We start from the raw sequence: 55576 nt of genomic DNA, 5'->3' as shown, positions 1-55576 counted from the left end.
TGGCCCTGCTCGAGCCGGTGCAGGGCGGCGCCGACTTCCTGTACCGGGCCTGCGGCCGCGCCCTGCAGCGCCGCATGGGCTTCCGCCCCGTCGCCCGGGCGCTGACCGCCTGCCATGCGCCGGAGGCGGCCGACCGCTGGCTGGCCGACCTGCGCGCCTGCCTGGCCGCCGGCGAGCCGCGCTGCCAGCTCGTGCGCAACGACCCGATCCTGCCGGAGGCGCGCTACGTCGAGCTGCTGCTGCCGCTCGCCGACGCCCAGGGGCGGGTGGCGCTGGTGATGGCCTACCGCCACCTGCCGGGCGGCTGAGCGTGGCCGGGCCCGCTCCGGCGCCGGACGGCGGTGCGGCGATGGACGTCTGGCCGGCCGCGGTGTGGATCGTCGCCGGCGTGCTGGGCTTCGCCGTGGCGCCCTGGGCCTACGCCACCTGGAAGGGCATCCTCTATTTCGTCGTCGGCACGCCGCCGCTGCTGCTGGTGGCCGGCGGCGCCACCCACCGCTTCCACCGCACCGTCGCCGCCATGGTCGCCGAGGTCTTCCAGGACCGGGGGACGACCGCCGCCTTCGCCACCCTGGTGATCGGCCTGATGCTGCGCGCCGTCGAGGCGGTGCTGGTGCTGTCGCTGGCGCGCGGCGCCCTGGCGATGATGCAGGCGGGGCCGGGGTGATTCGACGGCCGGTGGCCGCGGCGGCCGGCCGTCAGAGGTCGCGATCGCGTAGGAAATAGATGAAGTCCAGCTCCGGCGCGGCGTGCCCCAGTTGCGACAGCAGGGTGTGGGCCTGGCCGCGATGGTGGGTCTGGTGGTTGAAGACGTGGGTCAGCACCTGGGCGAAGGGCTGCTCCCACGGCTCGCCGCGCATGGTGGTGTAGGACAGGGTGCCGGCGAAGCGGTCCGCGTCCTGGGCGTCGACGACGCGGACGATGCGCTCGTCCTCCGCCTCGCGGGCGGCGCGCAGGGCGGCGAACTCGCGGTGGAGGATGGCGTCGAGGGCGGGGGGCTGCGGCCCGGTCCCCTCGATGCGGCGCATCCAGGCCCGGTCGCCCACCAGGATGTGGTTGAGCGTCCCGCACAGAGAGCCGAAGAAGGCGCCGCGGTCCTCGTGGAACCGGGCCTCCGGCACCGCCGCCACCGCATCGTAGAGGCGGCGGTTGGCCCACCGGTTGTAGCGGGCGAGGTCCTGGAAGTGCCCTTTCATTCCGTCCCTCCTCAATACAGGGTCCTGGCGAGGCGCTCGGCCAGCGCGCGGTCGTAGGCGTCGCCGCCTTCGTGGCCGGCGCTGGCCTCGGCCAGCAGGGCGCCGGTGGAGGGCAGGGCGCTGCGCGCGACGTGCGCGGCGGGGTCCCAGAGATGCGAGCGCACCAGGGCGCGGGCGCACTGGAAGAAGACCGACTCCACGGCGACCACCAGCACCGTCTTCGGCGCCTGGCCGTTCACGGCGAAGCCGGCGCACAGCCCGGCGTCGGCGCTGATCGCCGCCCGGCCGGCCACCCGCAGCGTCTCGGCGACGCCCGGGACCAGGAACAGGAGCGCCAGGCGCGGATCGTGGATCAGGTTGCGCAGGCTGTCGATGCGGTTGTTGCCGCGCCGGTCGGGGATCAGCAGCGTCCGCTCGTCGCGCACCCGCACGAAGCCCGGCGCGTCGCCGCGCGGCGACGCGTCCAGGCCCGCCGGCCCGGCCGTCGCCAGCACGCAGAACGGCGACGCCTCGACGAAGGCCCGGTAGCCGGGGGTCAGGCGGTCCGTCTCCTTGGCCACCGAGGCCCCCGCCGGCCGGCCGTAGAGGGCTTCCAGCCCGGCGACGTCGGTGACGAAGGCGGCCATGCCGTCCCGCCGCCTAGACGCCGGCCCGCTTCGCCGACAGGCCGGCGATGGACAGCAGCACCTCGCGCTTGCCCTGGTGGTTGGCGGGGGAGACGACGCGCTCCTGCTCCATGCGCTCGACCAGCCGGGCGGCGCGGTTGTAGCCGATCTGCAGCTGGCGCTGGATGAAGGACACCGACACCTTCTGCTCGCGCACCACCAGGTTGACCGCCTGGAGGTAGAGGTCGTCGGCCGAGCCGCCGCCGGCGGCGTCCTCCTCCTCCTCGGCGATGATCTCCTCCTCCTCCTCGGTGATGGCGGTGACGTAGTTGGGGGCGCCCTGGGCCTTGACGTACTGGACGATCTCCTCGACCTCCGAATCCGAGACGAAGGGGCCGTGGACGCGGGTGATGCGGCCGCCGCCCTGCATGAACAGCATGTCGCCCTGGCCCAGCAGCTGCTCCGCCCCGGCCTCGCCGAGGATGGTGCGGCTGTCGATCTTCGACGTCACCTGGAAGGAGATGCGGGTCGGGAAGTTGGCCTTGATGGTGCCGGTGATGACGTCGACCGACGGGCGCTGGGTCGCCATGATGAGGTGGATGCCGGCGGCGCGCGCCATCTGGGCGAGGCGCTGGATCGCCGCCTCGATCTCCTTGCCGGCGACCAGCATCAGGTCGGCCATCTCGTCGACGATGACGACGATGAAGGGCAGCGGCACCGGCTCGTTGGAGGCGAGGTCGAGCAGCGCCATGTCGCCGTCGCCGCTGCGCGGCGGCAGCTTCTCGCCCTTGGCCGCCATCTCGGCGACGCGGGCGTTGTAGCCCTCGATGTTGCGCACGCCGAGCCGCGACATCGCCTCGTAACGGTTCTCCATCTCCCGCACGGCCCAGCGCAGGGCGACCACCGCCTTCTTCGGGTCGGTCACCACGGGGGTCAGGAGGTGGGGGATGCCGTCGTAGACCGACAGCTCCAGCATCTTGGGGTCGACCATGATGAAGCGGCAGCGGTCGGGCGGCAGCCGGTAGAGCAGCGACAGGATCATCGTGTTGATCGCCACCGACTTGCCCGAGCCGGTGGTGCCGGCCACCAGCAGGTGCGGCATGCGGGCGAGGTCGGCCACCACGGGGTCGCCGCCGATGTCCTTGCCGAGCGCGATCGCCAGGTGCGCCGTGGAGTCGCGGAAGACCGGCGCCTCCAGCATCTCGCGCAGGTAGACCATCTCGCGCACCGGGTTGGGCAGTTCGACACCGATGACGCTGCGGCCGGCGACGATGGCGATGCGGGCGGTCACCGCGCTCATCGAGCGGGCGATGTCGTCGGTCAGGTTGATGACGGTGGCCGACTTGGTGCCGGGCGCCGGCTCCAGCTCGTAGAGGGTGACCACCGGGCCGGGGCGGACCTCCATGATCTCGCCGCGCACCCGGAAGTTCTTCAGCACCGTCTCCAGCTGGCGGGCGTTGCGCGCCAGCACCGTCTCGTCGTGCTGCTGCTGCGGCCGCGGCGGCGGCGGCTGCAGCAGGGTGATGGGCGGGAACTGGTAGCCCGGCTCGGCGGGGGCCTGGGCCAGCGCCTCCCGGGCCGTCGGCGTCTCCGGCCGCGCCGCCTGGGAGGCCGGCGTCACCGACGCCTGGGAGGCCGGCGTCACCGCCGGCTGCACCGGCGTGGCGAGCGTCGGGGCGGCCTGCGGAACCGCTTCCGGCGACGCGGAGGGGGCGGCGGCGGCCGGCGCCGCCGGCGCGGGCTCGGCGCGCGGCGCCTCCGCCGGCGCCGCCTCGACGGCCCAGTCGACGCCGGCGAGGAAGGCGAAGCCGGCCACCACCGCCAGCGCCTCCTCGCTGAGGCCCGTCGAGTACACGGTGCCGGCGCGCGGCGTGCCCGGCAGCACCTCGACGTCCCACTGCGGCCGGCCGTCGGCGCGGGCGTTGGGCACCAGGTTGAAGGGGCGGCCGTTCAGCGCGCACCACAGATTGAACTCGTCGGCGGTGACGACGCCGTTCTGGGTGGCGGGCGCGGTGAGATGGGGCGTGCGCGGCTTCATGCCGGTGATCTCGATGGCGAGGGGGTGGCGACGGGGCGGGGCGGTCCGGCGGGGCGGTCCGGCGCCAACTCATAGGCGGCGACCAGCAGCTTGTCGACGGCGACGCCGTCGCTGCTCAGGGGCAGGACGAGGCGCTCGAAGGTGCGGTCGCGGCCGTCGAAGTTGCCGGTGTAGACGCGCGCCAGGGGCAGCCGCTCGCGCAGCGCCGCCTCGTACTCCGCGGTCAGCAGGACGCGCTGCGGTTCGGGCAGGGCCTCCAGCGTGTGGCCGAGGCGCGAATGTCCCCAGGCCGCCGCCAGCGCCCGGCCGTAATAAGAATAGACGAAGTCGTCCTCGCCGATCACCTCGAAGATGACGATGTGGTCTTTCCACGGTCGCAGCTCGGACGGTGAAATGGTGCTGGATACCGGCGGGTTTCCCGACGAGCACTTCGCGAGCCAGAAGTCCAGCAGGCGGTTGAGTGCCGGCGTCGCCAGCTCTGTCTTTAGCGTCGTCATCAAGGGGGCGGTTTCGCGACTGGGGCCACGTGCGGGGCTTCGAGGAGCCGGCGGAACCATACCCGCATCGCCCATCGGCGCGCAACCGGTCCCAGGTCCGGTCCCAGGTCCGGTCGCACGGGCCGGTCGCACGGGCCGGTCCCTTGCCGGCCGGTCCGGCGGATGATCGTAAACATTCATGCGAATGCCATGAGAACGATCGGCGACGCGTGCTAGCGAGCGACGGAACGCGAGCCGTGGTCCGGGGGCCTCCTTCCCCGGCTCTCCCCGCGTGCCCCCGATCCAGCAGCGGAGAGCCTTCATGACCTTCTCGGATCTGTCCATTCGCGCCAAGGTGCTCGTCGTCGCCGGTCCGATCGCCCTGGCGGCGTTCGCCGCCGTGTCCTGGATCGGGGTCACCTCGATCATGGACGCGGCCGAGGAGGGGGCGCTGGAGCAGCTGCGCATCGCCGCCGGCCGCTACGCCGCCGAGGTCGGCGCGGCCGTCGGATCGCCGGTGGCGGCCACCGATGGAGCGGCGAAGGCGATCGAGGGTCTGCTGGCGGCCGGCGCGGTCGACCGCACGGCGCTCGGCGAGGCCGTCAAGGGCACGCTCGCCGGGCTGCCTCACGTCGTCGGCATGACCTTGGCATTCGAGCCGAACGGGCTGGACGGACGGGACGCCGCGTTCAAGGACCATGCCTTCGCCGACGCGACCGGCCGCTACGTGCCCTACTTCTATCACGCCCCCGGCGGCATCGCGGTCGAGACGCTGGTGATGACCAAGGAGGCCGGCACCGAGGAGTGGTACGACAAGCCGGTCCGTGAGAACCGCAGCCTGCTCACCCCGCCCTACACCTATCCGGTGAACGGCAAGGAGGTGCTGATGACGACCGCGAGCGTCGTCGTCCACCGCGGCGGCCGGCCGGTCGGCATCCTCACGGTCGACCAGGCCCTGACCTCCCTGTCCGACACCCTGGGCAGGCTGCGCCCGCTCGGCGTCGGCACCGCGTCGCTGATCGGCGGCGGCGATCTCTGGGTGGTCAATCCCGACGCCGCGCGCCTCGGCAAGCCGGTCGCCGACCGCGCCCTTCTTCAGGCGGCCGCGGAGGCGGCGCGGGCCGGAACGGCCAACCTGGCGGGTACGGCGCCGGACGGCCGCGAGATCCTGCGCGTCCTGGCGCCGGTGTCCTTTCCCGCCGTGGGCGAACGCTGGACCCTGATGGTCGAGGTGCCGCGCGACGCGGTGATGGCCGCCGCCGGCCGCACCCGCCTGCTGCTGCTCGGCGTGTCCGGTCTCGGGGTGCTCGTCCTCTGCCTCGGCCTGTGGGCGGCGGCGCGTTCGGTCGCCCGCCCCATCGGCGTGCTGACGGCGACGCTGTCGCGCCTGGCCGAAGGCGACCTGACCAGCGCGGTCGAGGGCACCCACCGCGGCGACGAGGTCGGCGCCATGGCCCGCGCGGTCGACGTCCTCAAACAGCATTCCGCGGAGGCGCGGCGCCTCGCCGCCGAGCAGGAGCGGCTCGAGGCGCAGGCCGAGCAACGCCGGCGCGACGGCATCCTCGCCGTCGCGGCGGAGTTCGAGACGACGGTGCGCAGCGTCGTCGGCGCGCTCGCCGGCGCGGCCGCCCGGATGCGCGGCGAGGCCGGCACGCTGCAGACCCTGGCCGCCGACGGCGAGGCGCGGACGAACGCCGCCTCCGAGGCGACCAGCCAGGCCAGCGCCAACGTGCAGGCCGTGTCCTCGGCGGCGGAGCAGATGGCCCATTCGGTGACGGAGATCGCCCGTCTGGTGGCGCGGTCGGGCGAGATCGCCCGGGCGGCGGAGAGCGAGGTCAGCGGCACCAACGCCACCGTCGACCGGCTGGCCGACTCGTCCCGCCGCATCGGCGAGATCACCGGCCTGATCCAGAACATCGCCGGGCAGACCAATCTGCTGGCGCTCAACGCCACCATCGAGTCCGCCCGCGCCGGCGAGGCCGGCAAGGGCTTCGCCGTCGTCGCCAACGAGGTCAAGGCGCTGGCCGGGCAGACGGCACGGGCGACCGAGGAGATCGCGTCGCAGATCGCCGTCATCCAGCAGGTGTCCGCGGAAACCGTCGAGGCGATGGCCCGCATCGCGCAGACCATCGGCGAGATGAACGGCTTCGGCGCCACCATCGCCGCCGCGGTCGACGAGCAGGAGGCCGCCACCCGCGAGATCGCCCGCAACGTCCAGGAGGCGGCGGTCGGCTCCAGCGAGGTCGCCCGCAACGTCGAGGGGCTGGCGGGCACCGCCCGCGCCATCGGCAGCGCGTCGGGCGCCGTCAGCGGCGCGGCCGCCGACGTGGCCGAGAAGATGGGCGAGCTGGAGATGGCCGCCGACGCGCTGCTCACCAGGATGCGCGCCGCCTGACGCGGCGCGCGCCCCGGCCGCCCGGTCAGGCCACGCAGCGCACCCCGGTGCCGCCGAGGCCGCAGTACCCCTGGGGATTCTTCGCCAGGTACTGCTGGTGGTAGTCCTCGGCGAAGTAGAAGGGCGGGGCGTCGCGGATCTCGGTGGTCACCGGGCCGTAGCCGGCCTTCGCCAGGGCCTGCTGGTAGGCGTCGCGCGACGCCTCGGCGGCGGCGCGCTGGGCGTCGGAGTGGACGTAGACGGTGGAGCGGTACTGGGTGCCGACGTCGTTGCCCTGGCGCATGCCCTGGGTGGGGTCGTGGGCCTCCCAGAACGCGGCGAGCAGCGTCTTGACGTCGACGGCCGCGGGGTCGTAGACGACGCGCACGACTTCGGCATGGCCGGTGCGGCCGCTGCACACCTCCTCGTAGGTCGGGTTCGGCGTGTGGCCGCCCTGGTAGCCGACCGCCGTCACCCAGACGCCCGGCACCTGCCAGAACTTGCGCTCCGCCCCCCAGAAGCAGCCGAGGCCGAGGTCGATGACCTCCATGCCGGCGGGGTAGGGCGGGGCCAGGGGGTGGCCGTTGACGACGTGGCGCTCGGCCACGCGCAGCGGCGTGCCGCGCCCCGGCAGCGCCTCGGCGGGGCTGGGGATGGTCGGGGGCTTCGCGCCGAAGAAACCCGGCATGGGACGACTCCTGGTCGGACGGGGTTGTGCCTCAGAGGTGGTGCGCCGGCCGCATCCGGCAAGGCCGCCGTCCAGCCCCCGCAGCAGGAGGCCCGCCGCTGAAACCGCTCCTCCATCCCCGCCTGGTCAATCCGCCGAGCGAGGACCCCGGCGTGCTCGTCGAGTTCCTGTTCGAACGGCGCGCCCTGCTGCTCGACCTCGGCGACAACGCGGCGCTGGCCCCGCGGTCGCTGCTGCGGGTCAGCCACGCCTTCGTGTCGCACGCCCACATGGATCATTTCGGCGGCTTCGACCGCCTGCTGCGCCTCTGCCTCGGGCGGCCGAAGGCGCTGCACCTGTTCGGACCGGCCGGCTTCGCCGACCGGGTGGCGGGCAAGTTCGCCGCCTACACCTGGAACCTGGTGCCCGGCTACGCCAACGACTTCACCGTGACCGTCACCGAGGTGCACGACGGCGGGCGGGCGCGTCGGGCGCGCTTCCGCACGCGCACCGGCTTCGCCCGCGAGGACGCCGGCGAGTGCGCGCTGGCCGACGGGGTCCTGCTGGCGGAGGAGGGGCTGCGGGTGCGCGCCGCCGTGCTCGACCACGGCACCCCCTGCCTCGCCTTCGCGGTGGAGGAGCCGGCCCACGTCAACGTCTGGAAGGCGCGGCTGGAGGCGATGGGCCTCACCACCGGCCCGTGGCTGCGCGACCTCAAGCGCCGGGTGCTGCGCGGCGAACCCGACGACACGCCGGTCGCCGCGGCCTGCCCGGGCCGGGGCGACGGGGAGCGCACGGTGACCCTCGGCGAGCTGCGGGCGCGGGCGCTGTCGGTGGTGCCCGGGCAGCGGGTCGCCTACGTCGTCGACGCCGGTTTCACCCCGGCCAACGCCGAGCGCGTCGTGGCGCTCGCCCGCGGCGCCGACACGCTGTTCATCGAGGCGCCCTTCCTCGACGCCGACGCCGCGCTGGCCGCGCAGCGCAACCACCTGACCGCCGGCCAGGCCGGGCGGCTGGCCGCGGCGGCCGGGGCGAAGCGCATCGTCCCCTTCCATTTCTCGCCGCGTTACGCCGGCCGCGCGGCCGAGCTGGCGCAGGAGGCGGAAAATGCCTTCCGTGCCGGAGCTTCGGCGGCGCCCGGACGTTGACTCCCGGAGACCGTCACCCATTACCGCACAGGGAGTCCGCCATGGCCATCGACGAAACCGCCCTTGCCCGCCTGCAGGACATCGGCCGGCGCCAGGGGCGCATCGGCGCCGAGGAGCTGGGCCGCATCCTGCCCGTCGACCGCATGTCGCCCGGCGACATCGCCCGCGTCGTCGAGCGGCTGGAGAGCGCCGGCATCGAGGTCGACCTCGACCCGTCCCTGCTCAAGCCCCGCGCCGACCGCGACGCCGGCGACATGGGCGTCGTCGACATCGCCAGCCCGGCCGCCCCGGCGGTCTCCGCGCCCGGCGTCCGCCCGTCGGGCAGCCACGACGTCGCCTCGATGGGGGCCACCCATGGCCACGGGACGCGCCGCGCCCCGACCTGGGAGCGCGGCGGCATCGACCTCATCCCCATCGTCTCGATCGGCGTCGTCGCCATCGTGCTGATCGTCGCCCTGGCCTGACCGGCCGCCCCGCGTCAGCGCCGGTGGGCGAGGGCGGAATAGGCCGCGGCGGCGGCCACCGTCAGCCCGGCCATCGCCACCGGCGCCGTCCAGCCCGGCAGCGGCGTGCGGAAGCCGCCGCGCACGCCGCGGCCGCGCTCCACCGGGGCGAAGAGGTTGCCGTCGGTGTCGGCCTCGGGCGGCGTGTTCCGGAAGTGGCGGTGCGCGCCCAGGCCGGCGACCGCCTCCACCAGGCGCGGCGCCGTGGTGTGGCCGAGCAGGGCCAGCTTCGCCAGCGCCCCCACGGTTGCCCGCGGCTTCGGGTGCAGCGCCAACGCCACCATGGTCTCGGCGACGTCCTCGGGATCGTCGTAGAAGGGGCTCTGCGGCTCCAGGGCGTGCCCGGTGTAGTTGGCGGCGTGCTTCATGCCCGGCGTGTCGGTGAAGGAGGGATAGACGCCGCAGACATGGATGTGCGGCTCGTCCACCAGTTCCGCCCGCAGGCTCTCCAGCATCCCTTCCAGGCCGAACTTGCCGGCGGCGTAGGCGGCGGCGTAGGGGGCCGGCGTGTAGGCGCCCACCGAGACGGTGGTGATCAGCACCCCGTGTCCCTGGCGGCGCAGGCGCGGCAGGACGGCGTGGGCGCCGTGCAGCGGCCCCAGCAGGTTGGTCTCGATCACCCGGCGGTGCGCCGCGACCGGCGTGTCCTCGAACCGCCCGAGCGCGCCGACGCCGGCGTTGTTGATCCACACGTCGATGGTGCCGAGCGCCGCTTCGGCCCGCTCCGCCAGCCGGTGCACGGCGTCGGCGTCGGTGACGTCGGTTTCCACCACGTGGGCTTCGCCGCCAAGGTTCCGGCACTCCTCCGCCACCTCTTCCAGCAGGGCGACGCGCCGCGCCGCCAGCACCAGCCGCGCGCCGCGCCGGGCGAACGCCTGTGCCGCCGCCCGTCCGATGCCGCTCGACGCGCCGACCAGCACGACGCCTTTCCCGTTGAGACCGTCCATGACCGTCCACCTCCCCTCTGTTCCGTCCGCAGCCAACAGCGGGCCGGGGCAAGCATTGCGGCGGGACGGCGCCCGCCCTGCGCCGGAACGGCGGCCATCGGCCCGGGGCCGCGCAGCGCATGTTCGCGCCCGTGCCCGTTGCCGCCTGAATCGTGGCGCGTCTAGAATGGGTTTCGCTGCGAGGAGGAGCGCCAAGATGGATGCCGCCGGGCCGGAAATCACCATCCTTCCCGCCAACCGCGCCTCCTGGGAGGATCTCCGGCTGATCTTCGGAATGCGCGGTGAATCGCGCAAATGCTGTTGCCAGCGGTACAAGCTCGCGCCGCGGGAGGCGTTCCGCTCGCATCCCGCCGAGGTGCGCGCCGGGCGCCTTCGCGAGCAGACCCATTGCGGCGACCCGGCTTCCGGCACGACCAGCGGTCTCGTCGCCTATGTCGGCGGCGAGCCGGCGGGATGGTGCGCCGTTGAACCGCGCACCGCCTATCCCGGGCTGCTGCGTGTCTACCGCGTGCCCTGGGACGGCCGCGACGAGGACAAGCGGGATTCCACCGTCTGGGCGGTGACCTGCCTTCTGGCCCGGGCCGGCTTCCGGCGGCGCGGCGTCAGCCGGGCGCTCGCCCGGGCGGCGGTCGAGTTCGCGCGAAGCCGCGGCGCCCGCGCACTGGAAAGCTACCCGATGATCACGGTGGCGGGGCGCGACGTCGCGTGGGGCGAACTGCACGTCGGCAGCCGGAGCGTGTTCGCCGCGGCCGGACTGCGCGAGGTCAGCCACCCCACGCCGCGTCGTGTGGTGATGCGGATCGACTTCACGCCGGGATGACCCGCGTCCTTGCGGCCGGCGCGCCGCACCGCACTCCGGCCGGCCTACAGCAGCTTGATCGCCAGGAAACCGCCGACCAGCGCCACGGCGAAGGCGCTGGTGACCAGGGTCAGGCGCTTCTCGATGAAGTCGCGGATCGGCGCGCCGAACCAGTAGAGCAAGGCGGCGACCAGGAAGAAGCGCATGGCGCGCGACAGGATCGAGGCGCCGATGAACACCCACAGGCTGAGATGGGCCACCCCGGCGGTGATCGTCAGCAGCTTGTAGGGGATGGGCGTCATGCCCTTGATGATGAGGATCTCGGCGCCGTACTCGACGAAGGTGTGGCGCAGCTCCTCGAAGCGGGCCTCCAGGTGATAGGCCTCGATCACCCACTGGCCGATCGTCTCGTAGAGGAAGAAGCCGATCATGTAGCCGGCGATGCCGCCGACCACCGAGGCCAGGGTGCAGATGGCGGCGATGCGCCAGGCCTTGGCCCGGTTCGCCAGCACCATCGGCACCAGCAGGAGGTCCGGCGGCAGGGGGAAGAACGAGCTTTCGGCGAAGGAGACGGCGGCCAGCCACGACTCGCTGTGGCGGGAGGCGGCCTTCGCCATGGTCCAGTCGTAGAGGCGCTTGAGCATGCCCGTCGGGTCCCCGGGAGTGTCGGCTGCCGGGTATTTAGCCATCCCGTGGGCGCGCGGCTACGACCAAATTGAAGAGTGCGGCCCATCCCGGCGGGACCCCCGGAATGGGTAACGCTCAGCCCTCCGTCCGCTCGGGACGCGGCACCGGATAGGGCGTGCAGTCGCCCTTGATCCCCGTCGGCCGGCTGCCGGGAATGGCGCGGTCGCGGGTGTCGGTGGCCGAACCGCCGCCGCCGCTCAGCTCGTCGCACAGCGGCGGCTTGGCGATCCCGGTGGACGGCGGGCGGGGATGGGGAGTGTGCGGGCCGTCGGCGCTCATGGCGCCCTCCTTCCTGCGGTTGCGGTGAATTCGGTCCTCGACTGCCTGCGGCAACAGGACGCGGGTCCGCCGGTTCCCGCCGGGTATGGACCTCCGTCCGGGTTTACGACGGTCGCCGCGGGTGCTTATCTGATCCCTCCGGGCCCGATCCGGCGGGCCGAGCCAGTGGGGGAAAGGCATGTTCGTCGACTGTGCGCCGCTCATCACCGACAACCGGCCACGGCTGTCCAACGGCGTGGCGGTGGTCGACGTGGACGGCGACGGCCTGTGCGAACTGGTGGTCACCGGCTACGGCACCGCCAACCTCGTGCTGAAGTGGGACGGCCGCCAGCTTCGCGACGTTGCCGACCCGGTGCTGGCCGATCCCTCGCGCAAGGCGCTGGCGGTGGCGGCCGCCGACGTCGACGGCGACGGCCGCGAGGAGATCTACGTCGTCAACGCCGACAGCGTGCCCGGCGCCGAGGAGACCTGCGACCGCCTGTTCGCCAACTTCGGCGCCCGCTGGCTCGATCTGCTGAGCCAGTCGGAGAACGCCGGCGCCGCCAACCGGCTGCCGGCACGCTCGGTCGCCGCCATCGACCGCGAGGGGCGGGGGCGCTACGGCTTCGTCGTCGCCGGTGACGGCGTCCCCTTCCGCCTGTTCGAGCTGAACCGCCGCGGCCGGCTGGCCGACCTCGCCGAGGAGGCCGGCATCGACCTCATCGGCCACGGCCGCGGCCTGGTCTGCGCGCCGCTGCTGGGCGACGGCATGGACATCTTCGCCGCCAACGAGGCCGGCCCCAACTTCCTCTTCCACAACCTCGGCGACGGCGGCTTCGAGGAGCTGGCCGGCGACCGCGGCCTGGCCGACAGCCGGACCGCCGGGCGCGGGGTGGCGCTGGTGGACCAGGACGGCGAGGCGCCGCAGCTGCTGGTCGGCGGCTGGGAAGGCCCGCAACGGCTGTACCAGCAGCGCGCCGGCGGCGGCTTCGTCGACGTCGCCAACGCCGACCTGTCGATGCCGGGGCGGGTGCGCACGGTGATCGCCGCCGATTTCGACAACGACGGGCAGATGGAGCTGTTCTTCAACTGCTTCGGCGAGCGCAACCGGCTGTTCGCCTGGCGCGACGACCAGTGGACCGAGATCGATCCCGGCGATGCCGCCCTGCCGCGCGGGTTCGGCACCGGGGCGGCGGTGGCCGACGTCGACGGCGACGGCCGGCTGGAGCTGATCGTCGCCCACGGCGAGTCGGCGGCGCAGCCCCTGGCGTTCTTCCGCCCCATGCCGAACGCCAACGCCTGGCTGCGGGTGCAGCCGCTGACGCCGCACGGCGCGCCGGCGCGCGGCGCGGTGGTGATCTGCACGGCCGCCGGCCGCCGGCAGCGCCGGGTGGTGTGCGCCGGGTCCGGCTATCTCTGCCAGATGGAGCCGGTGGCCCATTTCGGCCTGGGCGACGCCGCGTCGGTCGACCAGGTCGAGGTCCGCTGGCCCGACGGCGTCGTCGTCACCATCGACTCGCCGCCGGTCGGCCGGCTGCTGACCGTCCAGCATCCGCCGGAGTGATCCGCCGGGGATGTTTCAGGGCAGTAAAAAATTAAACTTTTCCATACGTGTCGTAGAACGTATTTTCTAGGTCCCGCCGTATCGGGCGATGCGGCGGTGGCGCGGATCATCGCAAAACGAACAGAGCCGGGGCGCACGCACGCCAGGGCCGCTCGAGGAAACATGGCACGACGCGACGTTCCCCTGACCGGGGTGGAGCGGTTCTTCGACGCTGACGAGGTGATCGTCAGCAAGACCGACCTCAAGGGGCGGATCACCTACGCCAACCGGGTCTTCCAGAGGGTCGCCGGCTACACCGAGGACGAGCTGATGGGGGCGCCGCACTCCATCGTCCGCCATCCCGACATGCCGCGCTGCGTCTTCAAGCTGCTGTGGGACACCCTGGGGGCCGGCCAGGAGATCTTCGCCTACGTCGTCAACCGGGCGAAGAACGGCGACCATTACTGGGTCTTCGCCCACGTGACGCCGAGCTACGACCAGGCCGGCCGGGTCATCGGCTACCACTCCAGCCGGCGGGTGCCGGAGCGGCCGGCGCTGGAGAAGGTGGTGCCGCTGTACCGCTCGCTGCTGGAGATCGAGGAGCGCAACGCCGACCGCAAGCAGGGCATGAACGACGCCTTCGCCACCGTCGTCGGGCTGCTGAAGGACAAGGGGATCGGCTATGACGAATTCGTCTTCTCTCTCTAGGGCCTTCGCGCTGGCGGTCGCGGCGGCGGCGCTGACGGCGCTGGCGCTGCTGGCCGACGGGCTGGGCGTCGGCGGCTTCGCCCTGCGGGCCGCCCTCGGCGCCGCGGCCCTGGCCGCGCTCGGCGGGGCGGCGGCCTGCATCCGCCGGGCCGCGCGCGCGGTCGGCGAGGCGGCGGCGGTGTGCCGGTCGGTGGCGCACGGCGACTTCGAGGCGCGCATCCTGCGCATCCGCGAGGGCGGCGCGCTCGGCGAGCTGCTGCACGAGGTGAACGACCTGATCGACCGCACCGACGCCTTCGTGCGCGAGGCGGCGGCGTCCATGAACCACGTCTCCCGCAACAAGTATTTCCGGCGCATCGTGCTGACCGGCATGCAGGGCAATTTCCTGCACGCCAGCCGCACCATCAACGCGGCGACCGGGGCGATGGCGGACAAGGTGCGCGGCTTCGCCGGCATCACCGAGCGGTTCGAGGGGCAGATCCGCCAGGTCTGCTCCGAGGTCGCCGGGGCGGCGCACCAGCTCGAGACGTCCGCCCGCAGCATGGAGAGCGACGCCCGGACGGCGACCGGCAAGGCGTCGTCGGTGGCCGCCGCCGCGGCCCAGACCGGCAGCAGCGTCGGCAGCGTCGCCGGCGCCGTCGACAACCTGTCGACGTCGATCGCCGACATCGCCGTGCAGGTCGAGCGGGTCGCCCACGTCGCCAGCGACGCCGCCGGCGAGGCGGAGCGCACCAACGCCATGGTGGGCGAGCTGTCGCAGACCGCGCGCACCGTCGGCGAGGTGGTCACCCTCATCAACGACATCGCCAACCAGACCAACCTGCTGGCCCTGAACGCGACGATCGAGGCGGCGCGCGCCGGCGAGGCCGGCAAGGGCTTCGCCGTGGTCGCGCAGGAGGTCAAGAACCTCGCCAGCCAGACCGCCCGGGCGACCGAGGAGATCAGCCAGCAGATCGCCGCCATGCAGCAGGCGACCGGCGGCGCCGTCGACGCCATCGTCGGCATCGGCCGCACCATCCACGACATCAACGCCATCGCCGGCGGCATCGCCGACTCCATCGACCGCCAGGGGGCGGCCGTCGGCGCCATCGTCCACAGCATGGAGCAGGCCGCCGCCGGCACCCGCGCCGTGTCCGACGACATCCAGGACGTGACCATGGCGGCGGAGCGGACCAGCGGCACCGCCCACGAGGTGTTCGCCGCGTCCGCGGTGATGGCGGCCCAGGCCGACCGCCTGAACCGCGAGGTCCAGGTCTTCCTCGACGAGATCCGCAAGGTCGCCTGAGCCGCGGCCGGCGCGCCGCGGTCGGGGCAGCCGCCCGGTGGAGCGGCTGCCTTTTTGTTTCGCAGGCGTACGGCTCGCCGCCGCCTGATGCGACGCAATATGTCCTTTTTGCGGCGCAAAGAGACGTTCCGTTGCGTCGCCGGCGTCGCCGTTCCCACCCGTCCCGTTAACCATCGGGCGTCCTGATCGTGGCAATGCCATATTGCCTGCGCAAGCGGCAACCGGACCGTGCATAATTCCTTATTTCTTGTATGGTTAATCAGCGGGTGCCGGCCAACACGTTGACGCGCCATACTCTTTCGCCTGCATTTCCGAAATGTTGCTTTGGCACGGTTTTTGTTACAAACCGGATTTATAACGGTCACAAAATTCAGGGGGTGGCTTCAATGAGCGTGGCAGGCAATCAGTTGTTCGACCTCTCGCGCGAGGTGCTGGACGTCGCGTCGAAGAAGGTTTCGCTGATCGAAGACATCACCCGCCGCACCAAGATGCTGGCGATGAACGCCCTGATCGAGGCCGCGAGGGCCGGCGAGGCCGGACGGGGGTTCGCGGTCGTGGCCAACGAGGTGTCCGAGATCTCCAAGCAGGTGAACGCCGTCACCCGTGAACTGCGGGCCGAGATCGTGTCGCGCGTCGACCACCTGACCACCGCGGGCAGCCAGATGGTCCAGGACATGCGCGGCAAGCGCCTGGCCGACCTGGCGCTCAACATGATCGAGATCATCGACCGCAATCTCTACGAACGCTCCTGCGACGTGCGCTGGTGGGCCACCGACAGCGCCGTCGTCGACTGCCTGACCACCCCCAGCGCGGAGGGCCGCCGCCACGCCTCGTACCGCCTCGGCGTCATCCTGGAATCCTACACCGTCTATCTCGACCTGTGGGTCGTCGACCTGAAGGGCGAGGTGGTCGCCAACGGCCGGCCCGACCGCTACCCCTCGGCCGTCGGCACGCGGGTGATCGACGAGGCCTGGTTCCGCCAGGCGCTGGCGACCCGCAGCGGCGGCGAGTTCACGGTGGGGGACGTCGCGCGCAACCGGGTCCTCGACAACAACACCGTCGCCACCTACGCCACCGCGATCCGGCGCGACGGCCGCGCCGACGGCGAACCGCTCGGCGTGCTCGGCATCTTCTTCGACTGGGAGCCGCAGGCGTCCGCCGTCGCCCAGGGCGTGCGCCTGGAGGACGAGGAGCGTGCGCACAGCCGCTGCATGCTGATCGACGCCCGCCACCGCGTGATCGCCTCCTCGGACGGCCGGGGCATCCTCACGGAGTCCTTTCCGCTGCGCACCACCGGACAGAGCCGCGGCCACTACACCGACGAGAACGGACGCTTCGTCGGCTTCTCCCTGACGCCGGGCTACGAGACCTACGAGGGGCTGGGCTGGTACGGCGTCATCGTCCAGGACCACTGACCGGCGGTCATCGACGCCGACCGGAGGGCCGCCGCCGCAGGCCCCCCGTCGACGGGCCTGGGCGGCGGCGCGCGGACGGACTATGTTGCCGATATCCGTGTGCCGCCGAAGGGGCCGCCGATGACCGAGATCGCACAACCCTATCTGCTGTTCCTGGGCGACGCGCCCGACGCGCTGGCCGCCAAGACCGCCGACGGGGTCGCCCGCTGGCGGCCCGACCGGTGCGTCGGCCAGTTTCGCCTGCCCGGCTGCAAGGCCGACCTGGGGCTTCCCGACCGCACCTTGGAGGAGGCGGCCGAACGGGGCGCGCGCACGCTGCTGATCGGCGTCGCCAACCGCGGCGGACGCATCTCGGAGGCGTGGCAGGACGCCATGCTGCGCGCCCTCGACCTCGGCATGGATCTGGCGGCCGGGCTGCACCAGCGGGTCGCCGACCTCGCCCCGGTGCGCGAGCGGGCCGCGGCGCTGGGGCGCCGCATCCACGACGTGCGCCACCCCACCCGCGGCTTCGAGATCGCCACGGGGGCGCGGCGGCCGGGGCGCCGGCTGCTGACCGTCGGCACCGACTGCTCCGTCGGCAAGATGTACACCGCTCTGGCGCTCGAGCGGGAGATGCGCGGGCGCGGCATGGACGCCGACTTCCGCGCCACCGGCCAGACCGGCATCCTGATCGCCGGCGACGGCGTGTCGGTCGACGCGGTGGTGTCCGACTTCGTGGCCGGCGCGGTGGAATGGCTGACCCCCGCCAACGCCCCCGACCATTGGGACGTGGTCGAGGGGCAGGCGAGCGTGCTCCATCCGAGCTACGCCGGCGTCACCCTGGCCCTGGTGCACGGCAGCCAGCCCGACGCCCTGGTGCTGTGCCACGAGCCGACCCGCCGCCACATGCGCGGCCTGCCCCACCGCCCGGTTCCCGGCATCGAGGAGACCATCGCCGCCCACGAGGCGGCGGCCCGCGTCACCAACGCGACCGCCCGCGTCGTCGGCCTCAGCATCAACACCGGCGGCCTGTCGGGGGCCGAGGCCGACTGCGTGCTGCGCGACACCGCCGACGCCTTCGGCCTGCCGACCGTCGATCCCCTGCGCACCGGCGTCGGCCCCCTCGTCGACGCGCTGGCGGAGCTGTGAGGTGACGCGCCGCCTGACCGTCCGCCGCGAGAGCTTCCCGATCCGCGGCACCTTCCGGATCTCCCGCGGCGCCAAGACGAGCGCCGAGGTGGTCGTCGCCGAGGTCGAGGAGGCCGGCGTCGTCGGCCGGGGCGAGTGCGTGCCCTACGCCCGCTACGGCGAATCGGTGGAGGGCGTGGTGGCGGCGCTGGAGGGGCTGGCCGCCGCCGTCGCCGCCGGGATCGACCGCGCGGCGCTGCGCGCCGCCCATCCCGCCGGCGCCGCCCGCAACGCCCTCGACGCCGCGCTGTGGGACCTCGAGGCGAAGAGCCGCGGCGTTCCGGCGTGGCGGCTGGCCGGGCTGGCGCGGGCGCCGGAGCCGCTGGTGACCTGCTTCACCCTCAGCGTCGACACGCCCGAGGCGATGGCCGCCGCCGCCGGCATCGCCGCGGCGCGGCACCCCCTGCTCAAGATGAAGCTGACCGGCGAGGGCGACCTGGAGCGCGTGGCCGCGGTCCGCCGCGCCGCGCCGGCGGCCCGCCTGGTGGTCGACGCCAACGAGGGATGGACGCTCGAACAGCTCCGCCGCTTCGCCCCCGCCTTGGCCGGGCTCGGCGTCGAGATGATCGAGCAGCCGCTGCCCGCCGATGCCGACGAGGCGCTGCGCGGCGTCGCCTGCCCGGTGCCTCTGGGCGCCGACGAATCGTGCCACGGCCTCGACGGGCTGGAGCGGCTGAAGGGGCTCTACGGCGTGGTCAACATCAAGCTGGACAAGACCGGGGGGCTGACCGAAGCGCTGGCCATGAAGGCGGCGGCTGAGGCGGCGGGCTTCGCGGTGATGGTCGGCTGCATGGTCGCCACCTCGCTCGCCATGGCGCCGGCGGTGCTGCTGGCGCAAGGGGCCCGCTTCGCCGACCTCGACGGGCCGCTGCTGCTGGCCGGGGACCGCAGCCCGGGCCTGCGCTACGAGGGCGCCCTGGTGCACCCGCCCGACCCGGCCCTGTGGGGGTGAGGCGGGGGCCCGGCGCCCGCGCGGGGCGGCCGGTGCGGAGGTGCCTTGCGCATGCACCGTTGCCCGGTCCATCCTCCGGCCCATGACCATCGCCGCCGACAACCTGTTGCGCGACCTGCCGGCCGGGCTGGCGCAGGAGCTGTTCACGACGCTCGCCGAGGCCGGACCCGTGCGGGTGGAGCGCATCGTCTCCACCGGCCAGGCCTCGCCGGAGGGGTTCTGGTACGATCAGGACGGCGACGAGTTCGTGCTGGTCGTCCAGGGGGCCGCGGAGCTGCGCTTCGACGGCGAGGCGGCGCCGCGCCGGCTCGGCCCCGGCGACTGGCTGATGATCCCGGCCGGCGCCCGCCATCGGGTGGAATGGACGCAGAGCCGGCCGCCCACCGTCTGGCTCGCGGTGCACTGCCCGCCCGGAGGAACACCATGAACGTCGACCGTGCCCGCGCCGAGACGCCGGGCACCCGCTCCGTCGCCCACTTCAACAACGCCGGCTCGGCGCTGCCGCCGCAGCCGGTGCTCGACGCCGTGTTCGAGCACCTCACCCTGGAGGCCGCCATCGGCGGCTACGAGGCGGCGGCGCGCAACGCCGGCAAGCTGGACAACACCTACGACGCGGTGGCCCGCCTGCTCAACTGCGCGCGCGACGAGGTCGCCCTGGTGGAGAGCGCCACCGTGGGGTGGGACATGGCCTTCTACGCGCTGCGCTTCGGGCCGGGCGACCGCATCCTGACGGGCATGGCGGAATACGCCGGCAACGTCATCCCGTTCCTCCAGGTGGCGCGGCGCACCGGCGCCGTGGTCGAGGTGGTGCCCAACGACGCGGACGGCCAGCTCGACGTCGCCGCGCTGCGGGCGATGATCGACGACCGCGTCCGGCTGATCGCCGTCACCCACATCCCGACCAACGGCGGCCTCGTCAACCCGGCGGCGGCGATCGGCCGGGTGGCCCGGGCCGCCGGCGTGCCGTTCCTGCTGGACGCCTGCCAGGCGGCGGGTCAGATGCCGCTGGACGTGGAGGAGCTGGGCTGCGACTTCCTCTCCGCCACCGGGCGCAAGTTCCTGCGCGGCCCCCGCGGCACCGGCTTCCTCTACGTCCGCCGGTCCTGGATCGACCGGCTGGAGCCGCCGGTCCTCGACCTGCACGGCGCCAGCCTGGTGGCCGCCGACCGTTACGAGCCGCGCCCCGACGCCCGCCGGTTCGAGTTCTGGGAATGCAACGTGGCCGCCCGCATCGGCCTCGGCGTGGCGGTCGACTACGCCCTGTCCTGGGGCCTCGAAGCGATCCGCGACCGGGTGTGGGGGATGGCGGAGTCCCTGCGCGGCCGGCTCGCGGCGATTCCCGGCGTCGCGGTGCACGATCTCGGCCGGGAACGCGCCGGCATCGTCAGCTTTACGGTGGCGGGGCGGGAGCCGGACGCGGTCAAGGCGGCATTGGCGGCGCAGATGATCAACGTCTCCGTCTCGCGGGCGTCGTCGACGCGGTTCGACATGGACGCCCGCGGCCTGCGCGCGGTGGTGCGCGCCTCGCCCCACTATTACAATGACGACCGCGAGTTGGAGCGGCTGGTCCAGGCGGTCCAGGCCCTTGCCTAAGGCTGGTTGTAGGATCACTCTGGCGCCAACCTCCGCCTGTGGGAGCCCCGCCATGTCCGCCCGCCGCCCGGCCGGTGCCACCGTCGCCCCGACGGCCTTCGCGTCCGCGGCGGCGCTGCGCGTCGACGGACCGCCGCCCGGCCGGCTTCTCCTCCTCCTCCGGGCCGGGGGGTGGCGGTGCCCCGCCCCGGAGGAGCCGCCGCATTCCGACGCAGTCTTCGACTCCCCCATCGTCGCGCCCCAGGGTGCGCCGCCGGCGACGCAACCCTAGGGGCCTTCCTTGCCTTACAAGCTTGCCATCTTCGACTTCGACGGCACGCTCGCCGATTCGATGCCCTGGTTTCGCGAGGTCATCAACACGGTCGCCGCCCGCTTCGACTTCAAGACGGTGGACGACGCCGAGGTCGAGGTCCTGCGCCGCTGCGACGCCCGCGAGATCATGCGGCGCCTCGGCGTGCCGATGTGGAAGCTGCCGATGATCGGCCGCCACATGAAGGCGCTGATGGCCCGCGACATCGACCGCATCGCCCTGTTCCCCGGTGTCGACGCCATGCTGCGCGACCTGGCCGAGCGCGGCGTGGCGATGGCGCTGGTGAGCTCCAATTCGGTCGAGAACGTGCGCCGGGTGCTGGGCTCCGAGAACGCCGCCCTGATCGGCTGCTACGAATGCGGTGCGGCGGTGTTCGGCAAGCGTGCCAAGTTCCGCAAGGTGCTGCGGCGCTGCGGCGTGCGCGCCGACGAGGCGATCTACATCGGCGACGAGCTGCGCGACCTGGAGGCGGCACGCGGCGCCGGCATCGCCTTCGGCGGCGTCACCTGGGGCTACGCGACGCCCGACGCGCTGGCGGCGCGCGGCCCGACGCTGCTGTTCCATTCCTTCGCCGACGTGGCCCGGCAGATCGCCTGAGCCGCCCCCCAACCTTCCGGTTTATCCGGAACGTCGGGCGCCGTATGGTGGTCGCCCATCGCCGCCGACCAACTGTCCGGATCCCGCCGTCCCATGTCCACCCAGCTCTGGCGCATCGCCCTCGCCGTTCCCGAAGCCCATGCCGCCGCCTTCGCCGAGGCGGTGGGCGAGCACGCCGATGCCGTGTCCACCTTCGAGATCGAGGAGGACGTGATCTGGCTGGTGGAGGCGACGACCCACCGCGAGCCCGACCGCGCCCGGCTGGAGTCGCGCGTCGCCGTGCTCGCCGGTGCGCTCGGCATCGCCGAGCCGCCGCTGGCCATCGAGCCGATCCCGGCGATCGACTGGGTGTCCCACACCTACCAGGCGTTCCCGCCGATCCGCGCCGGGCGCTACTTCGTCCACGGCTCGCATCACGGCGGGTCGGCCCCGGCCGGAGCGGTCGCCCTGCAGGTGGACGCCGCCACCGCGTTCGGGACGGGCGAGCACGGCTCGACCAAGGGGTGCCTGCTGGCCCTGGACGGGCTGTCGCGCCACCTGCGCCTGGGGCGGGCGGCGGGGGAGGGGGCGCTCGACATGGGGTGCGGGTCCGGCATCCTGGCGCTCGCCGTCGCCAAGACCTGGCGCGTGCCGGTGGTGGCCGCCGACATCGATCCCGAGGCGGTGCGCGTCACCGCCGAGAACGCGCGCCTCAACGGCGTCTCGCCGCTGCTGCGCGCCCAGGGCGGCGACGGCTACCGCACGCCCGTGGTGCGGCGCTTCGCGCCCTACCGCCTGATCACCGCCAACATCCTGGCGCGGCCGCTGGCCCGCATGGCCCCGCAGCTCGCCCGCCATCTGGCGCCGGGCGGCGTGGCGGTGCTGGCCGGGCTGCTGGCGCGCCAGGAGAACCACGTCCTCCAGGCGCACCGCGCCCAGGGGCTGCGGCTGAAGGGCCGCATCCCGGTCGGCGAGTGGACGACGCTGATCGTCGGGCGCTGAGCGCCTATCCGTTGGGAGAGGCGTGCCGAGAGGGCTTGTCTCCGGACCGGGCCGGCTCTAGCCTTCGCTCCGACGGGAACGCTTTGGGGAACGGGCGGTGGAGAACGACGCGCACGGCTATCGCGGCGACCGCGAGCTGGCCGACCTGCTGGGACGGGCCGGCCTCGCCGAAACCCCCGCCGAGGTGCGGGACCTGCTGGCCGGCGTCCTGGCCGCCCCCGAGGGGTGCCGGCGCGACGACTGGATGGCCCTGCTGGGCGCCGACCTGCCGGCGGAGTTGGCGGAGCAGCTGCGGGCGCTGAAGGCGTCCCTGGCGGCGCGGGTCCCGGCCCCGGCGCCCGACCGCGCGGCCCGTCTGCGGGCCCTGCGCGGCGAGCTGGCGCGCCGCGACCTGCACGGCTTCGTGGTGCCGCGCGGCGACGAGCATCAGGGGGAATACGTGCCGCCGCGCGCCCAGCGGCTGGCGTGGCTGACCGGCTTCACCGGCTCCGCCGGGCTGGCGGCGGTCGCGGCGGAGCGGGCCGCCGTCTTCGTGGACGGCCGCTACACCCTGCAGGTCCGTGCCGAGGTGCCGGCCGCCCATTACGAGTTCCGGCACCTGACCGACGACCCGCTGGGCGACTGGGTGGCCGACGCGCTGCCCCGCGGCGGCCGCCTCGGCTACGATCCCTGGCTGCACACCGTGGGCTGGGTCGAGAAGACCGCCCGCGCCCTGGAGCGCGCCGGCATCGCCCTGGTGGCGTGCCCGGACAACCCGGTGGACGCGGTGTGGCCCGACCAGCCGCCGGCGCCGCTGGCGCCGGTGGTGGCCCACGACCTCGCCTTCGCCGGGGTGGCCTCGGCCGACAAGCGGGCCGAGGTGGCGGCCCGGCTGCGCCGCGACGGCGTCGCCGCGGCGGTGCTGACGCAGCCCGACAGCATCGCCTGGCTGCTCAACGTGCGCGGCGGCGACGTGCCGTGCACGCCGCTGCCGCTGTCCTTCGCCATCGTCGCCGACGACGGCACGGTCGACCTGTTCGTCGACCGCCGCAAGCTGGTGCCGGGCCTGGAACGGCATCTCGGCGACCAGGTGGCGGTGCGTCCGCCCGGCGAGCTGGGGGCCGCCCTCGACGCGCTGGGCACGGCGGGGCGCAAGGTGCTGGCCGATCCGGCCGGCACCGCGGCGTGGATCGTCGACCGGCTGCTGGCGGCCGGCGCCGCGGTGGAGCGCGACGGCGACCCGTGCGCGCTGCCCAAGGCCTGCAAGAATGCGGTGGAGATGGAGGGCACCCGCGCCGCCCACCGCCGCGACGGCGTGGCGATGGTCCGGTTCCTGAAATGGCTGTCGGAGACGGCGCCCGGCGGCGAGCTGGACGAGCTGACGGCGGCCGCCATGCTGGAGCGGCTGCGCGCCGAGGGCGAGCATTTCCGCGGCCTCAGCTTCGAGACGATCTCCGGCGCCGGACCGAACGGGGCCATCGTCCACTACCGCGTCTCGCCGGAGACCAACCGCCGGCTGGAGCCGGGCAGCCTCTATCTCGTCGACAGCGGCGCCCAGTACCTGGACGGCACCACCGACATCACCCGCACCGTCGCCGTCGGCGCGCCGACCCTGGAGATGCGGGAACGCTTCACCCTGGTCCTCAAGGGGCACATCGCGGTGTCGGGCGCCCGCTTCCCGCGCGGCACCACCGGCTCGCAGCTCGACACCCTGGCGCGTCATCCCCTGTGGCAGGCCGGGCTCGACTTCGATCACGGCACCGGCCACGGGGTCGGCAGCTACCTGTCGGTGCACGAGGGGCCGCAGCGGATCTCCAAGGTGCCAAACTCGGTGGCGCTGCAGCCGGGCATGATCCTGTCCAACGAGCCCGGCTACTACAAGACCGGCGGCTACGGCATCCGCATCGAGAACCTCGTCGCGGTGCAGGCGCTGGACGAGGCGACGGCCGCGGAGCGGCCGATGCTGGGCTTCGAGGTGCTGACTCTGGCGCCCATCGACCGGACGTTGATCGAGCCGTCGCTCCTCAGCAACCCGGAGGTGGCGTGGCTCAACGCCTATCATCTGCGGGTCCGCGACACGCTGGCCCCGCAGCTCGACGCCGACACGGCCGCCTGGCTCACCGCCGCCACCGCGCCGCTGGTCGCCTGACCCGGCGGCTGTGACCGTTTCGGCGGAGGCGCACCGGGGTCCTTCGGGGCTAACTCCTTCTTTACCTCCTGCTGGCAGCTTGGTCACTAGTGGATGACTTTTCTGCCGAGTTGAGGCATCACAGTCCGGCCCGCAGCGCGCGACCATGCGACGCGGGGCCCGGCTGTGCCAACGGATGAATGCGGAGACGCCTAGATGAAGATCCTCGTCGTCGATGACTACGCCACGATGCGCCGCATCGTGCGCAATCTCTTGACGCAGATCGGCTATACGGACATCGACGAGGCTGCGGACGGCGTCAGCGCGCTGGCGAAGCTGCGCGAGAGCAAGTTCGGCCTGATCATCTCCGACTGGAACATGGAGCCGATGACCGGCCTCCAGCTCCTCAAGGAGATCCGCGCCGACGCCAAGCTGGCGGGCACGCCGTTCATCATGGTCACCGCCGAAAGCAAGACCGAGAACGTCATCGCCGCCAAGCAGGCCGGCGTCAACAACTACATCGTCAAGCCGTTCAACGCGGACACGTTGAAGCAGAAGATCCAAGCGGTCATCGGCGGCTGAACCTGAAGGAGGGGTAGCGCGTGGACACGCTGCCGCAGTTGACCGACGACGAGTTCGAGCAGATCGAGGAGGCGATCGCCCGGACGACGAAGGGTCGTGCGTTCCTGCGGCGCTACCATCGCCGTGCGTCAGGCGCCGCGGCGGAGGAGATCCGCGCCATGCTGCAGGAGTTTCGCGCCTCCTGGCAGCATCAGAGCGAGGTCGCCGAAACCGCCAAGCACGTCGACGTCCTGCGTCGCGAGCTGATGGAGATGGCGGCGTCCATCGAGACGGCCCGCCGCGAGGTCGCGGCGCTGCGGCCACCGGACACCTCCTCCAACAAGATCCTCTCGGCGACGAACGAGCTCGACGCCATCGTGCTGTCGACCGAGCGGGCCTCGATCGAGATCCTGAACGCCGCGGAGAAGCTGCTGGAACTCGGCGGCAAGCTGCGCGCCGACGGCGCCGACGCCGAGATCTGCAGCGAGATCGAGGCGGAGGTGACCAACATCTTCACCGCCTGCTCGTTCCAGGACCTCACCGGCCAGCGCACCAGCAAGGTGGTCAACGCCCTGCGCTACATCGAGCAGCGCGTCAACGCGATGATCGGCATCTGGGGTGAGGACGGCCTCAAGGGGCTGGCGCACCACCACGAGTCCCACGACACGCGCCCCGACGCCCATCTGCTGAACGGGCCGCAGCTGGACGGCCACGGCGTCTCCCAGGCCGACGTCGACAGCATGTTCGACGCGCCGACGGCGGTCCCGGCGCCGGCCGCGGCGCCAACCCCGGCGGTTGCCCCGCCGCCGGCCCCGCCCGCCGACGCCAAGGCCAGCCAGGCGGACATCGATTCCCTGTTCGACGGCGGCGCCCCGGCCAAGGCCAGCCAGGCCGACATCGATTCCATGTTCGACGCCCCGGCGCCGGTGAAGGCGCCGGCCGCCGAACCGGCCAAGCCGAAGCCGCCGTTGAAGTCGGCGGCCAAGCCGGCGCCGAGCAAGGCGAAAGCGGCGCCCGCCCCGGCCCCGGCGGCGGCTCCCGAGCCGGCCGGGGCGCAGCCGGCGCTGGACCAGTCGGCGATCGACGCATTGTTCGGTTGAGCCTTCGGCCCGCCGTGCGGCGCGGCCGTGGCCGGGGTGCACGGCAAGCAATAAAAAACGTCACAAAAGTAACAAGAAAAGCGGATGGGGGAACGGAGTGCGGGTTTGCTAGAAGGGCGACGGGCGCGCGGCGGCCGCGTCCGGGATTGACAGGCGTCCGTGAGCGGGCCGTTGCGAGAGGCGGGAATCGAGATGAAGCAGATGCAAAAGCCGTTCATGGCTGAACTGCAGAAGGCCAAGCGCAACGGCAGCCCCTATGCGGGCACGCCGCCGGCCGGCGACGGCGCGGCGCCGATGGCGGCGCTGCTGCCGGCCGGCCCGATCACCGTCGACAACCAGGAGGTGCTGACGGCGATCCAGAACCTCGGCGGCAAGCTCGACCGTTTCCTGGCCATGGATGCGGCGCAGATCGAGTACATCCAGACCGAGATCGCCGACATCTCCGGCCGCATCAAGGCGACCAAGGTGGAGATGGCGGCGCTGCGCCATCCGCTGGCCGGCGAGGACCGCTTCCAGCAGGCCTCGCAGGAGCTGAACGCCGTGGTGTCGGCGACCGAGGCGGCGACCAACACGATCATGGCCTGCGCCGAGGAGATGGAGGAGATCGTGCAGGAGCTGCGCGCCTCCATGCCCGAGGGCTACCAGTCCGACCGCGTCAACGACATGCGGGAAGTGATCGTGCGCATCTACGAGGCGTGCAACTTCCAGGACCTGACCGGACAGCGCATCACCAAGGTGGTGCGGGCGCTCACCTTCATCGAGGAGCGCGTCGACGCCATGATGGGCGTGTGGAACAAGCGCGAGTTCGAGGCGATGCCGCTGCCGCCGACCGTCACCAAGATGGACGGCAGCCTCGAACTGCACGGCCCGGCCGAGGCGGCGGTCGACGGCAACATCAGCCAGGCGGACATCGACGCGCTGTTCGGCTGACGACGAGGGGGGGCACCGCATGCAGGAGACGACGCCGGACACCGGCGGACAGAGCTCGAACCTGGAGCAGAGTATCGACCGGCTGAGCGACGCCGCCAAGGACGCGGCGACGGCGCTCGGCGATGCCGCCAAGGACGCCGCCGGCCGCGCCGCCGAACAGGCCGCGCCGGCGATCGACGCCGCCAAGGAGGCGGCGGCCGAGGCCGCCCGCAACGCCGACATCGCCGTCAACACGGTGGCCGGCGGCTGCGGCGACGTCTTCGGGGCCGGCTGGAACGCCCTGTGGCAGGGCAACTTCGGCATGGCCGGCCAGCTCTTCGGCAACGCCGTGACCACCTGCACCGATTCCGTGACCGCCGCGCTGATGGGGCTTTTCCCGGGCTGGTGGTAGGGCGCCCGCGACGTCCCCTCCCGACCTCCCCCGCGTCAGTGGGGGAGGTCGGGAGGGGGACCGTCGCGACACTCTCACCCACCGACCAGCGCCAGCCATTCCTCCTCGCTGAGCACCGTCACGCCCAGCTCCCTGGCCTTGGCGGCCTTGCTGCCGGCGTCGGCGCCGACGACCACGTAGTCGGTCTTCTTCGACACCGACCCCGCCACCTTCGCCCCCAGCCCTTCGGCGCGCGCCTTCGCCTCGTTGCGCCCCATGGTGGTGAGCGTCCCGGTGAAGACCACGGTCTTGCCGGCCACCGGCGACGACGCCGCGCGCGGCGCCTGGGCATCCTCCACCCGGACCCCGGCGGCGATCAGGCCGTCGATGACGGCACGATTGTTCTCCTCCTGGAAGAAGGCGGCGATCTCCTCGGCGACGATGGCGCCGACGTCCTTGACGTTGACCAGTTCGTTCCACGCCTCGCCGGGGGCGCCGGCGAACGCCTCGGCCAGGCCGTCGCGCCACGCCGCCAGCGTGCCATACCGTTCCGCCAACGCAACGACTGCCGGCCGTTTCAGGCCCGGAACGAGTTTGGGAAGCACGGCCTCCAGCGCCAGGTCCGGCGCCCCCTCGTAGAAGCGGATCTGCTCCACGCTGGCGGGGTCGGCGAACCAGGCCCGCAGGGCGTCGACCGTCGACGGCCCCAGGCCCTTGAGGGTGCGGATCTCCAGCCACGCCGGCTTCGGGATCTCGGCGGCGGCCGCGGTCATGCCCTTCAGCCAGGCGTCCAGGCTGCCGTAGTGCTGGGCCAGCGTCTTGGCCGTGACCTCGCCGACGTGGCGGATGCCGAGCGCGAAGATGAAACGGTTCAGCGCGATGGCGTTGCGCCGCTCCTCGATGGCGGCGAACAGGTTGGCGACGGACTTCTCCTTCCAGCCGGGGCGGCCGACGAGATCGAACTCGCCGCGCTCCACCCGGTCCTTCAGGGTGAAGATGTCGACCGGGGAGCGCACCAGCCCGTCGTCCCAGAACTCCTCGACGATCTTCTCGCCCAGCCCCTCGATGTCGAAGGCGTTGCGGGAGACGAAGTGGCGCAGCCGTTCCTTGGCCTGGGCCGGGCAGACCAGGCCGCCGGTGCAGCGCCGCACCGCCTCGTCGGGCTCGCGCACGGCGAGGCTGCCGCATTCCGGGCAATGGTCGGGAAAGACGTAGGGCGCCGAGTCGTGGGGGCGCTGGGCGGCGACCACGCCGACCACCTGGGGAATGACGTCGCCGGCGCGCTGCACGGTGACGAGATCGCCGACGCGCACGTCCTTGCGGGCGATCTCGTCCTCGTTGTGCAGGGTGGCGCGGGAGACGACGACACCGCCGACGGTGACCGGCTCCAGTTCCGCCACGGGGGTCAGGGCGCCGGTGCGGCCGACCTGGATGGTGATGGCGTTGAGGCGGGTCTGCGCCTGCTCCGCCGGGAACTTGTGGGCGATCGCCCAGCGCGGCGCCCGGCTGACGAAGCCGAGCCGCTCCTGCAGGTCGAGGCGGTCGACCTTGTAGACGACGCCGTCGATGTCGAAGGGCAGGGCGGCGCGGCGCCGGCCGATGCCGGCGTAATAGCGCAGCAGCGCGTCGACGCTGCCGAGCCGAGCCGCCGGCCGGTTCAGCCGGAAGCCCCAGCCCTTGAGGCGGCGGCGGATGCCGGACTGGCTGTCGGCGATGCGCTCCGACACCTCGCCCAGCGCGTAGGCGAAGAAGCACAAGGGGCGCGCGGCGGTGATCGACGAATCGAGCTGGCGCAGGCTGCCGGCGGCGGCGTTGCGTGGGTTGGCGAAGGGCTCCTCGCCGCGCTCGGCGCGGCCGCGGTTCATGGCGAGGAAGTCGTCGCGGGTCATGTAGACCTCGCCGCGCACCTCGACCACGGCGGGGCAGGGGGCCGGCAGCCGATCGGGCACGTCGCGGATGGTGCGGACGTTGGCGGTGACGTCCTCGCCCTCCGCCCCGTCGCCGCGGGTGGCGGCGAGCACCAGCCGGCCCTCCTCGTAGCGCAGCGAGCAGGACAGGCCGTCCACCTTGGGCTCCGCCTGGAAGGCGACGGCGGTGTCGTCGGGCAGGCTGAGGAAGCGGCGGATGCGGCCGACGAACTCCGCCACGTCCTCGGGGGCGAAGGCGTTGCCGAGCGACAGCATGGGAATGGCGTGGCGGACCTTGCGGAAGCCCGCGGCCGGCGCGGCGCCGACCCGCAGCGACGGCGAATCGGCGCGCCGCAGGTCGGGGAAGGCCTCTTCGATGGCGGCGTTGCGGCGCGCCAGCGCGTCGTAGGCGGCGTCCGAGATCTCCGGCCGGTCCTGCTGGTGGTACAGCGCGTCGTGGTGGGCGATCTCCGCCGCCAGCGCCGCCAGCTCGGCCCGCGCCTGGTCGGCGGTCAGCTCGGCGACGGGGATGGAGCGCAGGGCGGCGGGCGACGCGGTGACGTCGGTCATGGGAAGGCTCGGGCTGGTCGTCGGGTCGCCGGAGCATAGCGCCGCGTCGCGGCCGAAGAAAGCGACCCCGCCTGTTGCTTTTTCCTGCCTCGTGTGGATCGCTGGGAAGACGTCCGTCCCGGAGATGCCGATGTCCATGGAAAGCTGGTTCGCCTTCGCCGCCGCCTCCGCCGTCCTGCTGGCCCTGCCCGGGCCGACCGTGCTGCTCGTCGTCTCCTACGCGCTCGGCCATGGCCGGCGCGCCATGCTGGCGACGGTGGCGGGGGTGGCGCTCGGCGATTTCACCGCCATGACCCTGTCGATGCTGGGCCTGGGCGCCCTGTTGGCGGCGTCGGCCACCTTGTTCACGGTGCTCAAGTGGGCCGGCGCCGCCTATCTGGTCTATCTCGGCGTCAAGCTGTGGCGGGCGCCGGTCGCCGGCGACGCCACCGTGACGGCGGCGGTGCCGGCGGTCCGGCCGCTGCGCATGGTGCTGCACATGGGGCTGGTCACGGCGTCGAACCCCAAGAGCCTGGTGTTCTTCGTCGCCTTCCTGCCGCAGTTCCTCGATCCGGCACGGCCGTTCCTGGGCCAGATCGTCGTCATGGAGGCGACCTTCCTGACCCTGGCGGTGGCCAACGCCACCCTCTACGGCCTGCTGGCGACGACGGTGCGCGGCGCCGTCCACCGCCCGGCGGTGCGGCGTGCGGTCAACCGGATCGGCGGATCGGCGCTGATCTCGGCGGGCGTGCTGACGGCGTCCTGAAGCGGTTTCCCGACCCCACGTCCCGCCGCGGCGTAGCGCCGCCCACTCGGCTCAGGCGGCGCGCCCGCCGCCGGCGACGGCGCGCAGCCCGGCGACCAGCGCGTCGACACCGAACGCGAAGCGCGCATCGAAATCCTCGTCGAAGATCGCGGGAATGGCGTCCGGCAGGGCCGGGAAGGCCGCCGCCATGCCGGCGAACGCCGTCCGCAGTCCCGGCAGATCGACCGACCCGGCGCCGTCGGCCCTGTGCAACCCCTGCTCCTCGATGGTGAAGCCGAGGATGAAGTCGAGCAGGGTGAAGGCGCCCCAGGCCGCCGCCTGCGGGCTCGCCCCGCCGCCGCGCAGCGCGCCCACCAGGGCGTCGGTGACCCGCAGCGTGTTCTCGGTGACGAGATAGGTGCCGGCATAGACCCGCGCCCCGTCGCGCCGCGTGGCGAGGGCGCCGCGCATCTCGCCGGCGATGCGCCGGACCGCCGCGTCCCACGCCTCCCCCGGCGGCCCGGGACGGCGGGCGACGTCGGCGATGAGCGCGTCGGCCATGGCGTCGATCAGCGCCTCCTTGGCCGGGAAATGCCAGTAGAGCGACGGCGCCTGCACGTGCAGCGCCTGGGCCAGCCGACGCATGGTCAGCCCGTCCAGACCGACCTCGTCCAGCAGGCCGAGGGCCGTCGCGATCACCGTCTCGCGCTGGATGCGCATGCCGCCTCCCGTTCGCCGTTCTTGCAAACTAACGCCGTTAGGATAGACTAACAACGTTAGTTTTCTTCGTGGAAGGTTGCACGACGATGCCCGACACTCCCGATCCCCACCGCGTCACGACCGCCGACGAGCTCCGCACCTTGTACGAGATGCCGTCGGAACGGATCGTGAGGATGAAGTTCCCGGCCATGGACGACCACGTCGTCCGCTTCATCGCCGCCGCACCCCTGGTGTTCTTCGCCACCCGCGGGCCCGGCGGCGTGGACAACTCGCCGCGCGGCGGCGAGCCCGGCTTCGTCCACGTCATCGACCGCCGGCACCTGGCGATCCCCGACTGGCCCGGCAACAACAAGCTGGAGAGCATGGGCAACCTGCTGGACTCCGACGGCGCCTGCGGCCTGGTGTTCCTGGTGCCCCACCAGGACGCCTTCCTGCGTGTCAACGGCACCGCCACGCTGACCCGCGACCCGGCTCTCCTCGCCCGCTTCGAGACGCAGGGGCGGCGGCCCAAGCTGGCGCTCCGGGTCGCCGTGGAGGAGGTCTATTTCCACTGCGGCAAGGCGCTGCGCCGCTCCCACCTGTGGGCGCCGGACCGCTGGCGGGTGCCGGCCGACCTGCCCAGCGTCGGCACCATCGTCCGCGACCAGGGCCGGATGACCGAGATGTCGGCGGAGGAGCTGGACCGCCACTACCAGCAGGCGCTGGAGACCGAGCTGTACTGAGCGGCCGCCGCCTACGCCCGCCCGGCGATCAGGCTGTCCGCGGCGGCGCGGGCCTCGGCGGTGACGGTGGCGCCGGACAGCATGCGGGCGATCTCCTCGCGCCGCTCCTCGCCGTCCAGCACGGCGACGCTGGTGGTGACGTGCTCGCCCTTGACCGCCTTCTGCACCTTCAGGTGGACGGCGCCGCGCGCCGCCACCTGCGGGCTGTGGGTCACCACCAGCACCTGGAGCGCGTGGCCCAGGCGCGCCAGGCGCTCGCCCACGGCGGCGGCGACGGCGCCGCCGATGCCGGTGTCCACCTCGTCGAACACCAGGGTGCCGACGGTGCCGGTCTGTGCCAGCACCACCTTCAGCGCCAGCATGAAGCGGGCGAGCTCGCCGCCCGAGGCGATCTTGTTGATGGGGCCGGGCGCGGCGCCGGGGTTGGTGGCGACCTGGAAGGCGACGCGGTCGATGCCGGCCGGGCCCCAGTCGGCCTCCTCCTGCGGCTCCACCAAGGTGTGGAAGCGCGCCTTCTCCATCTTCAGCGGCGCCAGCTCCGCCGCCACCGCCTTGTCGAGCCGGCCGGCCGCCTTGCGCCGTTCGCCGCTCAGCGCCTCGGCGGCCTTGGCGTAGGCGGCGCGCGCCGTCTCCGTCTCGCGCGCCAGCCGCGCCAGCAGGTCGCCCTGGTCCTCGATCAGCAGCAGCCGGCGGGCGAAGTCGTCGCGCAGGGCGGCCAGGGCGTCGACCTCCACCGCGTGCTTGCGGGCGGCGGCGCGCAGGGCGAACAGCCGCTCCTCCAGCTTCTCCAGGGCACCGGGGTCCATGTCGATGTCGGCCGAGGCCGCCTGCAGCGCGCCCGCCGCCTCCTCCGCCTCGGCCGCCGCCCGGTCGAGCGCGGCGATCACCGGATCGAGCCGGCCGCCGGCCTTGTCGGCGATGCGCGTCAGGGTGCGGGCGGCGCTGGCCAGCAGGCGCTCCGCGCCGCGTTCGCCCGACAGCTCGGCGAAGGCCTGGTTCATCGCCTCGACCACCTTCTCGCGGTGCATCAGCACGGCGCGGGTCTCGGCCAGCTCCTCCTCCTCGCCGGGCTTGGGGGCGAGCGCGTCCAGCTCGGCCACGGCGTGGCGCAGGTACTCCTCCTCGGCGCGGGCGCGGGCGATCTCGGCGGCGGCGCCGGCGCGGGCATCCTCGACCTGGCGCCAGGCGCGGTGCGCCGCGGCGACCTGGGACGCCCGCGTCTCCAGCCCGGCGTAGGCGTCGAGCAGGCCGCGGTGGGTCTGCGGGTTGAGCAGCCCGTGGGTGTCGAACTGGCCGTGCACCTCGACCAGCTCCTCGCCCAGGCGCTTGAGCAGGGCGACGCCGACGGCCTGGTCGTTGACCCAGGCGCGGCTGCGGCCGTCGGCGCTGACGGTGCGGCGCACCACAAGCCGCTCCTCGGCGTCGAGCCCCTGCTCGCGCAGGACCTCGAGCGCCGGGTGGTCGCCGGCCAGCTCGAACTCGGCGGTCACCGAGGCCTGGTCGGCGCCGCGGCGGACCAGCCCGGAATCGGCGCGGGCCCCCAGCGCCAAGCCCAGCGCGTCGAGCAGGATCGACTTGCCGGCGCCGGTCTCGCCGGTCAGCACGCCCAGGCCGGAGCGCAGGTTCAGCACCAGCCGCTCGATCAGGACGACGTCCCGGATCGTCAGGGCGACCAGCGTCGAGCGGCCTAGAACAGGGAGTTCCAGGCTTTGCTGATCCACGAGTTCTCGTTCCTCTCCGGGCGGACGTTCGCGTCGACCAGAAGCGCGTAGCTGTCGAGATACCATTCGCTGCCGGGGAAGTTGTGGCCCAGGACGGCGGCTGCGGTCTTCGCCTCGTCGACGACGCCGAGGGCGAGGTAGCACTCGACGAGACGATGCAGCGCCTCGGGCACGTGGGACGTCGTCTGGTACTGCTCCACCACCGTGCGGAAGCGGCCGATGGCGGCGGTGCACTGGCCCTGGTTCTGGTAGAAGCGGCCGACCTCCATCTCCTTCCCGGCGAGGTGGTCGCTGGTCAGGTCGATCTTCAGCTTGGCGTCGCGGGCGTAGTCGGTGCCGGGGAAGCGGCGCACCACCTCCGACAGCGCGTTCAGGGCCTGGCGGGTCATCCGCTGGTCGCGCCGCACGTCGGTGATCTGCTCGTAGTAGCTGACGGCGCGCAGATAATAGGCGTAGGCGACGTCCGGGTTGCCGGGGTGGAGCTGGATGAAGCGGTCGGCGGCCAGGATGGCGTCGTCGTACTTCAGGTCCTCGTAATGGGCGTAGGCCGCGCGCAGCTGCGCCTTGGTCGCCCAGGTCGAGTAGGGGTGCTGGCGCTCCACCTCGTCGAACAGCTGGGCGGCGGTCTGGTAACGGCCGTCCTTCATGGCCGCCTCGGCCTCCTGGAAGATGGATTCGGCCGGCCGCTCGACATACTCCGGCTCGTCGGGTGTGCTGGAGCAGGCCGCCAGCGCCAGCGCGACCAGGAACGCCGCGAGCGGCGTGCGGAAGGGGGGAACGCGCATCGGTCTCATGAGGCTCGGGAAAGGTGGCCCCTATATAGCACGGCGCCAAGGGCCCGCCACAAGGAGGATGAAAGAGCGCCGCGGAATCGCCCCGACACGTGCGCCGCCGGCGCAGGAGTGCACCTCGTGGCCCGTATCACCATCACCGAGCGACGAAGGGTCGGCGCTCGCCGCGAGGAAGGAGGCGGCACCATGGTGAGCAGCGTCGGTGGGTACGGCAGCGGCGGAACGGCGGCGATCCTGCAGTCGCTGCTGTCCCGCAGCGGCGACAGCGCGACGGTCCGCAAGACGGAGGCCCTCGAATCCGGGGACGCCGGGACGGCGTCGCTGGCCGCGCGGATGGTGTCCGACCTGGACAGCGACGGCAGCGGCGGCGTCAGCGCCGTCGCGTTCTCGTCGTTCGCCAGCCAGTTCGACGTCGCCGGCGCCGCGACCCTGCTGTCGGCCCAGGAGGAGAGCGCCGCCGGCTCGTCTCCGGCCGACGCGCTGTTCGCCAGCCTGGACGGTGACGAGGACGGGTCGATCAGCGCCGATGAACTGACCACCGCCCTGTCCGGCGACGACGACTCCGCCGCCGCCGCCGGCATGGCCGAAGAGCTGCTGGCCAGTCTCGACGGCGACGAGGACGGGGCGGTGAGCGAGGAGGAGTTGACGGCCGCCCTGCAAGAGGCCGCACCGCCGGCTCCGCCACCGCCGCAACGGGCCGATGGCTCGGCCACCGGCTCGGCGACCGGCTCGGCCGCCGGATCGGAGGAGGCGGCCGCTGCCACGACCGCCAGCGGCAGCGCCGCCGGCGGTGCCGGCGGTGCCGGTGGCGCCGCTTCCGCGACCAGCTACGATCCCCTCGACACCAACCAGGACGGCGTCGTGTCCTACGCCGAGCGGATGGCCGGCACGTCGTCCCAGGCCGGCTCCGTGTCCACCCTGTCCAGCCGGCTGGGCAGCGGTACGCTCGGCAGCCTCCTGCAGATGGTGAACGAGGTGGCGGCCTGACGGGGCCGCGCCGCCGGAACCGGCCGGCGCCTGCTCGGGCGTGCGCGCGACCCGGCGATCCAGTGCTTCGGCATTGTCGACGACATCAACGAGGAACTCGGCGCGATGGAGTGACGGACCCTATGACTTCCGTCGGTTATCCATCGCCGGGGTGGGAAACCCATCCGCGATTGCGGTAGCGTCGAGCCGCAATCGCTCGGTGGGAAACGGATGGGCCAGAACGGCGGTCACGGTGCGGCAGTGGCGGGCGCGGCGTCCCAGGCGTTTCTCGCGGGCGGCGGCGAGATGGGCGAGCGGATGCGGGCGTTCGACTGGGCGGCCACCTCCCTGGGGTCGTGCGAGGGTTGGCCGCAGAGCCTGAAGACGGCGGTGCGCATCATGCTCACCTCGCGCCAGCCGATCTGGATCGGCTGGGGGCCGGACCTGATCTTCTTCTACAACGATCCCTACAAGGCCATCATCGGCGGCAAGCACCCGCACGGGCTGGGGCGGCCCACCGCCGTGGTGTGGCGCGAGATCTGGCACGACATCGGGCCGATGCTGTCGCAGGCGATGACGGGCATCGAGGGCACCTACGTCGAGGGCCAGCTCCTGGTCATGGAGCGCAACGGCTATCCCGAGGAGACCTACTACACCTTCTCCTACAGCCCGATCCCCGACGACGACGGCAGCGCCGGCGGCATCATCTGCGCCAACACCGACGACACGCGCCGCGTGATCGGCGAGCGCCAGCTCGCCTTGCTGCGCGACCTCGCCGCCGGCACCGCCGACGCCCGCAACCGGCCGGACGTGTGCGCGCGCGCCGCCGCGGCGCTGGCGGGGGACCGGCACGACCTGCCCTTCGCGATGATCTACCTGAGCGAGCCCGGCGGCGGTGCCACGCTCGCCGGCGTGCAGGGGATCGGCCGCGACCATCCGGCGGCACCGCAGCGGCTGGAGTTCGGCGCCTCGGCGCCCTGGCCGATGCCCGAAAAGGCGCGCGGGGTCGAGGTGGTGGAGGGGCTGGCGGAGCGGTTCGCCGCACCCTTCCCGACGGGACCGTGGACGCGGCCGGCCGACCGCGCCGCGGTCCTGCCGCTGCCGGCCGCCAGCGAGACCGGGCAGGACGGGCTGCTGGTGGTCGGGCTCAACCCGTTCCGGCTGTTCGACGACGGCTACCGCGGCTTCCTCGACCTCGTCGCCGGGCAGATCGCCGGCGCCATCGGCAACGCCGACGCCTACGAGGGGGAGCGCCGGCGCGCCGAGGCGCTGGCCGAGGTCGACCGCGCCAAGACCGCCTTCTTCTCCAACGTCAGCCACGAGTTCCGCACGCCGCTCACCCTGATGCTGGGCCCCCTGGAGGAGGCGCTGGCCGATGCCGAGCGGCTGCCGGCCGCCGAGGTCGAGCGGGTGCGCATCGTCCATCGCAACGGCCTGCGGCTGCTGCGCATGGTCAACGCGCTGCTCGACGTCTCGCGCCTGGAGGCCGGGCGGGTGCAGGCGCGTTTCCAGCCCACCGACCTGGCGGCCCTGACCGCCGAGCTGGCGAGCAATTTCCGCTCGGCCACGGAGAAGGCCGGCCTCGCCCTGGTGGTCGACTGTCCGCCCCTGCCGCGGCCGGTCCACGTCGACCGCGACAGCTGGGAGAAGATCGTCCTCAACCTGCTGTCCAACGCCTTCAAGTTCACCCTGGAGGGTGAGATCGCGGTGGTGCTGCGGCCGGCCGGCGCCTCGGCGGAGCTGGTCGTCCGCGACACCGGCACCGGCATCCCGGAGCACGAGCTGCCCCGCCTGTTCGAGCGGTTCCACCGCGTCGCCAACGCCGCCGGCCGCAGCCATGAGGGCAGCGGCATCGGCCTGTCCCTGTCGCAGGAGCTGATCCGCCTGCACGGGGGCACCGTGCGGGTGGAGAGCGTCGTCGGCCGGGGAACCGCCTTCACGGTGACGATCCCCTTCGGCACCGCCCACCTGCCGCCCGAACTGGTGCAGGAGGGGGAGCCGGCGCCCGCGTCGTCGGGGCGCGCCGAGGCCTTCGTCGAGGAGGCCCTGCGCTGGCTGCCCGACGCGGCGCCGGCCGACGTCGCGCCCGGTGCGGCGCCGGAGGGCGCCGGGCCGCCGCCGGCCGGCCGGCCGCGCATCGTGCTCGCCGACGACAACGCCGACATGCGGGACTACGTGCGCCGCCTGCTCGCCGGCCGCTACGCGGTCGAGGCGGTCGCCGACGGCGAGGCGGCGCTGGCGGCGGTGCGGGCGGCGCGGCCCGACCTGCTCCTGACCGACGTCATGATGCCGCGCCTCGACGGCTTCGGGCTGGTGCGGGCGGTGCGCGGCGATCCCGCCCTGGCCGACCTGCCGATCATCCTGCTGTCGGCGCGGGCCGGCGAGGACGAGAGCATCGAGGGCTTCGAGGTCGGCGCCGACGACTATCTCGTCAAACCCTTCTCGGCGCGCGAGCTGGTGGCCCGCGTCGGCGCCACCCTGGAGCTGGCGCGGGTGCGCCGGCAGGCGGCCGAGGCGGTGCGCGAGAGCGAGGCGCGGTTCCGCCATCTCGCGGACAACGCACCGGTACTGGTGTGGGCGACCGAGCCCGACGGGCGCTGCAGCTTCCTGTCGCGCTCCTGGTTCGAGTACACCGGCCAGACCTCCGACGAAGGGCTGGGATTCGGCTGGCTGGACGCCGTCCATCCCGAGGACCGGCCGCGCTCCGCGGAGATCTTCGGCGAGGCCAACGCCCGGCGCGCCGCCTTCCGCCTCGAATACCGGCTGCGCCGGGCCGACGGCCGCTACCGCTGGGCGATCGACGCCGCCGCACCGCGCTTCGCCGAGGACGGCACCTGGCTCGGCTACATCGGGTCCGTGCTCGACGTGCACGAGCGCACCGAGATCCTCGAGCGCCTGCGCGACAGCGAGCGGCGCTTCCGCGACATGGCCAACGCCATGCCGCAGCTCGTGTGGACCGCCGACGCGACGGGGCACGTCGACTTCTACAACGACCGCGTCGGTGCGTATGCGGGCCTGTCCGACGGCGGCGACGAGCACTGGACGTGGGCCCCCGCGCTGCATGCCGACGACCGCGCCGCGACCCTGGAAGCCTGGAACCGGGCGGTCGCCACCGGCGAGCCCTTCCAGATGGAGCACCGGGTGGCCCAGGCCGGCGGCGGCCACCGCTGGCACATCAGCCGCGCCATCGCGACCCGCGACACCGCCGGCGCCGTCGTGCGCTGGTACGGCACGGCGACCGACGTCCATGACCTGAAGGCGGCGCAGGAGGCGCTGCGCACCGTCAACGCCGGCCTCGAGCGCCGGATCGAGGAGGCGGCGGCCCAGCTCGTGCAGATGCAGAAGATGGAGAGCATCGGCCGCCTGACCGGCGGCATCGCCCACGACTTCAACAACCTGCTGATGGCGATCCTGACCAGCCTGGAGGTGGTCAAGACGCGGTTGCCCGCCGGCGACGCCCGCCTGCCCAAGCTGATCGACAACGCCATGCAGGCGGCCCACCGCGGCGCCTCGCTGACCCAGCGCATGCTGGCCTTCGCCCGCAAGCAGGAGCTGAAGCCGGAGCCGGTCGCCATTCCCGAGCTGGTGTTCGGCATGACCGAGCTGCTGACGCGGTCGCTCGGCCCCCAGGTTCGCATCGACACCCGCTTTCCCGTGGGCACGCCCAAGGCGCTGGTCGACGCCAACCAGCTCGAGATGGCGATCCTCAACCTGGCGGTGAACGCGCGCGACGCCATGCCCGACGGCGGCACCCTGACCATCGCCGCCGAGGCGACGCCGGAGGGCTTCGTGCGTCTCGTCGTCGGCGACACCGGCGTCGGCATGGACGAGGCGACGCTGCGCCGTGCCACCGAGCCCTTCTTCACCACCAAGGGCGCCGGCAAGGGCACCGGGCTGGGGCTGTCGATGGTGCACGGCCTGGCGGCCCAGTCCGGCGGCCGGTTCGTCCTGCGCAGTGCGCCCGGCGCCGGCACCACCGCCGAGATCCTGCTGCCGGTCGCCCGCAGCGAGGCGTGGGCGCTGGCCAAGCCGTCACCGCCGCCGGCGCCGGAGCCCGGCGGGGCGGACGGCCGCCGGCTGACCGTGCTGGTGGTCGACGACGACCCGCTGGTGCTGATGGGCATGGTCACGGTGCTGGAGGCGCTGGGCCACGACCCCGTGCGCGCCGGCTCCGGGCGGGAGGCGCTGGAGCTGCTGGCCGACGGCTGCGCCGTCGACGTCGTGGTCACCGACCAGGTGATGCCCGGCATGACCGGCATCCAGCTCGCCACGGCGATCCGCGGCCAGCGTCCCGACCTGCCGATCGTGCTGGCGACCGGCTACGCCGAACTGCCCGACGGCGCCCACCGCGCCTTCTCCCAGCAGCTCCGCAAGCCGTTCCGCCCGAACGAGCTGGCGCTTGCGCTCGCCCGCGCCGCCGAGTCGCGGAGCACCGGGACGGACCGAGCGTAGCGTCGGGCGCCGGCCGGCGCCAAACAAAACGCCCTCCCCGAGCGAGGGGGAGGGCGGTTCCGAGTTTGGGGAGGAAGCGGAAAACTCAGGCGGAAAACTCAGGCGGAAAACTCAGGCGACGGCCAGCGCCGGGCGGGCGGTCCAGCCCTGCAGCAGCGCGGCCGGCGTCTCGTAGCACCAGGCGCCGCTGTCGGCGAACAGGGCGCGCAGCAGCTTGTTGTTCAGCGCGTGGCTGGAGCGGCAGCCGTGGAAGTGGCCGAGGATCGGCGCGCCGGCGAGGTAGAGGTCGCCGACCGCGTCGAGGATCTTGTGGCGCACGAACTCGTCCTCGAAGCGCAGGCCGCCCTCGTTGAGGACGCGGTCGCGGTCGATGACGATGGCGTTGTCCAGCGAGCCGCCGAGCGCCAGGCCGGCGCGGCGCATGGCGTCCACCTCGTGCAGGAAGCCGAAGGTGCGGGCGCGGGCGATGTCCTGGCCGAAGGCGCCGGGAACGAGGTCGAAGCTGGCGCTCTGGCGCGCCACCACGGCGTTGTCGAAGTCGATCTCGAAGCTGTAGGTCGAGCCCTCGCCGGGCACCAGGCTGGCGGACTTGGAGCCCTCGGTCACGGCGACCGGCCTGAGGATGCGGATGGCGCGGCGCGGAACGGCCTGCTCCAGGCGTCCGGCGCGCTCGATCATCGCCACGAAGGGGGCGGAGCTGCCGTCCATGATCGGCACCTCGCCGGCGTCGAGGGACACCACCGCGTTGTCGATGCCGCAGCCGGCCAGCGCCGCCATCAGGTGCTCCACCGTGCCGACACTGGTGCCCTCGGCGTTGGCGATCACCGTGCACAGGCGGCTGTCGGCCACCGCGTCCCACCGCGCCGGGATCTCGGCGGCGGCGGCGCCGCGCTTGTCCGTGCGCACGAAGAGGATGCCGCTGCCGGCCTCGGCCGGAGCGATGGTCAGGGACACCGTCGAACCGGAATGGAGGCCGACGCCGCTGCTGTGAATGGCGCTCCGCAGCGTGTGCTGGAACAGCCCGTTCGAGGTGGCGCGGATGTGGGTCACGGCTCTTTCCCTGTCTTTATTCCGTCGCTGCCGGCGTCTTGCGTCGTCGCTGGTTGCGTCGTCGCTGGGGCCGCCGGCGTGTCTCGCGCGGGTCGCGTCGCTGCACGACCACGGTTATGGGGTACCACCGGCCCAGGGCGAGAACAAATCACTCTTTATTACGAAATGTTGCAACGCGACGGAGGCCGCGCGGTTCCGGTGAATACTTGTTGGATGCCCAAACGAAAAGAGCCTCCGGTCCGCCGAGTCGGCGAGCCGGAGGCCTGAGTCTCAGGGAAGGTTGTGAACCCGCCAGCCCGGCGGGTGCCGGTGCTGGCGGGGTCCTTTGGAGGAAGGACCTCGGGTGGCGGCCGCGATCGCCGCGGCCGCCGGATCAGTTGGCCTGACGGCGCAGGAAGGCCGGGATGTCCAGCACCTCCTCGTCGTGCGGCGCCATCTTGGGCTGGGCCGTGGCTTCCAGGCCGACGCGCGGCGCCGGCTGCGCTGCCGGGGCCGGGACGGCCGGAGCCGGGGCGGCCTCGGCGGTGTCGTCGCGCCGGCGGCCGAGGCCGGTCACCAGGTTGAACAGCGAGGTGCGCTTGCGCGGCGCGTCATGGTGGACCTCGACGGCCGGCGCCGGGGCCGGACCGGCGGTCAGGGCCGGGCGCGGGCCGGGATCGGCCGGCTTCGGCGCGATGAAGTGACCGTCGCGGCGCTCCGCCGTCACCGGGCCGGCGGCCGGACGGGGGGCCGCCGGGGCCGCCTGCACCGCCACCGGGGCGGCCGGCTGCGGCGCCGGCTGGACCGGCTCCGCGTAGGCCTGCGGGTGGGCCTGCGGGTGCGCCGGCGCCTGCGGCGCCTCGGGCTGGGGCACCGGGGCCTCGAGCGCGAAGGCGGTGGCGGCGGTGGCGATGGGCTGGGCCTTCAGCGCCTGGGTGGCCGCGGCGGCGGCCCCCAGGCCGGCGCTGGCGGTGGCGGCGGTCGGCGCCGCCGGCGCCGCCGGAGCCGCGACCGGGGCGGCCGCCGGCGCGGCGGCCGACAGACCCGGCAGGCCGGCCGGCTTGCGGGTGCGGTCGGACACCACCGACAGGCTGACCGGCTGGGCCGGGCGCGGGCTGGCCATGGCGGCGGCGTCGATGCCGGTGGCGACCACCGACACCCGCATGGTGCCCTCCATGGAGCTGTCGAAGGTCGAGCCGAAGATGATGTTGGCGTCGGGGTCGACCTCGTCGCGGATGCGGTTGGCCGCCTCGTCGACCTCGAACAGGGTCATGTCGTAGCCGCCGGTGATGTTGATGAGGACGCCGCGCGCCCCCTTCATCGACACGTCGTCGAGCAGCGGGTTGGAGATGGCCGCCTCGGCCGCCTCGATGGCGCGGCGCTCGCCCATCGCCTCGCCGGTGCCCATCATCGCCTTGCCCATCTCGGTCATCACCGAGCGGATGTCGGCGAAGTCGAGGTTGATGAGGCCCGGCATCACCATCAGGTCGGTCACGCCGCGCACGCCGGAATGCAGCACGTCGTCGGCCATCTTGAAGGCGTCGGCGAACGTCGTCTTCTCGTTGGCGATGCGGAACAGGTTCTGGTTCGGGATGATGATCAGGGTGTCGACGTACTGCTGCAGCTCGGCGATGCCCTGCTCGGCCAGGCGCATGCGGTGCGCGCCCTCGAAGTGGAAGGGCTTGGTCACCACGCCGACGGTCAGCAGGCCGCGCTCGCGCGCGCAGCGGGCGATCACCGGGGCCGCACCGGTGCCCGTGCCGCCGCCCATGCCGGCGGTGATGAACACCATGTTCGCCCCTTCGAGGTGCTGGGCGATCTCCTCGATCTGCTCCTCGGCGGCGGCGCGGCCGACGTCGGGCTTGGAGCCGGCGCCGAGGCCGCGGGTCACCGTGTTGCCGAGCTGGATGCGCTTCTCGGCCAGGCTGCCCTTCAGCGCCTGGGCGTCGGTGTTGCCGACGACGAAGTCGACCCCTTCCAGGTTCGACTTGATCATGTTGCTGACGGCGTTGCCGCCGGCGCCGCCGACGCCGAAGACGGTGATGCGCGGCTTCAGCTCGGGCTCGATCTGGGGAATGGAAACGTTGATCATGTTAGCCTCCACAACCTTCCAATGTCTTTGATCGCTCTGTCGTTCAGACGCCGGTTGTTTCCGGCGGTTTGGCAATGACGTGTTCCGGCAGTTCTGATCCCGCCGCTCCATCCCCTTCGTTCTCGAAGAGGCGGCGGGACGCCAGGAAGACGCGTTCGGCGGCGGGAGTCCCCATCACAGGTTCTCCCGCAGCCAGAGGCCGACGCGGCCCCACAGGCCCGACGCGTGGACGGTCTCGTGACCGGCCACCGGCAGTTCGGCGGGGTGACGCACGGCGTGAAGCAACAGCCCGGCGGCGGTGGAGAACGCCGGACCGCCGGCGGCGTCGGCCAAGCCCGCGATGCGGGTCGGCCGGCCGAGCCGGACCTGCTTGTCGAGGATGAGCTGGGCCAGTTCGCGCGTGCCGGGGAGCTGGCTGGCCCCGCCGGTGAGCACGACCCGCCGCCCGGCCAGCTTGGCGAAGCCGGACTGTTCGAGACGGGAGCGGACCAGCTCGAAGATCTCCTCCAGGCGCGGCTGGACGATGCGCACCAGCAGCGAGCGCGGCACCTGGTTGGTGTGCCCGCGCTCCTCCTCGCCCACCTGGGGGACCTCGATCATTTCGCGCTCGTCGGCGGCGCTCGCCATGGCGCTGCCGAAGAGCGTCTTCATGCGCTCGGCGTGGACCACCGGGGTGGTCAGGCCGCGCGCGATGTCGTTGGTGACGTGGCTGCCGCCCACCGGGATGCAGTCGGTCCACACCATGTTGCCTTCGAAGAAGACCGAGATGGTGGTGGTGCCGCCGCCCATGTCGATGCAGGCGACGCCCAACTCGGTCTCGTCCTCGACCAGGCAGGCGAGGCCGGAGGCGTAGGGGCTGACCACCTGCGCCTCGATGTCGAGATGGCAGCGCGCCACGCAGGTGTGCAGGTTGCGCACCGCCCCGGCCGAGGCGGTGATGACGTGCACCTGCACGCCCAGCCGGTCGCCGTACATCCCCTTGGGGTCGCGGATGCCGCGGTTGCCGTCGAGCATGAAGCCCACCGGGATGGCGTGGATCAGCGCCTGGTCCGGGCCGATCTGCAGGGCCCGGGCGTGGGCCATGGCGCGCCGCACGTCGCTGGCGGTGACCTCCTGGCCGGGCACCGAGACCTCGGCGTTGAAGGCGTGGGAGGTGGGATAGCCGCCGGACACGTTGACGACGACGTCGCGGATCGTCTCGCCGGCCATCTGCTCGGCGGCGTGCACGGCGGCGCCGATCGAGGTCTCCGCCGCCTCCATGTCGATGATGGCGCCGGCGCGCACGCCGGCGGCGAGCTGGTGGCCCATGCCGACCACGCGCACAGTGCCGGCGTCCTCCACCCGCGCGATGAAGCAGCACACCTTGGTGGAGCCGACGTCCAGCGCCGCGACGATGCCACCGCGGGTCGGGCGCTTCGGCTTCTTGCCGCCACTGAAGCCCATGCTCAAGTCCCCCTGGCCTCGTTGCCGCTCATGTCCTGTTCCCCGTCTTCTTCTTGCGGCCGTCCTCCGGCACGGCGGCCGTCGGCGTCTGCAGGACCATGCGGTCCGGCATCCGCAGGTCGATGGCGACGATGTCGCGGGCCAGCAGACGGTGGCTGGCGTCGAGCTCGGCGAGCTGGTGCAGCGCCGTCTCCATCGCCTCCTCCGGCAGCTTCACCAGGACGCCGTTGTCCAGCTTCAGGTCCCAGCGCCGGTCGCCGACCCAGGTCGCCGCGGTCACCCGCCTGTGCAGGGCCGGCACCGATTCCAGCGCCGCCAGCAGGCCCGGCACCTGGGCCGGCGCGTCGGCGCCGACGACGTGGGGCAGGGTCTCGATGCGCTTGTTGCCGCGGCTCGCCATCTCGGTGGCGTCGGCCAGCGGCCGGCCGTCGCGGTCGATCACCGTGAACCGGCGGTCGTGCTGCCAGATCGCCATGGGATGGCGTTCGGCGAGGCGCACGAACAGGATGTCGGGCAGGCGGCGCTCGACCGTGGCCGCCGCCACCCAGGGCAGGGCCTCCAGCCGTGCCTTGGCGGCGTCCAGGTCGATGGCGAGGATGGCCTCGCCGCGCTGCACGCCGAGCGCCGCCAGGACCGCCTCCGGCTCGGTCTCCTCGCGGCCTTCGACCAGCACGTCGGAGAGCGCGAATCCGGCGTCGGCGGTCATCGCCACCACCGACCGCTGCACGCCGTCGGCGGCGGCGGCCAAGGTGCCGGCCTGCCACATCCAGAAGGCGGCGCTGAACAGCCCGGCCACCGGCAGCATGGTCAGGCCGGTGCGCAGCGCCGGCCGGGTCCAGCGCGGCCAGGCGCGGCGGCGGTTGCCGCGCTGGGCGGCGTTCGCCATGGCGCGCGGCGGCGTCGGCGTGTCGCCGCGCGGCCGCGGCCGGGGCGGGGCGGTCAGACGGGCTGGCATGCGGCGTCCTCCACCATCCAGCCCACCAGGGCGCCGTAGGAGATGCCGAGATGGGCGGCCTGCTCGGGCACCAGCGACAGCGGCGTCATCCCCGGCTGGTTGTTGATCTCCAGGAAGTACAGCCCCTCGGTGCCGGGCCGGCGGTCGTCCCAGCGGAAATCGCTGCGCGACACGCCACGGCACCCCAGCGTCTCGTGGGCGAGCAGCGCAACGCGCTTGGCCTCCTCGGCGACGGCCTCCGGGATGGGGGCCGGCAGGACGTGGCGGGCGTGGCCGGCGGTGTACTTCGCGGTGTAGTCGAAGACCTCGGCGGTGAACTCGATCTCCGTCACCGTCAGGGCGCGGTCGCCGAGGACGCCGACGGTCAGCTCGCGGCCGGGCACGAACTCCTCCACCAGCACCCGCTCGCCGAAGGTCCAGCCGTCGCCGACCGGGGAGTTCTGGCCTTCGCGCACCAGGGTGACGCCGACCGTCGAGCCCTCGTCCACCGGCTTGACGATGTAGGGGGCCGGCATGGGGTGGGCGCCGCCGGTCAGCTCGCCGCGGCGCAGGATCACGCCCTTGGGCGAGCGCACGCCGACGGTCTCGAGCACCCGCTTGGTCATCGCCTTGTCCATGGCGATGGCCGAGGCGAGCACCCCGGAGTGGGTGAACGGGACGTCGAGGAACGCCAGCACGCCCTGGATCGTGCCGTCCTCGCCGCCGCGGCCGTGCAGCGCGTTGAAGATCACGTCGGGCCGGGGCGTCAGGGCGGCCAGCAGCCCGTCGAGATCGCGCTGCACGTCGACCGCGGTGACGGAGTAGCCCTCCTCCTCCAGCGCCTTGACGATGGCCGCACCGGACACGAGCGAGACCTCCCGCTCGGCCGACCAGCCGCCCATCAACACGGCGACGTGCTTGCGCGGCTGCGTCATTTCCCGTTCTCCCGGCTGGCGCGCATCGGCCACGCCCCGGCGCGGCGCGGCAGGTGGGGGCGGCGCGGCAGGGCGCGGTGCGGCCGCTCCGGCTCCAGGGTGGCGGCCGCCTCCTCCAGGAGGCGCTCGATGCGCTCGTCGCGCGTGCCGTGAACCATGAATCCGCTGTCCATCATTCCGCTCCCTTGGCGATCCCGAGCCGCTTGATCTCCCATTCCAGCTCGACGCCGCTGGCCTCCCGGACGCGGCGGCGCACCTCCTCGCCCAACGCCTCCAGGTCGGCGGCGCTGGCCGAGCCCAGGTTGAGCAGGAAATTGCAGTGGAGTTCCGACACCTGGGCGTCGCCGACGCGCAGCCCGCGGCAGCCGGCCTCGTCGATGTACTGCCAGGCCTTGCGGCCGCCCGGCGGGTTCTTGAAGGTCGAGCCGCCGGTGCGGGTGCGCACCGGCTGGCTTTCCCCGCGCTGGGCGGCGATCTCCGCCATGCGGCGCTGGATCTCGATGGGTTCGTCCTCGAAGCCCTGCAGGGTGGCCGAGACGAAGATCAGATCGTCCGGCGCCGCGGCGCCGCGGTAGCGGAAGCCCATCGCCTCGGCGGAGAAGCTGTGCGCCTGGCCCCTGCGGTCGAGCGCCCGCGCCGCCAGCAGCACGTCCTTGATCTCGGCCCCGTAGGCGCCGGCGTTCATGCGCACCGCACCGCCGATGGTGCCCGGGATGCCGGACAGGAACTCCAGGCCGGCCAGCCCGTTGTCGCGGGCGACCGCGGCGACGTTGACGTCGAGCGCCGCGGCGCCGGCGGCGATGACGGTGCCGGCGACGTCGATGCCGGCGAAGCCGCGCCCCAGGCGGATCGTCACCCCGGGGATGCCGCCGTCGCGGATCAGCAGGTTCGAGGCCACGCCCAGCACCGTCACCGGCACCTCGGCGGGCAGGGCGGCCAGGAACTCGGCGAGGTCGTCGGCGTCGGCCGGGCGGAACATCACCTCGGCCGGGCCGCCGACGCGGAACCAGGTGACGTTGGCGAGCGGCGCGTCGGCGGTGAGCCGCCCGCGGCACCTCGGCATCCGGTCGATGAGATGGGGCTGGGCCATGGTCGCCACCGCGCTCACGCGCGTCCTCCGGCTGCCCGCAGGGCGTCGAGCTCGGCCGGCAGCGCGTTCGCCCACTGGGTGATGGAGCCGGCGCCCAGGCAGACCACGAAGTCGCCGGGCCGGGCGAGGCCGCCGACCACCGAGGCCAGCTCCTCCGGCCGGGCGAGCGGCACGACGTGGCGGTGGCCGTGCATGCGCAGCCCTTCGACCAGGGCGTCGCGGTCGGCGCCGGGAAGCGGCGCCTCGCCGGCGGAGTAGACGTCGGCCACGATCACCGCGTCGGCGTCGTTGAAGCAGGTGCAGAACTCCTCGAACAGGCTGGCCAGCCGGCTGTAGCGGTGCGGCTGCACCACGGCGATGGTGCGGCCGCGGCCGGCGGTGCGCGCCGCCTTCAGCACGGCGGCGATCTCCACGGGATGGTGGCCGTAGTCGTCGATGACGACGACGCCCGCGGACTCGCCGGTCTTGGTGAAGCGGCGCTTGACGCCGGTGAACTTGGCCATGGCGCCGTGGATGACGTCGTCGGGCAGGCCCATCTCGTGGCCGACGGCTATGGCGGCCAGCGCGTTCTGCACGTTGTGCTGGCCGAACATGGGCAGGCGGATGCGGGCGAGCGTGCGCGTCTCGCCGCTGTGGCGGTCGGACAGGATGGCGTCGAACAGCGCCCCGTCGGCGCCGAGGTCGACGTTCACGGCGCGCACGTCGGCCTGCGGCGAGAAGCCGTAGGTGACGATGCGGCGGTCCGACACCCGGGGGATCATCGCCTGCACCTCGGCGTGGTCGATGCACAGCGCGGCGAAGCCGTAGAAGGGGATGTTCTGCACGAAGGTGTCGAAGGCGTCGCGCTCGCGCTCGAAGGTGCCGTAGAAGTCGAGATGCTCGGGGTCCATGTTGGTGACCACGGCGATGCAGGCCGGCAGCTTGGTGAAGGTGCCGTCGCTCTCGTCCGCCTCGACCACCATCCAGTCGCCCTCGCCGAGCCGCGTGTTGGTGCCGTAGGCGTTGATGATGCCGCCGTTGATGACCGTGGGGTCGAGCCCGGCATGCTCGAGGAGCGTGCCGATCATCGAGGTGGTGGTGGTCTTGCCGTGGGTGCCGCCGACGGCGATCGCCCATTTCAGGCGCATCAGCTCGCCCAGCATCTCGGCCCGGCGCACCACCGGGATGAGCGCGCTGCGGGCGGCCACCACCTCCGGGTTGTCGCGCTTGACGGCCGACGAGATCACCACCACGGCGGCGTTGCCCAGGTTCTCGGCGCGGTGGCCGATCGCCACCGGGATGCCGAGGCCGCGCAGCCGCTTGACGTTGGCGTTGTCGGCGATGTCGGAGCCCTGCACGGCGTAGCCGAGGTTCTTCAGCACCTCGGCGATGCCGGACATGCCGATGCCGCCGATGCCGACGAAATGGATGGTGCCGATGGTCAGGGGAAGGGCGCGCATTCTAGAGGGTTCCTCGGCGAAGCATCAGGCTCAGCGTGGCGTCCACGGACTCGTCGGACAGGCGACCGGGCAGGGGCGGCGCGCCGGTGACCACGTGCAGGCGGTCGCGCAGGAAGCCGGCCGTGGCCACCTCGCGCGGCAGCAGCGGGCACACCGGGCGGCGGCTCCACTGGCCTTCGGAGCGTGTCGCTTCCGCCGGCCAGTCGCGCAAGGGGCGGGCGCTGCGGCGCGTGATGGGACGCATGGTCTGCTTCATGGCGCGGCCTCCGTGGTCTGGGTTGCGGTGGCGGCGGTGCCGGGATCGGACACCAGGGACAGCACGGCGTCGGCGAGGCGTTCGGCGGCGTCGGCCCGGCCCCACGCGTGGGAGGCCGCGGCCGCGCGGGCGAGGGAGTCGGGGTCGCCGAGCAGGGAGCCCAGCCGGTCGGCCAGGGCCTGCGCGGTGAAGGCGGGCTGCGGCAGGTGCCAGGCGGCGCCGGCGTCGGCCACCTGGCGGGCGTTGGCGGTCTGGTGGTCGTCGGTGGCGAAGGGGTAGGGCACCAGCAGCGCCGGCCGGCCGACGCAGGTCAGCTCGGCGATGGTCGAGGCGCCGGCCCGGGTGATGGCGAGGTGGGTGCCGGCGAGGCGCTCCGGCACGTCGCGGAAGAAGCTCTCCAGCGTCACGCCGCCCAGGCCGAGTCCGGCGGTGGCGGCGCGCACCCCTTCCAGGTCCTCCGGCCGGCACTGCTGGGCGAGCCGGATGCGCGCCCGCAGCTCCGCGGGCAGGCGGGCCAGCGCGGCGGGCACCACCTCGCTGAACACCCGCGCCCCCTGGCTGCCGCCCATCACCAGGAGGTGCAGCGGGCCGTCGGCGGTCGGCGTGGCGTAGGGCGCGGCGCGCTTGGCGGCGACGGCGGGACGCACGGGATTGCCGGTGTGGACCAGCTTGGCCCGGTCGCGCTCGCGCAGGCCCGCCATCTCCGGGAAGGCGACGGCGAGCCGGCGGGCGCCGGCGACCAGCATGCGGTTGGCGCGGCCGAGCACCGCGTTCTGCTCGTGCAGCAGCGCCGGGATGCGGGCGTTGGCGGCGGCGTACACCGTCGGCACCGAGGGGTAGCCGCCGAAGCCGACCACCGCCGCCGGCTCCAGGTGGCGCAGCAGGGCGCCGGCGCCGAGCAGCCCGAGGCCCATCAGCCAGCCCGCCTTCAGCTTGCCGATCAGGCCGCTGCCCGGCGAGGCCGCGTGGATGCGGTGGACCGCCACCTCCGGCAGGGTGTCGAAGGCCTGGCCGCGCTTGTCCGTCACCAGCGTCACCGAACGGCCGCGCGCCAGCAGGGCACGCGCCAGCGCTTCCGCCGGGAACATGTGCCCGCCGGTGCCGCCGGCCGCCAGGACGATGGTGTTGGAGGCGCCCATCGGCCCTACTCCCCCGGTCCGAAGCGTTTGCGGGTCAGCGCCAGCACCATGCCCATGCCGAAGCCGAGCGCCAGCAGCGAGGAGCCGCCGTAGCTGATGAAGGGCAGGGTCATGCCCTTGGTCGGCATCAGGTGCAGCGACGAGGCCATGTTGATCATCGCCTGCAGGCCGAACTGCACCAGCAGGCCGGCCGTGGCCAGCAGGATGAAGTAGTTGTTCTCGTTGAACACCCGCGCGAAGCCGCGCATCACCACGAAGGCGAAGAGGACGACGATGAACAGGCAGAAGATCAGCCCCATCTCCTCGCCGGCGACGGCGAAGATGAAGTCGGCATGGCTGTCGGGCAGGGAGAACTTGACCGTCCCCTGGCCGGGGCCGGTGCCGAGCAGACCGCCGTTGGCGAAGGCCTCCAGCGAGCGGGTGACCTGATAGGTGTCGCCGGAGTGGGGGTCGAGGAAGCGGTCGATGCGGCTGGTCACGTGGGGGAAGGTGAAATAGGCGCCGACCAGCCCGACGATGCCCAGCACCGCCAGCGCCACCACCAGCATGATGTTGAGGCCGGCCAGGAAGAACTGGGTGAACCACACCGCCGACACGACGAACGCCATGCCGAGGTCGGGCTGCATCAGCAGCAGGCCGATGGTGAGCGCGTAGAGGGCGATGGAGACCAGCGCGCCGGGGAAGCCCGGCGAGGTCCGCGACAGCGAGAACAGCCACCCCGCGACGACGGCGAACGCCGGCTTGACGAACTCCGAGGGCTGGATCGACAGGCCGGGCACGTGGATCCAGCGGCGCGCCCCCTTGATCTCGACGCCGACCACCAGGGTCGCCGCCACCAGCAGCAGGGAGGCGAGGAAGACGAACAGCGCCACCCGCCGCACCCCGCGCGGCGACAGCAGCGAGACGCCGATCATCAGCAGCGTCGCCGGCACCAGCATCATCAGATGGCGCTCGACGAAGTAGAAGGTGTCGCCGATGCCGATGCGCTCGGCCACCGGCGGGCTGGCGGCGGTGATCAGCACCGTGCCCAGCGCCATCAGGATGGCCAGGGCGGTCAGCTGCCAGCGGTCGACGGTCCACCACCAGCGCCCGAAGATGGATTGGTCGGTGCGGTCGAAGGTCATCATGCCGCACCCCCCGGAAGCTCCTGGACGAGGCGGGCGAAGGCGTCGCCGCGGGCCTCGAAGTTGGCGAACTGGTCCCACGAGGCGCAGGCCGGCGACAGCAGCACGGTGGCGCCGGGCCGCCGCTCGTCCCAGGCCAGCCGGGCGGCCGCCGGCACCGCCGCCTCGAGGGTGCCGCAGCGGGTATAGGGGACGCCGCGGCCGTCCAGCCATGCGGCGAATTGACTCTCCGCCTCGCCGATCAGGAAGGCGTGGCGCACCGCGCCGAGATGGGCCTCCAGCCCGTCCAGGCCGGTGTCCTTGGCGCGGCCGCCGAGGATCCAGTAGATCGCCTCGTAGGTGGTCAGCGCCTTCTCCGCGGCGTCGGCGTTGGTGGCCTTGCTGTCGTTGACGAAGCGCACGCCGCCGGCCTCGCGCACCAGCTGCTGGCGGTGGGCCAGGCCGGGGAAGCTCTTCATGGCGGCGACGACCGTCGCGGCGGCGATGCCGGCGGCGCGGCAGGCGGCGTAGGCGGCCGCCGCGTTCTGCCAGTTGTGGCGGCCCGGCAGGGCCCGGAAGCCGCGCAGGTCGGCGACCCGCTCGTGGCGGCCCTCCGAATCGTCGTAGAGCCAGCCGTCCAGCGCGTAGACGCCGCCGGGCTCGCGCCCGAGCACGGAGACCGGGCGGATGAACTGGTCGCCCTTGGCCTTGAGGTCCTCGAAGATGCCGCGCCCGATCGGATCGTCGACGCCGATGACGGCGGTGCGCGGCCGGGTCTGGCGGTGGAAGATCCGCCGCTTGGCGGCGACGTAGCCGTCCATGCCGCCGTGACGGTCGAGGTGGTCGGGGGTGACGTTCAGCAGCACGCCGACGTCCCAGGTGATCGAGACGGTGAGCTCGAGCTGGTAGGACGACATCTCCAGCACGTAGCTGCCGTCGGCGCCCATGGGCGGCAGGGTCAGCACCGGCGTGCCGAGGTTGCCGCCGACGGCGACCTTGCGCCCGGCCTCCTGGAAGATGTGGCCGATCAGGGCGGTGGTCGTCGACTTGCCGTTGGTGCCGGTGATGCCGACGTAGGCGGCGTCGCGCTGGGCGCGGGCCAGCAGCTCGATGTCGCAGACGATCTCCAGGCCGGCCTGGCGCGCGCGCTCGGCCACCGGATGGGGCTTGGGGTGGGTGTGCGGGATGCCGGGCGACCAGACGATAGTCGTCAGCTCCGACAGGTCGGCGGTGTGGAGGTCGACCAGCGGCACGCCGGCGGCGCTGGCCTGCGCGCGCCCGGCCTCGCCGTCGTCCCAGGCCCACACCTCGGCCCCGCTCTCCATGAGGGCGCGGGCGGTGGCGAGGCCGGACTTGCCGAGCCCCATCACCGCGACGGGCAGGCCGTTCATGTAGAAGAGGTCGATCATGCCGGCCTCACCGCAGCTTCAGGGTGGAGAGGCCGACCAGCGCCAGGATGGTGGCGATGATCCAGAAGCGGATGACGACGGTGGGCTCGGCCCAGCCCTTCTTCTCGAAGTGATGGTGCAGCGGCGCCATGCGGAACACCCGCTTTCCCGTCATCTTGAAGGAGGCGACCTGGACGATCACCGAGACCGTCTCCAGCACGAACAGGCCGCCGATGATCGCCAGCACGATCTCGTGCTTGGTGACGACGGCGATGGTGCCGAGCGCGCCGCCCAGCGACAGCGACCCGGTGTCGCCCATGAACACCATGGCGGGCGGCGCGTTGAACCACAGGAAGCCCAGCCCGGCACCGATCAGGGCGCCGCAGAACACGGTCAGTTCGCCGGCACCCGGCACGTGGTGGATCTGCAGGTAGTTGGCGAAGATGGCGTTGCCGGTGAGGTAGGCGATCAGGCCGAAGCAGCCGGCGGCGATCATGGTCGGCACGATGGCCAGCCCGTCCAGACCGTCCGTCAGGTTGACCGCGTTGGAGGCGCCGACGATGACGAAGGCGCCGACGCCGAGGAAGAACCAGCCGAGGTTGAGGACGAAGTCCTTGACGAAGGGGACCGCCAGCCCGCCCGCCTGGCCGGTCTCGGCCACCAGCATGCAGGCCAGGGTGGCGGCCAGCGCGATGGCGACCTCCAGCCCCAGGCGCTTCTTGCCCGAGAGCCCCTTGGTGTTGCGCTTGGTCAGCTTCAGGTAGTCGTCGCCGAAGCCGATGGCGCCATAGGCCATGGTCACCAGCAGCACGACCCAGGTGTAGGCGTTGGTCAGGTCCATCCACAGGATGGTGCTGACGCACATGGCGATGAGGATCATCAGCCCGCCCATGGTGGGCGTGCCCTTCTTCTTCAGGTGCGTCTCGGGGCCGTCGGAGCGGATCGGCTGCCCCTCGCCCTGCTTGCTCTTCAGCCAGGCGATCAGGCGGGGGAAGAAGACGAAGCTGATGACCAGCGCCGTCATCACCGCGCCGCCCGTGCGGAACGTCAGGTACCGGAACAGATTGAACGGGCTGGCGACGTCCGCCAGGGGGAAGAGCAGGTTGTAGAGCATTCCGGTGTCAACCCCGCTGGGCGTTGGCGGCGGCGGGCGCGGCGTCGGCGTCGGCGGTGCCGCGGCTCTCCAGCGCCGTCAGCGCCTCGACCACGGCGCTCATGCGGCTGCCGGCCGAGCCTTTGACCAGCACCACGTCGCCGCCGCGCACGGCGTCGGCGACCAGCGGCGCCAGCGCTCGGCTGTCCTCGGTCCATTTGCCGCGCTGGGCCGCCGGCAGGCGGTCCCACAGGGCCTTCATGTGCGGACCGCAGCAGAAGACGGTGTCGACGTGGGCGGCGGCCAGGGAGGGCGCCAGGCCAGCGTGCAGCGCGTCGGAGCGGGCCCCCAGCTCGCGCATGTCGCCGAGCACGGCGATGCGTCGGCCGCCGGCGCCCGGGTCGATCCGGCCCAGCACCTCGAAGGCGGCGGCCATGGCCGCCGGGCTGGCGTTGTAGCTCTCGTCCACCAGGGTGAAGGCGCCGCGCCCGGCGTGGATGCGGGCGCGGGTGCCGCGCCCCTTGACCGGGCGGAGCTGCGACAGCGACCGCGCCGCCGCCGCGAGGTCGCCGCCGGCGGCGCGGACCGCCAGCAGCACGGCCAGGCTGTTCATCACCCAGTGCTTGCCGGGCAGCGACAGGCAGTACTGCAGGCGCTCGCCGCGGATCAGCGCGGTGACGGTGCTGCAGGTGGCGTGCAGCGAGAAGTCGAGCAGGCGCGCCTCGGCGTCCTCGTGGGCGCCGAAGCCCCAGACGTGCGACAGGCCGGCGCCGCGGGCGGCCGCCAGCAGGCGGCCGTAATGCGGGTTGTCCCGGTTGATCACGGCGACGCCGTTGGGCGACATGCCCTCGAAGATCTCCGCCTTGGCGTCGGCGATCGCCTCGACCGAGGCGAAGAACTCGAGATGCGCCGCCTCCACCGTGGTGACGATGGCGACGTCGGGGCGCACCAGGCGCGACAGCGGCCGCAGCTCGCCGGCGTGGTTCATGCCGAGCTCGAACACGCCGTAGGCGCTGGCCTCGGGCAGGCGGGCCAGCGACAGCGGCACGCCCCAGTGGTTGTTCAGGGAGCCCTCGGTGGCGAAGGTCGGTGCCTGGGCGCCCAGGCAGTGGCGCAGCGCCTCCTTGGTGCCGGTCTTGCCGACCGAACCGGTGACGGCGACGATGCGGGCGTGGCTGCGCCGGCGCGCCGCCCGGCCGAGGTCGGCGAGTGCCGCCAGCGTGTCGTCCACCGCCAGCAGCGACGCGTCGCCGGGCACCCCGACCGGCACCCGCGACACCATGGCGGCGGCGGCGCCGGCGGCCAGCGCCTGGGCGACGAAGTCGTGGCCGTCGAAGTTGGGGCCTTCGATGGCGACGAAGAGGTCGCCGGGCTGCACGGTCCGGCTGTCGATGGAGATGCCGGTCGCCGCCCACGGCACCGTCGCCAGGCCGTTGGTGGCGGCCGCGGCGTCGGCGGCGGTCCAGAGGATCGGCTTGTCGGCAGGCACTGCCACGTTCATGCTCCAACCTCCGCTACGGCGGCCCGGGCTTCGGCGGCGTCGTCGAACGGCCGTGCCTCGGTGCCGATGATCTGCCCCTGTTCGTGGCCCTTGCCGGCCACCACCAGCACGTCGCCGGGGCCGAGGCCCCGCACGGCGGCGCGGATCGCCTGGCGGCGGTCGCCGATCTCCTCGGCACCGGGAACGCCCGCCAGAACTTCCCGGCGGATCGCCGCCGGGTCCTCGGTGCGCGGGTTGTCGTCGG

Annotated in this window: 52 protein-coding genes (2 of these 52 cut by a window edge); 25 read left to right on the top strand and 27 right to left on the bottom strand. The window is 73.0% G+C overall.

The window, feature by feature from the left end; translation table 11 throughout:
• Both ACSBPG_RS07260 and ACSBPG_RS07255 read left to right on the top strand, forming a co-directional pair.
• Positions 1-308, top strand: partial view of a hypothetical protein gene (locus ACSBPG_RS07260; protein WP_435536463.1) — the end only. The gene continues 487 nt to the left of window position 1, outside the view; 308 of the gene's 795 nt are visible here — the last part of the coding sequence; its start codon lies off the left edge, out of view; it ends in the stop codon at positions 306-308.
• 2 nt (positions 309-310) lie between these two features.
• Positions 311-667 (top strand): hypothetical protein, encoded by a 357-nt coding sequence (locus tag ACSBPG_RS07255; protein WP_435536462.1) that lies wholly within the window; start codon positions 311-313, stop codon positions 665-667.
• A gap of 31 nt (positions 668-698) precedes the next feature.
• Here ACSBPG_RS07255 and ACSBPG_RS07250 read toward each other — a convergent pair whose 3' ends face one another.
• The 4 genes from ACSBPG_RS07250 to ACSBPG_RS07235 are packed head-to-tail and all read right to left on the bottom strand — an operon-like array spanning position 699 to position 4336.
• Positions 699-1196 (bottom strand): DinB family protein, encoded by a 498-nt coding sequence (locus tag ACSBPG_RS07250; protein WP_435536461.1) that lies wholly within the window; start codon positions 1194-1196, stop codon positions 699-701.
• Positions 1197-1207: 11 nt separating this feature from the next.
• Complete coding sequence (locus tag ACSBPG_RS07245; RefSeq protein ID WP_435536460.1) at positions 1208-1822, bottom strand: pyridoxamine 5'-phosphate oxidase family protein; 615 nt, start codon at positions 1820-1822, stop codon at positions 1208-1210.
• Positions 1823-1835: 13 nt separating this feature from the next.
• Positions 1836-3839, bottom strand: a complete 2004-nt coding sequence (locus ACSBPG_RS07240) for a DNA translocase FtsK (RefSeq protein WP_435536459.1) — start codon at positions 3837-3839, stop codon at positions 1836-1838.
• Positions 3836-4336, bottom strand: coding sequence for a PAS domain-containing protein (locus tag ACSBPG_RS07235; protein ID WP_435536458.1), 501 nt, complete (start codon positions 4334-4336; stop codon positions 3836-3838). The genes ACSBPG_RS07240 and ACSBPG_RS07235 overlap by 4 nt, the downstream gene beginning before the upstream one ends.
• Before the next feature lie 301 nt (positions 4337-4637).
• Between ACSBPG_RS07235 and ACSBPG_RS07230 the strand changes: the two genes are divergently transcribed.
• A complete protein-coding gene (locus tag ACSBPG_RS07230) occupies positions 4638-6710 on the top strand; it encodes a methyl-accepting chemotaxis protein (RefSeq protein ID WP_435536457.1) in 2073 nt (690 codons plus the stop codon).
• A gap of 25 nt (positions 6711-6735) precedes the next feature.
• Here ACSBPG_RS07230 and msrA read toward each other — a convergent pair whose 3' ends face one another.
• Positions 6736-7377, bottom strand: coding sequence for a peptide-methionine (S)-S-oxide reductase MsrA (gene msrA / locus ACSBPG_RS07225; protein WP_435536456.1), 642 nt, complete (start codon positions 7375-7377; stop codon positions 6736-6738).
• A 26-nt stretch (positions 7378-7403) separates the two neighbouring features.
• Here msrA and ACSBPG_RS07220 point away from each other — a divergent pair, with 26 nt between their 5' ends.
• Positions 7404-8504, top strand: coding sequence for a ribonuclease Z (locus tag ACSBPG_RS07220; protein WP_435536455.1), 1101 nt, complete (start codon positions 7404-7406; stop codon positions 8502-8504).
• A gap of 41 nt (positions 8505-8545) precedes the next feature.
• Entirely contained in the window at positions 8546-8968 is a 423-nt protein-coding gene (locus ACSBPG_RS07215; RefSeq protein ID WP_435536454.1) for a hypothetical protein, read from the top strand.
• A 14-nt stretch (positions 8969-8982) separates the two neighbouring features.
• Here ACSBPG_RS07215 and ACSBPG_RS07210 read toward each other — a convergent pair whose 3' ends face one another.
• On the bottom strand, positions 8983-9954 hold the full coding sequence (locus tag ACSBPG_RS07210) for an SDR family oxidoreductase (protein WP_435536453.1): 972 nt from the start codon (positions 9952-9954) through the stop codon (positions 8983-8985).
• A 196-nt stretch (positions 9955-10150) separates the two neighbouring features.
• On the opposite strand from ACSBPG_RS07210, the gene ACSBPG_RS07205 reads away from it, so the two are divergent.
• Positions 10151-10774, top strand: coding sequence for an N-acetyltransferase family protein (locus tag ACSBPG_RS07205; RefSeq protein WP_435536452.1), 624 nt, complete (start codon positions 10151-10153; stop codon positions 10772-10774).
• A gap of 44 nt (positions 10775-10818) precedes the next feature.
• Here the strand turns inward: ACSBPG_RS07205 and ACSBPG_RS07200 are convergent, their stop codons facing one another.
• Positions 10819-11397, bottom strand: coding sequence for a YqaA family protein (locus ACSBPG_RS07200; protein WP_435536451.1), 579 nt, complete (start codon positions 11395-11397; stop codon positions 10819-10821).
• Positions 11398-11515: 118 nt separating this feature from the next.
• The gene (locus tag ACSBPG_RS07195; RefSeq protein ID WP_435536450.1) at positions 11516-11719 is read right to left on the bottom strand and encodes a hypothetical protein; all 204 of its coding nucleotides are present in this window, start codon (positions 11717-11719) and stop codon (positions 11516-11518) included.
• A 178-nt stretch (positions 11720-11897) separates the two neighbouring features.
• Here ACSBPG_RS07195 and ACSBPG_RS07190 point away from each other — a divergent pair, with 178 nt between their 5' ends.
• The 15 genes from ACSBPG_RS07190 to ACSBPG_RS07120 all read left to right on the top strand — a co-directional run bounded on the left by ACSBPG_RS07190 (position 11898) and on the right by ACSBPG_RS07120 (position 27338).
• On the top strand, positions 11898-13262 hold the full coding sequence (locus tag ACSBPG_RS07190) for a CRTAC1 family protein (protein ID WP_435536449.1): 1365 nt from the start codon (positions 11898-11900) through the stop codon (positions 13260-13262).
• Between the two features lie 162 nt (positions 13263-13424).
• A complete protein-coding gene (locus ACSBPG_RS07185) occupies positions 13425-13949 on the top strand; it encodes a PAS domain-containing protein (RefSeq protein ID WP_435536448.1) in 525 nt (174 codons plus the stop codon).
• Positions 13924-15234: a methyl-accepting chemotaxis protein gene (locus tag ACSBPG_RS07180; RefSeq protein WP_435536447.1), complete on the top strand. Its 1311-nt coding sequence runs from the start codon at positions 13924-13926 to the stop codon at positions 15232-15234. Before ACSBPG_RS07185 ends, ACSBPG_RS07180 begins: the two co-directional genes overlap by 26 nt.
• Positions 15235-15620: 386 nt before the next feature.
• A complete protein-coding gene (locus ACSBPG_RS07175) occupies positions 15621-16649 on the top strand; it encodes a methyl-accepting chemotaxis protein (protein ID WP_435536446.1) in 1029 nt (342 codons plus the stop codon).
• Positions 16650-16769: 120 nt separating this feature from the next.
• Entirely contained in the window at positions 16770-17777 is a 1008-nt protein-coding gene (gene dgcN, locus ACSBPG_RS07170; protein WP_435536445.1) for an N-acetyltransferase DgcN, read from the top strand.
• 1 nt (position 17778) lies between these two features.
• On the top strand, positions 17779-18768 hold the full coding sequence (dgcA, locus tag ACSBPG_RS07165; RefSeq protein ID WP_435536444.1) for an N-acetyl-D-Glu racemase DgcA: 990 nt from the start codon (positions 17779-17781) through the stop codon (positions 18766-18768).
• An 82-nt stretch (positions 18769-18850) separates the two neighbouring features.
• Positions 18851-19195, top strand: coding sequence for a cupin domain-containing protein (locus ACSBPG_RS07160; protein ID WP_435536443.1), 345 nt, complete (start codon positions 18851-18853; stop codon positions 19193-19195).
• Entirely contained in the window at positions 19192-20361 is a 1170-nt protein-coding gene (locus tag ACSBPG_RS07155; protein ID WP_435536442.1) for an aminotransferase class V-fold PLP-dependent enzyme, read from the top strand. The genes ACSBPG_RS07160 and ACSBPG_RS07155 overlap by 4 nt, the downstream gene beginning before the upstream one ends.
• A 280-nt stretch (positions 20362-20641) precedes the next feature.
• Complete coding sequence (locus ACSBPG_RS07150; protein WP_435536441.1) at positions 20642-21268, top strand: HAD hydrolase-like protein; 627 nt, start codon at positions 20642-20644, stop codon at positions 21266-21268.
• A gap of 93 nt (positions 21269-21361) precedes the next feature.
• On the top strand, positions 21362-22249 hold the full coding sequence (locus ACSBPG_RS07145) for a 50S ribosomal protein L11 methyltransferase (protein ID WP_435536440.1): 888 nt from the start codon (positions 21362-21364) through the stop codon (positions 22247-22249).
• Positions 22250-22346: 97 nt separating this feature from the next.
• Entirely contained in the window at positions 22347-24377 is a 2031-nt protein-coding gene (locus ACSBPG_RS07140; RefSeq protein WP_435536439.1) for a M24 family metallopeptidase, read from the top strand.
• A gap of 195 nt (positions 24378-24572) precedes the next feature.
• Positions 24573-24938: a chemotaxis response regulator CheY gene (locus tag ACSBPG_RS07135; protein ID WP_435536438.1), complete on the top strand. Its 366-nt coding sequence runs from the start codon at positions 24573-24575 to the stop codon at positions 24936-24938.
• A 20-nt stretch (positions 24939-24958) separates the two neighbouring features.
• A complete protein-coding gene (locus ACSBPG_RS07130; RefSeq protein WP_435536437.1) occupies positions 24959-26017 on the top strand; it encodes a protein phosphatase CheZ in 1059 nt (352 codons plus the stop codon).
• A gap of 192 nt (positions 26018-26209) precedes the next feature.
• Complete coding sequence (locus ACSBPG_RS07125) at positions 26210-26947, top strand: protein phosphatase CheZ (protein WP_435536436.1); 738 nt, start codon at positions 26210-26212, stop codon at positions 26945-26947.
• Between the two features lie 19 nt (positions 26948-26966).
• Entirely contained in the window at positions 26967-27338 is a 372-nt protein-coding gene (locus ACSBPG_RS07120; RefSeq protein ID WP_435536435.1) for a hypothetical protein, read from the top strand.
• Positions 27339-27412: 74 nt separating this feature from the next.
• Here the strand turns inward: ACSBPG_RS07120 and ligA are convergent, their stop codons facing one another.
• A complete protein-coding gene (ligA, locus tag ACSBPG_RS07115) occupies positions 27413-29794 on the bottom strand; it encodes an NAD-dependent DNA ligase LigA (RefSeq protein ID WP_435536434.1) in 2382 nt (793 codons plus the stop codon).
• A 130-nt stretch (positions 29795-29924) separates the two neighbouring features.
• Between ligA and ACSBPG_RS07110 the strand changes: the two genes are divergently transcribed.
• The gene (locus ACSBPG_RS07110; RefSeq protein WP_435536433.1) at positions 29925-30539 is read left to right on the top strand and encodes a LysE family translocator; all 615 of its coding nucleotides are present in this window, start codon (positions 29925-29927) and stop codon (positions 30537-30539) included.
• Between the two features lie 51 nt (positions 30540-30590).
• On the opposite strand, the gene ACSBPG_RS07105 is transcribed toward ACSBPG_RS07110, so the two are convergent.
• On the bottom strand, positions 30591-31238 hold the full coding sequence (locus tag ACSBPG_RS07105; RefSeq protein WP_435536432.1) for a TetR/AcrR family transcriptional regulator C-terminal domain-containing protein: 648 nt from the start codon (positions 31236-31238) through the stop codon (positions 30591-30593).
• A gap of 86 nt (positions 31239-31324) precedes the next feature.
• Here ACSBPG_RS07105 and ACSBPG_RS07100 point away from each other — a divergent pair, with 86 nt between their 5' ends.
• On the top strand, positions 31325-31960 hold the full coding sequence (locus ACSBPG_RS07100; protein WP_435536431.1) for an MSMEG_1061 family FMN-dependent PPOX-type flavoprotein: 636 nt from the start codon (positions 31325-31327) through the stop codon (positions 31958-31960).
• A gap of 11 nt (positions 31961-31971) precedes the next feature.
• Here the strand turns inward: ACSBPG_RS07100 and recN are convergent, their stop codons facing one another.
• Both recN and ACSBPG_RS07090 read right to left on the bottom strand, forming a co-directional pair.
• Entirely contained in the window at positions 31972-33681 is a 1710-nt protein-coding gene (gene recN, locus ACSBPG_RS07095) for a DNA repair protein RecN (RefSeq protein ID WP_435536430.1), read from the bottom strand.
• Entirely contained in the window at positions 33648-34466 is an 819-nt protein-coding gene (locus ACSBPG_RS07090) for an outer membrane protein assembly factor BamD (protein ID WP_435536429.1), read from the bottom strand. The genes recN and ACSBPG_RS07090 overlap by 34 nt, the downstream gene beginning before the upstream one ends.
• A 192-nt stretch (positions 34467-34658) precedes the next feature.
• On the opposite strand from ACSBPG_RS07090, the gene ACSBPG_RS07085 reads away from it, so the two are divergent.
• Together ACSBPG_RS07085 and ACSBPG_RS07080 are read left to right on the top strand one after the other, a co-directional pair.
• Complete coding sequence (locus ACSBPG_RS07085) at positions 34659-35459, top strand: hypothetical protein (protein WP_435536428.1); 801 nt, start codon at positions 34659-34661, stop codon at positions 35457-35459.
• Positions 35460-35669: 210 nt separating this feature from the next.
• On the top strand, positions 35670-39890 hold the full coding sequence (locus tag ACSBPG_RS07080; RefSeq protein ID WP_435536427.1) for an ATP-binding protein: 4221 nt from the start codon (positions 35670-35672) through the stop codon (positions 39888-39890).
• Between the two features lie 111 nt (positions 39891-40001).
• On the opposite strand, the gene lpxC is transcribed toward ACSBPG_RS07080, so the two are convergent.
• The 15 genes from lpxC to ACSBPG_RS07005 form a co-directional block, all read right to left on the bottom strand.
• Entirely contained in the window at positions 40002-40940 is a 939-nt protein-coding gene (lpxC, locus tag ACSBPG_RS07075) for a UDP-3-O-acyl-N-acetylglucosamine deacetylase (protein WP_435536426.1), read from the bottom strand.
• A 373-nt stretch (positions 40941-41313) separates the two neighbouring features.
• Positions 41314-43011 (bottom strand): cell division protein FtsZ, encoded by a 1698-nt coding sequence (gene ftsZ / locus ACSBPG_RS07070; RefSeq protein ID WP_435536425.1) that lies wholly within the window; start codon positions 43009-43011, stop codon positions 41314-41316.
• 174 nt (positions 43012-43185) lie between these two features.
• Positions 43186-44454, bottom strand: coding sequence for a cell division protein FtsA (gene ftsA / locus ACSBPG_RS07065; RefSeq protein WP_435536424.1), 1269 nt, complete (start codon positions 44452-44454; stop codon positions 43186-43188).
• 28 nt (positions 44455-44482) lie between these two features.
• Positions 44483-45409 carry a cell division protein FtsQ/DivIB gene (locus tag ACSBPG_RS07060; protein WP_435536423.1) on the bottom strand — a complete coding sequence of 309 codons (927 nt, stop codon included), beginning with the start codon at positions 45407-45409 and terminating at the stop codon, positions 44483-44485.
• Complete coding sequence (locus tag ACSBPG_RS07055) at positions 45394-46323, bottom strand: D-alanine--D-alanine ligase (protein WP_435536422.1); 930 nt, start codon at positions 46321-46323, stop codon at positions 45394-45396. The genes ACSBPG_RS07060 and ACSBPG_RS07055 overlap by 16 nt, the downstream gene beginning before the upstream one ends.
• The gene (locus tag ACSBPG_RS07050; RefSeq protein ID WP_435536421.1) at positions 46320-46481 is read right to left on the bottom strand and encodes a hypothetical protein; all 162 of its coding nucleotides are present in this window, start codon (positions 46479-46481) and stop codon (positions 46320-46322) included. The genes ACSBPG_RS07055 and ACSBPG_RS07050 overlap by 4 nt, the downstream gene beginning before the upstream one ends.
• A gap of 14 nt (positions 46482-46495) precedes the next feature.
• Complete coding sequence (murB, locus tag ACSBPG_RS07045) at positions 46496-47413, bottom strand: UDP-N-acetylmuramate dehydrogenase (protein ID WP_435536520.1); 918 nt, start codon at positions 47411-47413, stop codon at positions 46496-46498.
• A 14-nt stretch (positions 47414-47427) separates the two neighbouring features.
• Positions 47428-48852 carry a UDP-N-acetylmuramate--L-alanine ligase gene (murC, locus tag ACSBPG_RS07040; RefSeq protein WP_435536420.1) on the bottom strand — a complete coding sequence of 475 codons (1425 nt, stop codon included), beginning with the start codon at positions 48850-48852 and terminating at the stop codon, positions 47428-47430.
• Position 48853: 1 nt separating this feature from the next.
• Entirely contained in the window at positions 48854-49108 is a 255-nt protein-coding gene (locus ACSBPG_RS07035; protein ID WP_435536419.1) for a hypothetical protein, read from the bottom strand.
• Positions 49105-50247 (bottom strand): undecaprenyldiphospho-muramoylpentapeptide beta-N-acetylglucosaminyltransferase, encoded by a 1143-nt coding sequence (gene murG, locus ACSBPG_RS07030; RefSeq protein WP_435536418.1) that lies wholly within the window; start codon positions 50245-50247, stop codon positions 49105-49107. Before murG ends, ACSBPG_RS07035 begins: the two co-directional genes overlap by 4 nt.
• A 5-nt stretch (positions 50248-50252) precedes the next feature.
• A complete protein-coding gene (locus ACSBPG_RS07025) occupies positions 50253-51374 on the bottom strand; it encodes an FtsW/RodA/SpoVE family cell cycle protein (protein ID WP_435536417.1) in 1122 nt (373 codons plus the stop codon).
• On the bottom strand, positions 51371-52759 hold the full coding sequence (murD, locus tag ACSBPG_RS07020) for a UDP-N-acetylmuramoyl-L-alanine--D-glutamate ligase (protein ID WP_435536416.1): 1389 nt from the start codon (positions 52757-52759) through the stop codon (positions 51371-51373). The genes ACSBPG_RS07025 and murD overlap by 4 nt, the downstream gene beginning before the upstream one ends.
• 7 nt (positions 52760-52766) lie before the next feature.
• The gene (mraY, locus tag ACSBPG_RS07015) at positions 52767-53852 is read right to left on the bottom strand and encodes a phospho-N-acetylmuramoyl-pentapeptide-transferase (protein ID WP_435536415.1); all 1086 of its coding nucleotides are present in this window, start codon (positions 53850-53852) and stop codon (positions 52767-52769) included.
• Between the two features lie 7 nt (positions 53853-53859).
• Positions 53860-55332: a UDP-N-acetylmuramoylalanyl-D-glutamyl-2,6-diaminopimelate--D-alanyl-D-alanine ligase gene (locus ACSBPG_RS07010; protein WP_435536414.1), complete on the bottom strand. Its 1473-nt coding sequence runs from the start codon at positions 55330-55332 to the stop codon at positions 53860-53862.
• Positions 55329-55576, bottom strand: the 3' end of a protein-coding gene (locus ACSBPG_RS07005) for a UDP-N-acetylmuramoyl-L-alanyl-D-glutamate--2,6-diaminopimelate ligase (RefSeq protein ID WP_435536413.1). The gene runs 1204 nt beyond the window's last position; 248 of the gene's 1452 nt are visible here — the last part of the coding sequence; its start codon lies beyond the right edge, outside the window; it ends in the stop codon at positions 55329-55331. Before ACSBPG_RS07005 ends, ACSBPG_RS07010 begins: the two co-directional genes overlap by 4 nt.

Origin of the sequence: Azospirillum sp. ST 5-10 (assembly GCF_051225715.1) — a bacterium.
Lineage (GTDB): Bacteria > Pseudomonadota > Alphaproteobacteria > Azospirillales > Azospirillaceae > Azospirillum.
The sequence above is the reverse complement of the archived record's forward strand: the minus strand, read 5'-3'. Positions and strand labels throughout refer to the sequence as shown.

What these genes read in the sequence shown, in the direction of transcription:
- ACSBPG_RS07250 (WP_435536461.1), bottom strand. Translation starts at nt 1,196, where the DNA reads ATGAAAGGGCACTTCCAGGACCTCGCCCGCTACAACCGGTGGGCCAAC.
- ACSBPG_RS07245 (WP_435536460.1), bottom strand. Translation starts at nt 1,822, where the DNA reads ATGGCCGCCTTCGTCACCGACGTCGCCGGGCTGGAAGCCCTCTACGGC.
- ACSBPG_RS07240 (WP_435536459.1), bottom strand. Translation starts at nt 3,839, where the DNA reads ATGAAGCCGCGCACGCCCCATCTCACCGCGCCCGCCACCCAGAACGGC.
- ACSBPG_RS07235 (WP_435536458.1), bottom strand. Translation starts at nt 4,336, where the DNA reads ATGACGACGCTAAAGACAGAGCTGGCGACGCCGGCACTCAACCGCCTG.
- ACSBPG_RS07230 (WP_435536457.1), top strand. Translation starts at nt 4,638, where the DNA reads ATGACCTTCTCGGATCTGTCCATTCGCGCCAAGGTGCTCGTCGTCGCC.
- msrA (WP_435536456.1), bottom strand. Translation starts at nt 7,377, where the DNA reads ATGCCGGGTTTCTTCGGCGCGAAGCCCCCGACCATCCCCAGCCCCGCC.
- ACSBPG_RS07215 (WP_435536454.1), top strand. Translation starts at nt 8,546, where the DNA reads ATGGCCATCGACGAAACCGCCCTTGCCCGCCTGCAGGACATCGGCCGG.
- ACSBPG_RS07210 (WP_435536453.1), bottom strand. Translation starts at nt 9,954, where the DNA reads ATGGACGGTCTCAACGGGAAAGGCGTCGTGCTGGTCGGCGCGTCGAGC.
- ACSBPG_RS07205 (WP_435536452.1), top strand. Translation starts at nt 10,151, where the DNA reads ATGGATGCCGCCGGGCCGGAAATCACCATCCTTCCCGCCAACCGCGCC.
- ACSBPG_RS07200 (WP_435536451.1), bottom strand. Translation starts at nt 11,397, where the DNA reads ATGCTCAAGCGCCTCTACGACTGGACCATGGCGAAGGCCGCCTCCCGC.
- ACSBPG_RS07195 (WP_435536450.1), bottom strand. Translation starts at nt 11,719, where the DNA reads ATGAGCGCCGACGGCCCGCACACTCCCCATCCCCGCCCGCCGTCCACC.
- ACSBPG_RS07190 (WP_435536449.1), top strand. Translation starts at nt 11,898, where the DNA reads ATGTTCGTCGACTGTGCGCCGCTCATCACCGACAACCGGCCACGGCTG.
- ACSBPG_RS07185 (WP_435536448.1), top strand. Translation starts at nt 13,425, where the DNA reads ATGGCACGACGCGACGTTCCCCTGACCGGGGTGGAGCGGTTCTTCGAC.
- ACSBPG_RS07180 (WP_435536447.1), top strand. Translation starts at nt 13,924, where the DNA reads ATGACGAATTCGTCTTCTCTCTCTAGGGCCTTCGCGCTGGCGGTCGCG.
- ACSBPG_RS07175 (WP_435536446.1), top strand. Translation starts at nt 15,621, where the DNA reads ATGAGCGTGGCAGGCAATCAGTTGTTCGACCTCTCGCGCGAGGTGCTG.
- dgcN (WP_435536445.1), top strand. Translation starts at nt 16,770, where the DNA reads ATGACCGAGATCGCACAACCCTATCTGCTGTTCCTGGGCGACGCGCCC.
- ACSBPG_RS07160 (WP_435536443.1), top strand. Translation starts at nt 18,851, where the DNA reads ATGACCATCGCCGCCGACAACCTGTTGCGCGACCTGCCGGCCGGGCTG.
- ACSBPG_RS07155 (WP_435536442.1), top strand. Translation starts at nt 19,192, where the DNA reads ATGAACGTCGACCGTGCCCGCGCCGAGACGCCGGGCACCCGCTCCGTC.
- ACSBPG_RS07145 (WP_435536440.1), top strand. Translation starts at nt 21,362, where the DNA reads ATGTCCACCCAGCTCTGGCGCATCGCCCTCGCCGTTCCCGAAGCCCAT.
- ACSBPG_RS07135 (WP_435536438.1), top strand. Translation starts at nt 24,573, where the DNA reads ATGAAGATCCTCGTCGTCGATGACTACGCCACGATGCGCCGCATCGTG.
- ACSBPG_RS07125 (WP_435536436.1), top strand. Translation starts at nt 26,210, where the DNA reads ATGAAGCAGATGCAAAAGCCGTTCATGGCTGAACTGCAGAAGGCCAAG.
- ACSBPG_RS07120 (WP_435536435.1), top strand. Translation starts at nt 26,967, where the DNA reads ATGCAGGAGACGACGCCGGACACCGGCGGACAGAGCTCGAACCTGGAG.
- ligA (WP_435536434.1), bottom strand. Translation starts at nt 29,794, where the DNA reads ATGACCGACGTCACCGCGTCGCCCGCCGCCCTGCGCTCCATCCCCGTC.
- ACSBPG_RS07110 (WP_435536433.1), top strand. Translation starts at nt 29,925, where the DNA reads ATGTCCATGGAAAGCTGGTTCGCCTTCGCCGCCGCCTCCGCCGTCCTG.
- ACSBPG_RS07105 (WP_435536432.1), bottom strand. Translation starts at nt 31,238, where the DNA reads ATGCGCATCCAGCGCGAGACGGTGATCGCGACGGCCCTCGGCCTGCTG.
- ACSBPG_RS07100 (WP_435536431.1), top strand. Translation starts at nt 31,325, where the DNA reads ATGCCCGACACTCCCGATCCCCACCGCGTCACGACCGCCGACGAGCTC.
- ACSBPG_RS07090 (WP_435536429.1), bottom strand. Translation starts at nt 34,466, where the DNA reads ATGCGCGTTCCCCCCTTCCGCACGCCGCTCGCGGCGTTCCTGGTCGCG.
- ACSBPG_RS07085 (WP_435536428.1), top strand. Translation starts at nt 34,659, where the DNA reads ATGGTGAGCAGCGTCGGTGGGTACGGCAGCGGCGGAACGGCGGCGATC.
- ACSBPG_RS07080 (WP_435536427.1), top strand. Translation starts at nt 35,670, where the DNA reads ATGGGCCAGAACGGCGGTCACGGTGCGGCAGTGGCGGGCGCGGCGTCC.
- ftsZ (WP_435536425.1), bottom strand. Translation starts at nt 43,011, where the DNA reads ATGATCAACGTTTCCATTCCCCAGATCGAGCCCGAGCTGAAGCCGCGC.
- ftsA (WP_435536424.1), bottom strand. Translation starts at nt 44,454, where the DNA reads ATGGGCTTCAGTGGCGGCAAGAAGCCGAAGCGCCCGACCCGCGGTGGC.
- ACSBPG_RS07060 (WP_435536423.1), bottom strand. Translation starts at nt 45,409, where the DNA reads ATGCCAGCCCGTCTGACCGCCCCGCCCCGGCCGCGGCCGCGCGGCGAC.
- ACSBPG_RS07055 (WP_435536422.1), bottom strand. Translation starts at nt 46,323, where the DNA reads ATGACGCAGCCGCGCAAGCACGTCGCCGTGTTGATGGGCGGCTGGTCG.
- ACSBPG_RS07050 (WP_435536421.1), bottom strand. Translation starts at nt 46,481, where the DNA reads ATGGTTCACGGCACGCGCGACGAGCGCATCGAGCGCCTCCTGGAGGAG.
- murB (WP_435536520.1), bottom strand. Translation starts at nt 47,413, where the DNA reads ATGGCCCAGCCCCATCTCATCGACCGGATGCCGAGGTGCCGCGGGCGG.
- murC (WP_435536420.1), bottom strand. Translation starts at nt 48,852, where the DNA reads ATGCGCGCCCTTCCCCTGACCATCGGCACCATCCATTTCGTCGGCATC.
- ACSBPG_RS07035 (WP_435536419.1), bottom strand. Translation starts at nt 49,108, where the DNA reads ATGAAGCAGACCATGCGTCCCATCACGCGCCGCAGCGCCCGCCCCTTG.
- murG (WP_435536418.1), bottom strand. Translation starts at nt 50,247, where the DNA reads ATGGGCGCCTCCAACACCATCGTCCTGGCGGCCGGCGGCACCGGCGGG.
- ACSBPG_RS07025 (WP_435536417.1), bottom strand. Translation starts at nt 51,374, where the DNA reads ATGATGACCTTCGACCGCACCGACCAATCCATCTTCGGGCGCTGGTGG.
- murD (WP_435536416.1), bottom strand. Translation starts at nt 52,759, where the DNA reads ATGATCGACCTCTTCTACATGAACGGCCTGCCCGTCGCGGTGATGGGG.
- mraY (WP_435536415.1), bottom strand. Translation starts at nt 53,852, where the DNA reads ATGCTCTACAACCTGCTCTTCCCCCTGGCGGACGTCGCCAGCCCGTTC.
- ACSBPG_RS07010 (WP_435536414.1), bottom strand. Translation starts at nt 55,332, where the DNA reads ATGAACGTGGCAGTGCCTGCCGACAAGCCGATCCTCTGGACCGCCGCC.